Origin of the sequence: Variovorax paradoxus (assembly GCF_030811855.1) — a bacterium.
Taxonomy (GTDB): Bacteria; Pseudomonadota; Gammaproteobacteria; order Burkholderiales; family Burkholderiaceae_C; genus Variovorax; species Variovorax paradoxus_L.
Genome location: NZ_JAUSRN010000002.1, coordinates 222593 through 279779, shown reverse-complemented (window position 1 = coordinate 279779; position 57187 = coordinate 222593). Strand labels below are relative to the sequence as shown.

The 57187-nt window shown below is 66.1% G+C and carries 51 protein-coding genes (2 of these 51 cut by a window edge); 33 read left to right on the top strand and 18 right to left on the bottom strand.

Features of this window, described 5'->3' with window-relative positions:
- From J2X92_RS06165 to J2X92_RS06120, 10 genes are all read right to left on the bottom strand, one after another.
- Positions 1 to 567, bottom strand: the 5' portion of a protein-coding gene (locus tag J2X92_RS06165) for a calcium incorporation protein MxaA (RefSeq protein WP_307574251.1). It extends 306 nt beyond the left edge of the window; only the first 567 of its 873 coding nucleotides appear in the window; its start codon is at positions 565 to 567; its stop codon lies beyond the left edge, outside the window.
- The gene (locus J2X92_RS06160) at positions 564 to 1439 is read right to left on the bottom strand and encodes a DUF58 domain-containing protein (protein WP_307574250.1); all 876 of its coding nucleotides are present in this window, start codon (positions 1437 to 1439) and stop codon (positions 564 to 566) included. The genes J2X92_RS06165 and J2X92_RS06160 overlap by 4 nt, the downstream gene beginning before the upstream one ends.
- 16 nt (positions 1440 to 1455) lie before the next feature.
- Entirely contained in the window at positions 1456 to 2475 is a 1020-nt protein-coding gene (locus tag J2X92_RS06155; protein ID WP_307574249.1) for an AAA family ATPase, read from the bottom strand.
- A 31-nt stretch (positions 2476 to 2506) separates the two neighbouring features.
- Positions 2507 to 3052 carry an SRPBCC family protein gene (locus tag J2X92_RS06150; protein ID WP_307574248.1) on the bottom strand — a complete coding sequence of 182 codons (546 nt, stop codon included), beginning with the start codon at positions 3050 to 3052 and terminating at the stop codon, positions 2507 to 2509.
- Between the two features lie 44 nt (positions 3053 to 3096).
- Entirely contained in the window at positions 3097 to 4080 is a 984-nt protein-coding gene (locus J2X92_RS06145; RefSeq protein WP_307574247.1) for a YncE family protein, read from the bottom strand.
- A 21-nt stretch (positions 4081 to 4101) separates the two neighbouring features.
- Entirely contained in the window at positions 4102 to 4473 is a 372-nt protein-coding gene (locus J2X92_RS06140) for a hypothetical protein (protein ID WP_307574246.1), read from the bottom strand.
- Between the two features lie 32 nt (positions 4474 to 4505).
- Complete coding sequence (locus J2X92_RS06135) at positions 4506 to 5201, bottom strand: hypothetical protein (RefSeq protein WP_093011269.1); 696 nt, start codon at positions 5199 to 5201, stop codon at positions 4506 to 4508.
- Positions 5202 to 5212: 11 nt separating this feature from the next.
- Positions 5213 to 6103, bottom strand: a complete 891-nt coding sequence (locus J2X92_RS06130) for a substrate-binding domain-containing protein (protein WP_307574245.1) — start codon at positions 6101 to 6103, stop codon at positions 5213 to 5215.
- Positions 6100 to 6507 carry a c-type cytochrome gene (locus tag J2X92_RS06125; protein ID WP_307574243.1) on the bottom strand — a complete coding sequence of 136 codons (408 nt, stop codon included), beginning with the start codon at positions 6505 to 6507 and terminating at the stop codon, positions 6100 to 6102. Before J2X92_RS06125 ends, J2X92_RS06130 begins: the two co-directional genes overlap by 4 nt.
- A 117-nt stretch (positions 6508 to 6624) precedes the next feature.
- Entirely contained in the window at positions 6625 to 8397 is a 1773-nt protein-coding gene (locus J2X92_RS06120) for a methanol/ethanol family PQQ-dependent dehydrogenase (RefSeq protein WP_370878415.1), read from the bottom strand.
- Between the two features lie 566 nt (positions 8398 to 8963).
- Here J2X92_RS06120 and J2X92_RS06115 point away from each other — a divergent pair.
- Genes J2X92_RS06115 through J2X92_RS06090 form a run of 6 tightly spaced genes read left to right on the top strand, consistent with a single transcriptional unit; the run spans position 8964 to position 16072 of the window.
- Positions 8964 to 9677: an ABC transporter ATP-binding protein gene (locus J2X92_RS06115; RefSeq protein ID WP_307574239.1), complete on the top strand. Its 714-nt coding sequence runs from the start codon at positions 8964 to 8966 to the stop codon at positions 9675 to 9677.
- A gap of 38 nt (positions 9678 to 9715) precedes the next feature.
- The gene (locus J2X92_RS06110; protein WP_373424792.1) at positions 9716 to 10726 is read left to right on the top strand and encodes a PQQ-dependent catabolism-associated beta-propeller protein; all 1011 of its coding nucleotides are present in this window, start codon (positions 9716 to 9718) and stop codon (positions 10724 to 10726) included.
- Positions 10723 to 11901: a branched-chain amino acid ABC transporter substrate-binding protein gene (locus J2X92_RS06105; protein WP_307574237.1), complete on the top strand. Its 1179-nt coding sequence runs from the start codon at positions 10723 to 10725 to the stop codon at positions 11899 to 11901. The genes J2X92_RS06110 and J2X92_RS06105 overlap by 4 nt, the downstream gene beginning before the upstream one ends.
- Positions 11883 to 12773, top strand: coding sequence for an ABC transporter permease (locus J2X92_RS06100; RefSeq protein ID WP_307574235.1), 891 nt, complete (start codon positions 11883 to 11885; stop codon positions 12771 to 12773). Before J2X92_RS06105 ends, J2X92_RS06100 begins: the two co-directional genes overlap by 19 nt.
- Entirely contained in the window at positions 12770 to 13765 is a 996-nt protein-coding gene (locus J2X92_RS06095; protein WP_307574233.1) for a Bug family tripartite tricarboxylate transporter substrate binding protein, read from the top strand. The genes J2X92_RS06100 and J2X92_RS06095 overlap by 4 nt, the downstream gene beginning before the upstream one ends.
- Before the next feature lie 12 nt (positions 13766 to 13777).
- Positions 13778 to 16072 (top strand): TonB-dependent receptor, encoded by a 2295-nt coding sequence (locus J2X92_RS06090; RefSeq protein ID WP_307574231.1) that lies wholly within the window; start codon positions 13778 to 13780, stop codon positions 16070 to 16072.
- 18 nt (positions 16073 to 16090) lie between these two features.
- Here J2X92_RS06090 and J2X92_RS06085 read toward each other — a convergent pair whose 3' ends face one another.
- Entirely contained in the window at positions 16091 to 17068 is a 978-nt protein-coding gene (locus J2X92_RS06085; protein ID WP_307574229.1) for a LysR family transcriptional regulator, read from the bottom strand.
- A 127-nt stretch (positions 17069 to 17195) separates the two neighbouring features.
- Between J2X92_RS06085 and J2X92_RS06080 the strand changes: the two genes are divergently transcribed.
- The 14 genes from J2X92_RS06080 to J2X92_RS06015 all read left to right on the top strand — a co-directional run bounded on the left by J2X92_RS06080 (position 17196) and on the right by J2X92_RS06015 (position 38379).
- Positions 17196 to 18653 (top strand): form I ribulose bisphosphate carboxylase large subunit, encoded by a 1458-nt coding sequence (locus J2X92_RS06080; protein ID WP_373424801.1) that lies wholly within the window; start codon positions 17196 to 17198, stop codon positions 18651 to 18653.
- 43 nt (positions 18654 to 18696) lie between these two features.
- Positions 18697 to 19116, top strand: coding sequence for a ribulose bisphosphate carboxylase small subunit (locus tag J2X92_RS06075; RefSeq protein ID WP_307574225.1), 420 nt, complete (start codon positions 18697 to 18699; stop codon positions 19114 to 19116).
- A gap of 36 nt (positions 19117 to 19152) precedes the next feature.
- Complete coding sequence (gene cbbX / locus J2X92_RS06070) at positions 19153 to 20082, top strand: CbbX protein (protein WP_307574224.1); 930 nt, start codon at positions 19153 to 19155, stop codon at positions 20080 to 20082.
- Complete coding sequence (locus tag J2X92_RS06065; RefSeq protein WP_307574222.1) at positions 20079 to 20882, top strand: HAD-IA family hydrolase; 804 nt, start codon at positions 20079 to 20081, stop codon at positions 20880 to 20882. The genes cbbX and J2X92_RS06065 overlap by 4 nt, the downstream gene beginning before the upstream one ends.
- Positions 20883 to 21587 (top strand): ribulose-phosphate 3-epimerase, encoded by a 705-nt coding sequence (gene rpe / locus J2X92_RS06060; protein WP_307574221.1) that lies wholly within the window; start codon positions 20883 to 20885, stop codon positions 21585 to 21587.
- Positions 21584 to 22309 carry an HAD-IA family hydrolase gene (locus J2X92_RS06055; protein ID WP_307574219.1) on the top strand — a complete coding sequence of 242 codons (726 nt, stop codon included), beginning with the start codon at positions 21584 to 21586 and terminating at the stop codon, positions 22307 to 22309. The genes rpe and J2X92_RS06055 overlap by 4 nt, the downstream gene beginning before the upstream one ends.
- A gap of 19 nt (positions 22310 to 22328) precedes the next feature.
- Positions 22329 to 23402, top strand: a complete 1074-nt coding sequence (locus J2X92_RS06050) for a class 1 fructose-bisphosphatase (protein WP_307574217.1) — start codon at positions 22329 to 22331, stop codon at positions 23400 to 23402.
- A gap of 79 nt (positions 23403 to 23481) precedes the next feature.
- Complete coding sequence (locus J2X92_RS06045) at positions 23482 to 24360, top strand: phosphoribulokinase (RefSeq protein WP_307574215.1); 879 nt, start codon at positions 23482 to 23484, stop codon at positions 24358 to 24360.
- Between the two features lie 60 nt (positions 24361 to 24420).
- Positions 24421 to 26460: a transketolase gene (gene tkt / locus J2X92_RS06040; RefSeq protein WP_307574214.1), complete on the top strand. Its 2040-nt coding sequence runs from the start codon at positions 24421 to 24423 to the stop codon at positions 26458 to 26460.
- Positions 26457 to 27638: a phosphoglycerate kinase gene (locus J2X92_RS06035; protein ID WP_307574212.1), complete on the top strand. Its 1182-nt coding sequence runs from the start codon at positions 26457 to 26459 to the stop codon at positions 27636 to 27638. Before tkt ends, J2X92_RS06035 begins: the two co-directional genes overlap by 4 nt.
- Positions 27639 to 27688: 50 nt before the next feature.
- Positions 27689 to 28702 (top strand): class II fructose-bisphosphate aldolase, encoded by a 1014-nt coding sequence (fba, locus tag J2X92_RS06030; RefSeq protein WP_307574210.1) that lies wholly within the window; start codon positions 27689 to 27691, stop codon positions 28700 to 28702.
- A gap of 188 nt (positions 28703 to 28890) precedes the next feature.
- On the top strand, positions 28891 to 35280 hold the full coding sequence (locus J2X92_RS06025; protein WP_307574208.1) for a VCBS domain-containing protein: 6390 nt from the start codon (positions 28891 to 28893) through the stop codon (positions 35278 to 35280).
- Positions 35281 to 35332: 52 nt separating this feature from the next.
- Positions 35333 to 37045, top strand: a complete 1713-nt coding sequence (locus tag J2X92_RS06020; RefSeq protein ID WP_307574207.1) for a type I secretion system permease/ATPase — start codon at positions 35333 to 35335, stop codon at positions 37043 to 37045.
- Positions 37042 to 38379 carry an HlyD family type I secretion periplasmic adaptor subunit gene (locus J2X92_RS06015; protein WP_307574205.1) on the top strand — a complete coding sequence of 446 codons (1338 nt, stop codon included), beginning with the start codon at positions 37042 to 37044 and terminating at the stop codon, positions 38377 to 38379. The genes J2X92_RS06020 and J2X92_RS06015 overlap by 4 nt, the downstream gene beginning before the upstream one ends.
- A gap of 532 nt (positions 38380 to 38911) precedes the next feature.
- Here J2X92_RS06015 and J2X92_RS06010 read toward each other — a convergent pair.
- Positions 38912 to 39187, bottom strand: coding sequence for a hypothetical protein (locus J2X92_RS06010; protein ID WP_307574204.1), 276 nt, complete (start codon positions 39185 to 39187; stop codon positions 38912 to 38914).
- Between the two features lie 651 nt (positions 39188 to 39838).
- Between J2X92_RS06010 and J2X92_RS06005 the strand changes: the two genes are divergently transcribed.
- The 13 genes from J2X92_RS06005 (at position 39839) to J2X92_RS05945 (ending at position 52712) form a co-directional block, all read left to right on the top strand.
- Positions 39839 to 40324 (top strand): hypothetical protein, encoded by a 486-nt coding sequence (locus J2X92_RS06005; protein WP_307574203.1) that lies wholly within the window; start codon positions 39839 to 39841, stop codon positions 40322 to 40324.
- 57 nt (positions 40325 to 40381) lie between these two features.
- Complete coding sequence (locus J2X92_RS06000) at positions 40382 to 40741, top strand: hypothetical protein (RefSeq protein ID WP_307574201.1); 360 nt, start codon at positions 40382 to 40384, stop codon at positions 40739 to 40741.
- 28 nt (positions 40742 to 40769) lie between these two features.
- Positions 40770 to 40949, top strand: coding sequence for a helix-turn-helix domain-containing protein (locus J2X92_RS05995; RefSeq protein WP_307574199.1), 180 nt, complete (start codon positions 40770 to 40772; stop codon positions 40947 to 40949).
- A gap of 154 nt (positions 40950 to 41103) precedes the next feature.
- A complete protein-coding gene (locus J2X92_RS05990; protein WP_307574198.1) occupies positions 41104 to 41877 on the top strand; it encodes an enoyl-CoA hydratase/isomerase family protein in 774 nt (257 codons plus the stop codon).
- A 117-nt stretch (positions 41878 to 41994) separates the two neighbouring features.
- Positions 41995 to 42636 (top strand): TetR/AcrR family transcriptional regulator, encoded by a 642-nt coding sequence (locus tag J2X92_RS05985; protein ID WP_307574197.1) that lies wholly within the window; start codon positions 41995 to 41997, stop codon positions 42634 to 42636.
- A gap of 102 nt (positions 42637 to 42738) precedes the next feature.
- On the top strand, positions 42739 to 43710 hold the full coding sequence (locus tag J2X92_RS05980) for a Bug family tripartite tricarboxylate transporter substrate binding protein (protein WP_307574196.1): 972 nt from the start codon (positions 42739 to 42741) through the stop codon (positions 43708 to 43710).
- A gap of 11 nt (positions 43711 to 43721) precedes the next feature.
- Entirely contained in the window at positions 43722 to 44906 is a 1185-nt protein-coding gene (locus J2X92_RS05975; RefSeq protein WP_307574194.1) for an acyl-CoA dehydrogenase family protein, read from the top strand.
- A 4-nt stretch (positions 44907 to 44910) separates the two neighbouring features.
- Positions 44911 to 46026, top strand: a complete 1116-nt coding sequence (locus J2X92_RS05970) for an acyl-CoA dehydrogenase family protein (protein ID WP_307574192.1) — start codon at positions 44911 to 44913, stop codon at positions 46024 to 46026.
- Between the two features lie 10 nt (positions 46027 to 46036).
- Positions 46037 to 48148, top strand: a complete 2112-nt coding sequence (locus tag J2X92_RS05965; RefSeq protein ID WP_307574190.1) for an acetate--CoA ligase family protein — start codon at positions 46037 to 46039, stop codon at positions 48146 to 48148.
- Positions 48138 to 48689: a nuclear transport factor 2 family protein gene (locus J2X92_RS05960; RefSeq protein ID WP_307574188.1), complete on the top strand. Its 552-nt coding sequence runs from the start codon at positions 48138 to 48140 to the stop codon at positions 48687 to 48689. Before J2X92_RS05965 ends, J2X92_RS05960 begins: the two co-directional genes overlap by 11 nt.
- Positions 48690 to 48874: 185 nt before the next feature.
- The gene (locus tag J2X92_RS05955; RefSeq protein WP_307574187.1) at positions 48875 to 50062 is read left to right on the top strand and encodes a porin; all 1188 of its coding nucleotides are present in this window, start codon (positions 48875 to 48877) and stop codon (positions 50060 to 50062) included.
- 77 nt (positions 50063 to 50139) lie between these two features.
- On the top strand, positions 50140 to 50895 hold the full coding sequence (locus tag J2X92_RS05950; protein ID WP_307574185.1) for an IclR family transcriptional regulator: 756 nt from the start codon (positions 50140 to 50142) through the stop codon (positions 50893 to 50895).
- Positions 50896 to 51038: 143 nt separating this feature from the next.
- Positions 51039 to 52712 (top strand): flavin-containing monooxygenase, encoded by a 1674-nt coding sequence (locus J2X92_RS05945; protein ID WP_307574184.1) that lies wholly within the window; start codon positions 51039 to 51041, stop codon positions 52710 to 52712.
- A 41-nt stretch (positions 52713 to 52753) separates the two neighbouring features.
- Here the strand turns inward: J2X92_RS05945 and J2X92_RS05940 are convergent, their stop codons facing one another.
- The 6 genes in view from J2X92_RS05940 to J2X92_RS05915 are tightly spaced (at most 30 nt apart) and all read right to left on the bottom strand, a layout consistent with a single transcriptional unit that may run on beyond the window.
- Positions 52754 to 53545: an SDR family NAD(P)-dependent oxidoreductase gene (locus tag J2X92_RS05940; protein WP_307574183.1), complete on the bottom strand. Its 792-nt coding sequence runs from the start codon at positions 53543 to 53545 to the stop codon at positions 52754 to 52756.
- A gap of 11 nt (positions 53546 to 53556) precedes the next feature.
- Entirely contained in the window at positions 53557 to 54516 is a 960-nt protein-coding gene (locus tag J2X92_RS05935) for a branched-chain amino acid ABC transporter permease (protein ID WP_307574181.1), read from the bottom strand.
- Between the two features lie 10 nt (positions 54517 to 54526).
- Positions 54527 to 55408, bottom strand: coding sequence for a branched-chain amino acid ABC transporter permease (locus J2X92_RS05930; protein ID WP_307574180.1), 882 nt, complete (start codon positions 55406 to 55408; stop codon positions 54527 to 54529).
- A 30-nt stretch (positions 55409 to 55438) separates the two neighbouring features.
- Positions 55439 to 56176: an ABC transporter ATP-binding protein gene (locus J2X92_RS05925; RefSeq protein ID WP_307574178.1), complete on the bottom strand. Its 738-nt coding sequence runs from the start codon at positions 56174 to 56176 to the stop codon at positions 55439 to 55441.
- The gene (locus J2X92_RS05920) at positions 56169 to 56918 is read right to left on the bottom strand and encodes an ABC transporter ATP-binding protein (RefSeq protein WP_307574177.1); all 750 of its coding nucleotides are present in this window, start codon (positions 56916 to 56918) and stop codon (positions 56169 to 56171) included. Before J2X92_RS05920 ends, J2X92_RS05925 begins: the two co-directional genes overlap by 8 nt.
- 27 nt (positions 56919 to 56945) lie before the next feature.
- A protein-coding gene (locus tag J2X92_RS05915) for an SDR family NAD(P)-dependent oxidoreductase (RefSeq protein WP_307574176.1) crosses the window boundary here: on the bottom strand, positions 56946 to 57187 show its 3' portion. The gene runs 511 nt beyond the window's last position; 242 of the gene's 753 nt are visible here — the last part of the coding sequence; its start codon lies off the right edge, out of view; its stop codon occupies positions 56946 to 56948.

Here is a 57187-nt window from a genome sequence, read left to right as displayed (position 1 = left end):
GGCGAACGGAAGCTGCTGCGCTTCACGCTGGTTGCGCCACGCCCACCAACCGAGCCAGGCCGCGAACACGGCCAGGAGCGCAAGAAGCGAGAGCTTCAGCTGTTGCTGGACCGCATGGGTCGGAAGCGCCGCAACCGGACGGTCCGGGCGCAACGCCTGCAGATCGCCTTCAGCGAGCACGTCGAGCGGGGTCAGCGGCCCGATGCTGATCGGCCAGGCAGGCAGCGCGAGCGGCGGGCCCGAGGTGGTCGCGATGCTGAGCGCCGGCAGCGAGATGGCGGTCAGCGCGCGCGGCGCGTTGATGACCTGGTAGTTGATGGCGAGCCAGCGCTGGCCCTCCGCGTCGGTCTCGATGCGCGACTGCCTGCGTTCCAGCCAGAGATCGATGCGCGCCGTGCTGGGCAATGCGCCCGGCTGCAACGACTGGCCGGCCTCTTCGAGCAGCACGCGCTGCGTGAGCACGTCGCCGATCACGTGGCCGAAGGCGCGTGGCTGCTGGACTGTGGCCGCACATGCCGCGCCCGCCGTCGTCGCAAGCACCAGTAGCGCGGCATGGAGCCGCTTCATGCCGTCGTCTCCATGAAGTAGCGCGTGAGCGCCTCGGCATCGAAACGGCCATGAAGGTGAAAAGGTGGCATGCCGTGCGCATTGAAGAGTGCGGTGAGTTCGCTTCGCCGCTTTGCGACTGCATCGCGCCACCGCGTGCGCAGAGATTCGCGCATCCAGAGGCTGCGCCGCACACCGGTTTCGGCGTCGCTCAGGGCGACCAGGGCGCGCGCATCCGGCGGTTCGGTTTCGGCCGGGTCCCAGACCACCAGCGGAACCACGCAGGCGGGCGAAAACTGTTCGAGCAGTTCGCCGAGCGCGGCAGTCGGCCAGTGGAAGTCGGAGGCAAGGAATACCAGCCCGCCGCGGCCCACCAAGCGTTCAGAGGCGCGGCGCAGGCCCGCCAAAGCGCTGTCGCCCGTGGGCGGCGCACCGGGCGTTGCACGGCAGTCGCGCAGCATGCGCGCCATCAGGCTGCCGTTGCCGCGGCTGTGGCGCGCGGGCACAAAGAGGTCTTCACGCTCGCGGTGGTCGAAGGCCAGCAGGCCGACCGTATCGCCGGCACGAAATGCGCTGTAGCCCAGCGCCTCGACGAGGTCGGCCACCACGTCGAGCTTGCGCCGCTCGGCGCCGAAATGCATCGACGCCGACACGTCCACCACCACGTGCACGGGTATGGCCACGCGCAGCCGGTGGATGCGCACCAGCCAGTCGCCGCGGCCGTCGCGCACGCTGGCGCGCAGGTCGATGCGGCGCGGATCGGGATGGTCGAACAAGCGCCGGTGCGCGGCAAATTCCTGTCCGCTGCCCTGGCTCAGCCCGCGCTGCGCACCCGGACGCCAGCCGCCGAAGCGGCGCGGCAGCTGGTAGTGGAATTCGTCGACGCGGTCCATGGCCAGTTCGATGGCGTCAAGGCGCTGCGATCTTGTCCATGATCTGGGCAACCAGCGCTTCCGACAGCTCCGCCCGGCGCAACTCGTACACCGGCGTGAAGAACACGCGATGTCCGAGCACCGAGGGCAGCACCGCCGCAAGATCGGCCGGCTCCAGGTGCGAGCGCCCCTCGAGCCAGGCGACCGTGCGCGCCGCGCGCAGCAGCGCACTCATGCCGCGCGGGCTGGCGCCGGCAAGGATCAGGCGGTCCATGTCCACGTTGTCGAGCCGGATGCCGAACTTCTGCGGCGCCTCGGTGGCTTCCCACACGTCGAGCACATAGCGTTCGATGGTCTCGCTGGCACGCACGCTGCGCTGCACCTGTGCGCCGATGGCGTTGAGCCGGTCCCAGGGCAGGATGGCCGGCGCCACCTTGTCGATCAGGCTCTCGGTGTCGTGGTAGGCGGTGTCGAACACCAGCGACTGGCGAATGCCGCGGTCGCTCGGCTTGGGCATGCTCAGCTCGAACATGAAGCGGTCGCGCGCCGCCGAGGCCAGCTCGAAAGTTTCTTCGCGCTCAACCTTGTTGCGGTCGGCAAACACCGTCATGTGCGGAAAGCTGTATTCGCGGTCGAAGGCCGAGACCGTGCGCTCGGCCATGGCACGCAGCAGCAGCGATTGCACCTGCGGGCGGGCCCGATTGATCTCGTTGAAGAAGAAGGTGACCAGGCGCTCGCCGTGGCGAAGCAGGGGACCCGGGTCGATGCGTGGCCGGCCTTGCGCGTCGACGTAGGTGTGATAGACCAGATCGCCCGGCATCAGGTCGACCGTACCTTCGACCCGCTCGAAGTCACCTCCGATGGCGCGCGAGAAGGCGCGCAGCACCGTCGTCTTGCCGACCCCCACGTCGCCTTCGAGCAGCACGTGGCCGCGCGCGAACAGCGCCACGTTGATGAGCCGGATCGTCTCCGTCTGCCCGATGATCGCCTTCGCGACCTCGCTTTCGACGCGCAATGCGAGGCGGCGCCAGTCTTCGAGTTGTTCTTCGTTGCCCATGGTGTTGCCTCTTGTTGCGCGATGCCGCGGGCTACTTCGATTCCATCATCTTCTTCAGATTGGCAAGCCCGCCGCGGTAGAAGTCGGTCACGGCCTTGAGCGCGGCTTCGTCGTTCTGGTCCGGCGGCGGGTTGTTGTTCGGAAAGGCGCGATAGAAGGCGCCGCGCCACTCGACAACGGACTTGCCGCCGTCCGCCACCACGGTGAGGGTGGAGGTGTAGTTGGTGACCGGCAGCGCGCCGCCGTCCTTCGCGCGGTAGCTGTACTTCTTCTGCGCCTCGTCGTAGCTTTCGAGCGTTTCGACCAGCGTGCCGCCGCCCTTGAGCTTGAGGGTTCGCACCGAGCCTTCGGCGTTGCCCTTGTCGGACGGGCTTTCGGACACTGCGGGATGCCAGTCTTTCAGCGCGTTGAAATTCTTGATCTTGGCCCACACGGCATCGGCAGGCGCTTCGATGGTGACCTTCTCGCTCACCTTCTGGCGTGTAGGCCCGTGGGCCAGGGCAGGGGCGGATGCGGCAAGCAGGACGGATGCGAGAAGGGCAGTGAGAGTCCGTCGGCGGGAAGGAAGTGTCGGCATGGAAACGTCCGTGATGAAGAATGAAAAAGGTCGGTCGAAAAAAATCAATGGTCCATCGGCGCACCGATGAAGGCGCCGAACCCGCGGCTGTTCTGTCCCGTGGCAATGGTCTTGAGCTTCTGGCCGCTCGCGGCGTCGAGCACCTGCACGTTGTCGTCCATCCAATTCACGACGTACACGCGATCGCCGTGCGCGGCAATGCCTTCTGGATATGCGAAGCCGGGGAGGGTGCGCAGCACTTTGAGCGAAGCCGCATCGATCACGCTGACGGTGTCTTCGTGCTGGTTGGTCACGTAGAGCAGCGCGCCGCCCTGGGCCAGCGCGGCGCCGTAGGGCGCCTTGCCGACCTTCACGGTACCAATGACCGCTGGCTGTCGGATGTTGCGCATGTCGACCACCGAGACGTCGTTGCTCTGCACGTTGAGTGCATAGAGCCGGGAGCGCGGCGCGTCATAGAACAGTGCAAACGGATGGCTGCCGACCCGTACGCGCGCCAGCACCCGCCGCGCACGGGCATCGACCACGGCCACGCTGTCGTCGTCGCGCTCGGCCACGAATACGATGGTGCCGTCAGGATGCGCAGCCACGCCGGCCGGCGCGCGGCCGACCGCAATCGAGGCCAGGGGCTTGGCGGCATTGGCGGCCTGTGCGTCGAACACCAGCAGCCGGCTGCTGTACCAGTCGGCCACGTACAAGTGCTTTCCGTCGCCCGAGATGTCGATGCCGACCGGCCCATCGCCGGCTGGCAACGTGTTCACGACCTTCTGCCTGCGCATGTCGATGATGGAGATCGTCTTGCTGTCGGGGTTGGATACAAACACACGGCCGGCGCGACTGGACGCCACCACGCCCGCGGGCGACCGCCCCACTGGCACGGTGGCCACCACCTGCTGCGACGCAACATCGATCACCGAAACGTCGTGGCTGCCCTGGTTGGTGATGTAGGCGAATGGCGCAGCCCAGGCCGACGTGCAGCAGAGCAGAACCGCGGCAACCCAGGTGCGCACAGGTGTTGCGGTACCCGTCATGGTCACTTGCCGGGGGTTGGGTCAGCGCGCGGTGGCAGGGCCGATGAAGCAGCCATTGTTCACCTTGGCCTGCAGCGCCTTGTAGCGCTTGATGTCGGCCTGCAGCTTTTCCGAGTCTCGGATGTAGCCGCCGCGCTCGCCGCCGATGGTGGTGGCCTTGGCCGCGGTGCTCAGGTCTACATACTCTGAATACCTGATCTCCTTGGCGATGGCGTCGACGGCGCAGGAGCATTTGCTCGTCATCTCGAAGCGGCCCGCGTCCGGATGCGCGGCGATGCATTCCTGCACGTACAGCACGCGGTCGATGGTGGGAAAGTCGTTCGCGTGCTGCGGCGCGCCATGCACGGCTATTGGCAGGCCAAGAAGACACAGAAGGCGGATTGTTTTTCTCATGGCGTTCGCGTTGGGTTCAGGAAATGGCGGCACTAGCGCGCCGGCGCCTTGGCTCCGTCGATGAGCAGTTCCTCGACCAGGAGGGGCTGGGCCGTGGCGCTCTCGCCCGGTATGGAGGTGCGAATGCCGTAGACGCCGCCCGGCACCGCGTCGGACAGCGTGAAGCGATAGGTCTTGCCCGCGAACTTTTCGTACTTCGGCCGGTTCGGGTCGTCAAGGAAAGGGCTGAACGCGATCTCCTTGCCCTTGACCGTGCGGCCCTGGTAGCGCAGCGACACGTCGCGCACCTCGGCATCCTGGTAGATCGCCATGCGGATGCGCTTGCGGAAGTGGTATTCGGAGCCGCGCGTGAGTCGCTTCATCTCGCGCACGTCATGCTCCAGAAAATAGAGGATGACGGGGTTGCCTTCGGCCGCCGGGACCTCGGGCACCGCGAGTTTGCGCGCGCCGCTCAGGAACGCGCCCTTGGCGTCGCAGCAGCTGCCGTCGGCCTTGGCGATCAGCGCCACGGTGACGTTGTCGGAAAAGGCTTCTTCGAAGCTGCCGGCCTTGCCGAAGGTATAGCGCAGCAGCATGGGCGCCTGCAGGCCCTGCAACTGCGGCGTCATGAACAACAGGCGCTCTGCGGCCGAGAAGTCGCGCTTGTCGGCCTCGGCATGCGAGGCCAGGGGAGCACAGAGCAGGGCGCAGAGCGAAAGACGAAGCGGAAAGGCAATGGCGAGGCGCATGAAAGACCTGGTCAGTTGTTGGGCACTCCGAACGATGCATCGACCAGCGGAACGCCGTACTCCTTCAGGATGGCCTGGATCTCGGGCGCCTTGGATTCGATCAGCCCTTCGATCTGCTGCTTCCATTCGCGTTCGCCGTAGCGCACGCCCATGGCCATCTGATAGTCCAGCCGCAAGCCTTTTTCGGACTTGAGCGGCACCACGACGAGCGCGGGGTTCTTGACGCGCCGGGCAAAGAAGCCGGCGATCGGCCCCCAGACCACGACGGCATCGAGCTTGCCTTCGGCCAGGTCCTTTTCGACGATCTCGCCCGGGTACTGCGCGGGGTCGGCGCTCATGAGCTTGTAGGGAATGCCCTGTTCGAGCAGACCGTGCTTGTTGAGCCACTGCGAAGCCGGCGAGCGGTCGTAGATGCCGATGCGCAGCGACTTGAGCTTGGCCGGATCGAGCTTCAGGAAATCTTCCGCCGAAGCCACGTTGTCCATGCCCTTGCCCTTGGGAAAGACCAGGGCGTAGGTCGAGCGGTAGTAGGGCTTGGTGACCGAGACTTCGTCGAGGCCGACGGGCACGCCCATCACGATGTCGCAGGGATAGTCCTGCCCCGGCAGCTTGAAGCGCAGCGTGTTGCGAAAGAAAGCCAACCGCTGCGGAAACGAGTAGTAGACGACCGGAAGGCCGAGCGTCTTGCCGAACAGCTCGGCGATGCGGTTCTCGATGCCTTCTCCCTTGACGTTAGAGAAGGGCATGTTGTTGGGGTCCTGGCAGACGCGAAACTCCTTGCGCGCTGGCGTCTCCTGGGCCATGACGGGAAGCAGCGCGCAGCAGCATGCCGCGCCCAGGAGGCCCGCCCGCAGGCGAGCGCCAAAGGACATGGGCCAGCCAGCACGCGGCCGCGCGGTCATTTGTTTTCTTCCACGCGTGCGCGCGTGATCGCGCCGTCGGAGCGGCCCTTGAGATAAGCGTAGAGCTGATTGATGTTTTCCATCACGGCGGGGTTGTTGCCGAAGCTCTGCATGCCCTTGTCGAGCCGTCCGTCGCGAACGGTCTTGATGAAGTCTTCCTTCTTCATCGTCTTCAGGCTGTTGATCAGCGAGGGGCCGACCATGCCTTCCTGATTGGGGCCGTGGCAGCGGTCGCAGGCCGCGGAGCGCCAGGTGCGGAAACCCTTCATGGTTTCAGGATCTACCTTGTAGCCGTCGGTCACTTTGTAGGGCGCCGGATCGGGCGCGGCGGCGACGGCCAGTGTGCAGGCGGCGCCGGCAAGCAGTACGAGGGAAGGCAGCAACGTTGACTTACGAAATTTCATGGCTCCTGGGTCTCCGGTATCTTTTGAAAGTACGGTGGGAGAGCCCTCGAGCGAGTGCTCTCCCGGTCCGCATGTTGCGTCTATCTATGATTCGATGACGGCCTCAGTCATAACGCGTCACTTGGGCAATGCGAAGACAGTCAGCGAGCCGCCCAGTTCGGTGTACTGGCTCAGCTCCTTGTAGCCGCCGACGGCGCCGAGGCCTTCGGTGCTCTTCTCGGGGTCGATGCCCGCGGCCATGCCGATGCCGGCCCAGCCGCCAATGCCCGAGAACACCCCGATGTACTGCTTGCCCTTGTGCTCATACGTGAACACGTTGCCGATGATCCCGGACGGGGTCTTGAACTTGAACAGCTCCTTGTTGATGTCCTTGGCATCAACGCACTTCAGGTAGCCTTCGAGCGTGCCGTAGCAGGAGATCCCGCCGGCGGTGTTCAGCGAACCGCTCCACACCGAGAACTTCTCGGCCTTGGTCTGCACGATCTTGCCGGTGCCCGCATCCCATGCAATGAAGTTGCCCATGCCGCCATGGCTGTTCGGCGTCGGGTACATCGAGAGCGTCGCGCCCACGTACGGCTGGCCTGCCGTGTATTCGACCTTGAACGGCTCGTAGTCCATGCAGACGTGGTTCGTCGGCACGTAGAAGAGCTTGGTGTTGGGGTCATACGAGGCGGGTTGCTGGTCCTTGCTGCCCAGCGCCGCGGGACAGACACCCTTGGTGTTGACGTCGGCACCGTTCTGCGCGGTCGAGTACTTGGCAACCACTTGCGGCCGGCCGGTCTTCATGTCGACGTGCGTGGCCCAGTTCACCTTGGGGTCGTACTTCTCGGCCACCAGCAGCGCACCGGTCACGCGGTCCAGCGTGTAGGCGAAGCCGTTGCGGTCGAAGTGCACCAGCGCCTTGGTCGGCTTGCCCTTGACGTTGATGTCCGCCAGGATCATTTCGTTGATGCCGTCGAAGTCCCACTCGTCATACGGGGTCATCTGGTAGACCCAGTTGACCTTGCCGGTATCGACGTCGCGCGACCAGATGCTCATCGACCACTTGTTGTCGCCAGGCCGCTGTGCCGGGTTCCAGGTCGACGGGTTTCCGGTGCCGTAGTACACGGCATTGGTCGCCTTGTCGTAGCTGTACCAGCCCCAGGTGGTGCCGCCGCCGATCTTCCACTGATCGCCCTTCCAGGTCTTCAGCGAAGAGTCCTTGCCGACCGGTGCCATCTTGCCGTCGGTCCAGGTCATGGTTTTGGCCGGGTCCATCAGCATTTCTTCATCGGGACCCGTGCTGAAGCCCTTCCAGGCCAGCTTGCCGTCCTTGATGTTGTAGGCGGCCAGATAGCCGCGCACGCCGAACTCGCCGCCGCTGATGCCGGTGATGACCTTGTCCTTGAACACGTGCGGTGCGTTGGTGTTGGTGGCGCCCAGCTTCGGGTCGCCGTTCTTCACCGTCCACACCACCTTGCCGGTCTTGCCGTCGAGCGCCACAAGCGTGGTGTCGGCCTGCTGCAGGAAGACCTTTCCTTCCGCATAGGCAAGCCCGCGGTTCACCGTGTCGCAGCACATGACCGCGATCACCGACTGATCCTGCTTGGGTTCGTACTTCCACAGGATCTTCTGGGTTTCGACGTCGACCGCGAACACCTTGTTCGGGAACGGCGAGTGCAGGTACATGGTGCCGTCGACCACCAGGGGCGAGCCCTCGTGACCGCGCAGCACGCCGGTGGAGAACGTCCACGCGACCTGCATCTTGCCCACGTTGCTCTTGGTGATCTGATTCAACTTGCTGTAGCGCTGGTTGAACATATCGCCCGCTTGCGTGGCCCAGTTCTTGGAGTTGGCGATGTTTTTCTCTACGTCGGCATTGGCAAGCGCCAAAGCCGGAAGAGCCAACATCGCGACGCCGATATGCCGTACAAGACGGCCGGCGATCTGCCTGGAAAACTTCATAAATGTCTCCTCACATCTCAGTGGGTTTCGAACACGATCATGGCAGCACCCGCGGATCTTTCGATCGCTTTGGCGAATGCTGCGGTCCGCAACATCCATGCCTGCCAGTTCCAGCACGGAGCACTTCGAAGCCGCATGCGTGCTCCATGCGAAGACACTCAGCTTCCCTCGGGAGAAGCGTGCACGAGGCCGCGTTCGCGAAGCCCACGGCGACGTGCCGCAATGCGATCCGGACCTAGGGAAATCCCGGGCGTTCGGCGCATCGTCACGCGTTGGACGATGCGCATTGCCGCGGCCTTGCAACGTGTGTGCATCCAAATTTGGCGCAAAGTGTCTCGTGCGAAGTACGGGTGTGCGGTGCAGCAAGAGCGCAAACGTACTTGCGCGGGCCAATGCGTGGCAACGCGGCACAGTGAAAACCCTCGTCGTTCAGAGGCACAGAATTTGCGGATTGAATGCGAACCGCAAATACCATCGGAGCTCGATCTGCTCGACATATCCCACCGGCCTACATGCTGCGAACCATCGACTTAACCAAGCGCTATGGCACGCGAACGGCGCTGCAATCGTTGTCGCTGCGTTTGCCTGCAGGCCAGTTCGTGGCGCTGCTCGGACCCAACGGCGCGGGCAAGTCGACGCTGTTCCAGGTGTTGACCGGCATGTTCGCGGCCGACGAAGGCGAGGTCGAAGTGGCGGGCCATTCGCTGCGCCGTTCCGCGACCGCGGCGCTGCGGCACATCGGCGTCGTGTTCCAGCAGATGTCGCTCGACCTGGACCTGAGCATCCGGCGCAATCTGCTGTTCCAGGCCGACCTGCACGGCCTGCCGCGGCGGCTGGCGCAAGAGCGCATCGCATCGGCCTGCGAGCGCCTGAACATCGATGCTGACCTGGACCGAAAGGTTCGCGAACTGTCGGGCGGCAACCGGCGCAAGGTCGAGCTTGCGCGCGCGGGCCTGCACCGGCCGGCGGTGCTGCTGATGGATGAGGCCACGGTCGGGCTCGACCCGAAATCGCGCCAGGACTTGCTGGCCGCACTGCATGCCGACGTGCGCGAGCGCGGCGTGTGCGTGCTATGGGCCACGCACCGGGTCGAAGAGGCCGAAGAGGCCGACCGCGTGCTGGTGCTGCACAAGGGCTCGCTGCTGGCGGACGGCACGCCAGCGAATGTGAGCCAGTTGCTCGGCGGTGCCACGCTGGAGGCCGGCTTCATTGCACGCACCGCATGAAACAAAAAGAATCCGAGTCATAAGAATGGAGACATCGAATGCCGCAAGTTTCTTTCCTTTCGCTTCCTGGCGCGCACCTTGGCGCGGCCTGCAGCCGTAGCGTGCTCGCGCTCGTGCTGGCCGCGGCGGGCGGTGCCGCAATGGCGCAGGGCACCGCCTATGTGTCGAGCGAAAAGGACAGCGCGCTGACGATGATCGACCTGAAGACCCTGGCGGTGAAAGGCACGATTGCGACGTGTAAGCGCGCGCGCCACGTGCAGCTCACGCCCGAGCGCCTGATCATGGTGGCTTGCACCGACTCCAACCAGGCCGACCTGATCGACCCCGCGAGCGGCAAGTCGGTGCGGCGCATTCCGCTCGGCGACGAGCCGGAGGCTTTCGACCTCTCGCCTGACGGCAAGGTCATCTATGTTTCCAATGAAGACGCGGGCGAGGCCAGCTTCATTGATGCGGCCAGCGGCAAGAAGCTGCGCTCGGTCAAGGTGGGCGCGGAGCCGGAGGGCGTGAAGGTCAGCGCCGACGGCAAGACCCTGTACGTGACCTCGGAGGTGGCGAGCCTCGTGCACGTGATCGACACCGCGAGCGGCAAGGTGGTGAAGAACATCCGCGTCGGCAAGCGCCCGCGGCGCATGGCCATCACGCCGGATGGAAAAGAGCTGTGGGTCACCAACGAACTGGGCGCCAGCGTCAGCATCGTCTCCACCGCCACGCACGAGGTGAAGGACACCCTGAAGTTCGAGGTGAAGGGCGCGCGCGCCGAGGACATCACGCCCGTGGGCATCCAGATAACCAGCGATGGCAAGCGTGCCTTCGTGGGCCTGGGCCGCGCCAACCATGTGGCCTTTGTCGACGTGCCCAGCCGCAAGGTGAGCTCGCTGGTGCTGGTCGGCAAGCGGGCGTGGAACGTCACGCTCGACAAGGCGCAGGCGCGGCTCTATGTGGTCAATGGTTTGAGCGACGACGTGACCGTGGTGGACGTGGCCGGCGCCAAGGCCGTGAAGAGCGTTCCGGTGGGGCGCGTGCCCTATGGGCTCGTGATCGTCGAATGAGGCTGCGCGCAACGGCTTTCCGGTATTGGGGTGCGGGGTTGGCCGCGCTGCTTGCGCTGCCGTTCAGCGCGGGCGCGGCGGTGCTCAAGGCAACGCTCATCACACCCGCAGACGATCCGCGCCTGGAGCGCACGCGCGTCGAGCGGGCCTACCTCGGCCATCCCGGCGGCCCGCTGGCCGAAGGGGTCGAGGTGGGGCTCGACGAGGCGAAGTTCGAGCTCGACGCGGCCGGTGCCGAGGTGACCCTGGCCAGCGCGCAGGCCGCTTCGCTCGATGCGGCGCGTGCCGCGGCCGTGGCGGCCGAGAAGGCCGGTGCCGCGGTGCTGCTGACCGACCTGCCAGCAGATTGGACACTGGCCGTGGCCGATGCCGTGAAGCTGCCGGTGCTGAACCTCGGCGACCCATCCGACCGCCTGCGCCAGCAAGATTGCCGCGCCCGCCTGTTCCATCTGATTCCGAGCGAACGCATGCGCAGCGATGCGCTGGCGCAAACGCTGGTGTCACGCAAATGGAGCAAGCTGCTCCTGCTGGTGGGCGGCAGTCCGCAAGACGCGCTCCGCGCGACCACCGTGCAGGCGTCGATCAAGCGCTACGGCCTGCAGGTGGTGGCCAGCAAGCCCTTCAAGCTCTCGGCCGACCCGCGCGAGCGCGACCTCGCCAACCCGCTGCTGCTCACGGCCGGCAACAGCTACGACGCCGTGTGGGTGGTCGACAGCGACGGCGAATTCGCCCGCACGCTGCCCTACCGCACCGTGCTGCCGCGGCCGGTGGTGGGCGATGGCGGGCTGGTCGCGCTGGCCTGGCACGCGCAGTTCGAACGTTATGGCGCGCCGCAGGTGTCGCGGCGCTTTGCCAAAGCCGCTAAGCGCCCCATGACCTCGCAAGACTGGGCCGCGTGGATGGCTGGCAAGGCCCTGGCGGCCGCCGCCATATCTGCCCCCAAGGGCCCGAACGCAGCCTGGGCCTCGGCCCTCGCCAAAGGCACGCTCGACGGCTCCAAGGGCACCAACCTGAGCTTCCGCGCTTGGGACGGCCAGCTGCGCCAGCCCATGCTCTTGAGCGACGGGCAGGGCGTGATCTCGCAGGCGCCGGCCGAGGGCATGCTGCACCCCCGCGACGTGCTCGACACGCTGGGCGCCGACGCACCGGAGAAGCTATGTCCGACCGCACGCTGAAGACCGCAAAAGCGCCTGCAGGCGAAAACGCCGAGCCGCTGGCGCGGCGGGGCATAGCCCATGCGCTGCAGGCCATGCGCGCCATCGTGCTGCGCGAGCTCTTCAAGTTCTCGCAGCAGACCGGGCGGCTGGTGTCGGCGCTGGTGCGGCCGCTGTTGTGGCTGGCGGTGTTCGCGGCGGGCTTTCGCAACGTGTTCGGCGTGGCGATCGTCGAGCCCTACGACACCTACATTCCTTACGACGTCTACATCGTGCCGGGGCTCGTCGGCATGGTGCTGCTGTTCAACGGCATGCAGTCGTCGCTGGCCATGGTGTACGACCGCGAGATGGGCCTGATGCGCCTGTTGCTCACGGCGCCGCTGCCGCGGCCCTGGCTGCTCTTCTCCAAGCTGTGCGCCACGGCGCTGCTGTCGGTGCTGCAGGCGCTGGCCTTCGTGATCGTGGCGGCGCTCATCGGCACCGAGCTGCCGCTGCTGTCGCTGTCCGGCCTGCATGCGCTGGTGGCTCTGGCCGCCGGTGCGCTCATGCTCGGCGCACTCGGCCTGCTGCTGTCGGTGCACATCAAGCAGCTGGAGAACTTCGCGGGCACGATGAACTTCGTCATCTTTCCGATGTACTTTTTGTCGACCGCGCTCTATCCACTGTGGAAGCTGCAGGAGTCCGGGGCCGAGTGGGTGTATCAGCTGGCGCGCTTCAATCCCTTCACCTATGCCGTGGAGTGGATTCGCTTTGCGCTCTACGGCAAGGACCCGGGCCTTGCGCCCTATGTGGTGCTCGGCTGCCTCGCGGTCTTCTTCGGCCTCGCGTGCTGGGGCTACGACCCGCAGCGCGGCTTCGGCGGGCTGACCAAGCGCGGTGGAGGCGGGCCATGAAGGGGCAGGTCGCTTCCACGCGACGCCGCTGGCTGCGCGATGCGGCCGCACTGACGGTCGGCGCAATGCCGCTGGCACGCGCATTGGCTTCGACCGAGCCTTTTCCTTCTCGCGCAGTGACGCTCTGGGTGCCATGGCCCGCCGGTGGCGCCACCGACATCTCGCTGCGGATCCTGGCCGAGCTGGCCGCGGTGGCCCTGGGGCAGCCGGTACTTACCGAGAACCGCGGCGGCGCTGGCGGCACGCTGGCCATGCCGGTGCTGCAGCAGGCGCGGCCCGACGGCTACACCATCGCACAGATGCCGCAGACGGTGTTCCGCGCGCCACACACGCAAAAGGTGCTGTGGGATCCGATTCGTGACGTGACGCCGATCATCCAGGTCTCCAGTGTGACCTTCGGCGTGCTGGTGGCGGCCGGAAGCGGCTTTCGTTCGCTGGAAGACATGTTCGCGTTCGCGCGCGCCCGGCCCGGCGAGCTGACCATCGCGACCAACGGCATCGGCACCACGCCGCACATGGTGCTGGAGGCGCTGTTCACGGCACGCGGCCTGCGCTACATCCACGTGCCGTACAAGGGCACGTCAGAGCAGCTGAACGCGATTGCGGGCGGCCAGGTGATGGCCGGCGTCAATTCCACCGGTTTCGGGCCCGCGGTCGACTCGGGCACGCTGCGGCTGCTGGCGATCTTTTCGGGCGAACGCTCGAAGCGCTGGCCGCAAGTGCCGGTGCTGCGCGAGCTTGGCTTCGACATCGTGGCCAAGTCGCCTTACGGACTGGCCGGGCCGCGCGGCATGTCGCGCGGCGTGGTCGCGACGCTGCACGACGCATTCAAGAAAGCCATGTTCGACCAGCGCTTCAAGGACGAACTGGCCAAGTACGACCAGGAGGTCGATTACCTCGGGCCGGAGGCGTACGCGCAATCGTGCCGCGAGATCTTTGCGCAAGAGCGCGCCATCGTGGAGAAGCTGGGGCTTGCGCGCACCGGCACCTGAGGAGGGGAACCCGTGATCCGATCGAAACAGACGACGAACCGCCGCCTGATCGGCCTTGCCGTGGCCGCTGCGGCCTGCCCGATGCCGGGTCAAGCGCAGGAGACCGGGCCACAGGCAGGCAGCCTGCCGACCGTGGAAGTGGTCAGCACCACGCCCGTGCCGGGCATCGAGGTGCCGAAGGATCAGATTCCATCCAATGTGCAGACCGCGGACGATACGCATCTGCGCCGCGCGCAGAGCCTGAACCTGCCCGACTTCCTGGCCACGCAGATGCCGAGCGTGAACGTGAACGAGATCCAGGGCAACCCGTACCAGGTCGACGTGAACTACCGCGGCTTCAGCGCGAGCCCGGTGCTCGGAACGCCGCAGGGCCTGTCGGTGTACCAGGACGGCGTGCGAATCAACGAGCCCTTCGGCGACGTGGTGAACTGGGACCTCATTCCCAAGGCGGCCATCTCGAGCATCACGCTGCTGCCGGGCTCCAACCCGCTGTTCGGCCTGAACACGCTCGGCGGGGCGTTGTCGCTGCAGACCAAGCGCGGCGACACTCACCCGGGCACCGAGCTCGAGTTTCAGGCCGGATCCTTCGGCCGGGTGAGCACGGAGCTTTCGCACGGCCGCAAGCTCGCCGATGGGGGGCACCTGTTCCTGGCCTTCGGCGGGCTCAACGAGGACGGCTGGCGCAGTTACTCGCCGTCGCGCGTGCGCCAGCTCTTTGCCAAGGTGGGGCAGGACAGCGGCAAGCTCTCTTGGGACCTGAGCTTTACCCATGGCGACAACCGGCTGGTGGGCAACGGCCTGCTGCCCGAATCGATGCTGATGCAGGATCGCAAGCAGGTCTACACGCGGCCCGACCGCACCGGCAACCGCATGTCGATGCTCACGCTCAATGGCAGCTACCGCCTGAGCGACCAGCAGACGATTTCGATGACCGCGTACACGCGGCGCTCGCGCTACAGCACGCTCAACGGCGATCTGAACGACGGTTTCAGTCCGCCGGACAGCTTGAATTCGGGCGTCGAGAACCGAACCTACACGCGCCAGCACGGCGAAGGCGTTGCGCTGCAATCGAGCTATACCGCGGGCATGCATCAGCTCACATTCGGCGCCTCGGTGGACCGCGCGCGCACGCACTTTTTGCAGACCGAGGCCGAAGGCATTCTCGACGCCACCCGCGCCGTCGTGCCGCAGGAAGAAGCCGAGGTCGATGCGCTGCTTGCAGGAAAGAGCCGCACTGCCAGCGTTTATTTTTCCGACTTGGTGACGCTGCGGCCAGACTTGCAGCTGAGCCTTTCGGGCCGCTACAACGACACCCGCGTGACCACCCGCGACGACGGGCGCGCCTTGCTCGGGCTCTCGACCCAGCTCGATGGCGAAGGGCGCTACAAGAAGTTCAACCCCGCCATCGGCCTCACGTGGCAAGCCACACCGCAGCTCACGGCGTATGCCGGGTGGAGCCAGGGCAACCGCGCACCGAGCCCGATCGAGCTCGGCTGCTCCGATCCGGCAAACGCCTGCGTGCTGCCCAATGCGCTGCAGTCCGATCCGCCCCTCAAGCAGGTGGTGTCGCAGACTTTCGAAACCGGCCTGCGCGGAACTTTCGCCAAGGACCTGCGATGGAATGCATCGGTGTTTCGCACCGTCAACAAGGACGACCTGCTGTTCGTCAGCAGCGGGCTTTCGCGCGGCTACTTCAGCAACTTCGGACGCACGCTGCGCCAGGGCGTGGAGCTCGGCCTCTCGCAGCAGACCGAAAGAATCGACTGGTCGCTGTCGTACAGCTACCTGCGCGCGAGATACGACTCCCCGGCCTGCCTGGTGGCCGAGGCGAACAGCAGCGCAGAAACCAGCGCTGCCTGCACCGGGGAGGGCGAAATCGCGGTGCGGCGCGGCGATCGCCTACCGGGCCTGCCGGCGCATTCGCTGAAGTTCAACGTCGACTGGCGCGTGACGCCCAGTTGGACGCTTGGCGCGCAGTACCGCGCCTACTCGCGGCAGACCGTGCGCGGCAACGAGAACGGCCTGCACGCACCCGACGGGGATCTATTCAGCGGCAGCGGCCGCATCGGTGGCTATGCGCTGCTGGACCTCACGACGCGCTGGAAGCTGGGCCGCAACGTGGAGCTTTTTGCCAAGGTGGCGAACGTGTTCAACCGCCGCTATGCCTCCGCCGGCCAGTTGGGTCGCAATGGCTTCGATGCCAACGGCGCGGTGCTGGCGCCCGATGCATGGCGCAACGCGCAGTTCGTGGCGCCCGGCGCCCCGCGCGCGGTGTGGGTCGGCGTGCGCGTGCAGCTCGGGGTCTGAGGCCGCGTACCGAAAGGTTCAGGCGGCGCGCTTCACGCTGCGCTTTCTAGCAGCGGGGCGCGCGGCCGGCAGCGTGCCGAGCTGATGCTTGATCTGCGCTTGGCCGTGCGCGCGCAAATAGTCTTCAAAAGCCAGTGCCACCTGCGGCAACTGCCGGGATGCAAGGTGCATCACGTACCAGTCGCGCACCACCGGATTGCCGGGCACCGGCAGCACGCCCAACAGGCCGGCGTTCATCTCGAGCACGCAGGTGTGCATCGACAGGAAGGCGATGCCGAAGCCCGCGGCGCACATCTGCTTGATGGCCTCGTTGCTCGACAGTTCGGAGCCGATGCGCAGCGGAAGTCCCTCGTCCTTGAAGAAGCGTTCGACCGTGGTGCGCGTGCCCGAGCCGCGCTCGCGCACCAGCATGCGCGTGTCCGACAGCATGGCCAGCGTGGGTTTGAGCGCTGACATCAGCGGATGGGAGGGTGCCGCGAGAAAGGCCATCGGGTGCTTGGCGAAGGCGCTGGAGTCGGTCTTCAGCTCCGCAGGAGGGCGGCCCATGATGGCGATGTCGATCTCCTGGCCTGCGAGCATGCGCACGATCTCGTCGCGGTTGCCCACCTGCAGCTTGACCTTCACCTTCGGGTGTTCCTTGGCGAAGTTCACCAGGATGGGCGGCAGCAGGTACTCGGCCGTGGTGATGGCGCCGACGCGCAGCGTGCCCGAGAACACGCCCTGCAGCATGGCCATTTCGTCGCCCGCCTCGCGCCACAGGTCGAGGATGCGGCCGGCATAGCCCGCCAGCAATTCTCCCGCCTCCGTCAGGCGAATGCCGCGGCCCGTGCGCTGCAACAGCGGCGTGCCGGCCGACTCCTCGAGCGTGCCGATCTGAATCGATACCGCGGGTTGCGTCAGGTGCATTTCGTCCGCAGCAAGTGAAACGCTGCCGAGCCGCGCCACTGCATGGAAGGTGGCGAGCTGGCGAAAGCTCGCGTGCTTGGATAGAGGCATGAAGTGATATTAGGTTTGGTAAATGTGAATGTCAAAAGATTTAATTTTTCTTTATCTGTCATGCGGCCTACATTCACTTCACCGACAGCACCAAACCCCTTCACTCGAGAGGCACCCCATGGGCAACATGAACGAAGCAATACAGATCACCGACGCCAAGAAGCGCTATTCGGCCGGTGTGCTGAAGTACGCGCAAATGGGTTATTGGGACGGCGACTACCAGCCCAAGGACACCGACATCCTCGCGTTGTTCCGCATCACGCCGCAAGACGGTGTGGACGCGATCGAAGCTGCCGCGGCGGTGGCCGGCGAATCGTCCACCGCGACCTGGACCGTGGTGTGGACCGACCGCCTGACCGCCTGCGACATGTACCGCGCGAAGGCCTACAAGGTGGAGCCGGTGCCCAACAACTCGGGCCAGTATTTCTGCTACGTGGCATATGACCTCTCGCTCTTCGAAGAGGGCTCCATCACCAACGTGACGGCTTCCATCATCGGCAACGTCTTCAGCTTCAAGCCGCTGAAGGCCGCGCGGTTGGAAGACATGAAGTTTCCGGTCGCCTACGTCAAGACCTTCCCTGGCCCCCCGACCGGCATCGTGGTGGAGCGCGAGCGGCTCGACAAGTTCGGCCGGCCTCTGCTGGGCGCGACCACCAAGCCGAAGCTTGGGCTCTCGGGCCGCAACTACGGCCGCGTGGTGTATGAGGGCCTGCGCGGCGGCCTCGACTTCATGAAGGACGACGAGAACATCAACTCGCAGCCGTTCATGCACTGGCGCGATCGCTTCCTGTTCGTGATGGACGCGGTCAACAAGGCCAGCGCCGCCACAGGCGAGGTCAAGGGCAGCTACCTGAACGTCACAGCCGGCACCATGGAAGAGATGTACCGTCGCGCGCAGTTCGCCAAGGAGCTGGGCTCGGTGATCGTGATGATCGATCTCGTGGTCGGCTACACGGCCATCCAGTCGATGAGCCACTGGTGCCGGCAGAACGACATGATCCTGCACCTGCACCGCGCGGGCCACGGCACCTACACGCGCCAGAAGAACCACGGCGTGAGCTTCCGCGTGATTGCCAAGTGGATGCGCTTGGCCGGCGTGGACCACATCCACGCGGGCACGGCGGTCGGCAAGCTCGAGGGCGACCCGATGACGGTGCAGGGCTACTACAACGTCTGCCGCGACACGCACACCAAGGTCGACCTGCCGCGCGGCATCTACTTCGACCAGGACTGGGGCGCGCTGCGCAAGGTGATGCCGGTGGCTTCGGGCGGCATCCATGCAGGGCAGATGCACCAGCTGCTCGACCTGTTCGGCGACGACGTGGTGCTGCAGTTCGGCGGCGGAACCATCGGGCATCCGCAGGGCATTCAGGCCGGCGCAACTGCCAACCGCGTGGCGCTCGAAGCGATGGTGCTGGCCCGCAACGAAGGGCGCGACATCGCCAACGAAGGGCCGCAGATCCTGCGCAACGCGGCCAAGTGGTGCACGCCCCTGGCGGCCGCGCTCGACACCTGGGGCGAGATCTCCTTCAACTACGCCTCCACCGATACCTCCGACTACGTGCCGACGCCGTCGGTGGCTTGAGCACACGTTCCCCCCGTTCCGCAGTTCTCCAGGAGCAACAGACATGCGAATCACACAAGGCACTTTTTCCTTCCTGCCCGACTTGAGCGACGAGCAGATCAGCCGCCAGATCGAGTATTGCCTGGACAAAGGCTGGGCCATCGGCCTCGAATACACCGACGACCCGCATCCGCGCAACACCTTCTGGGAGATGTTCGGCAACCCGATGTTCGACATCAAGGACGCGGCCGGCGTGATGCTCGAACTCGCGTCCTGCCGCAAGACCTTTCCGCAGCAGTACATCCGCGTGACGGCGTTCGACTCGACGCACGGCACCGAGTCGGTGGTGATGTCCTTCATCGTCAACCGTCCTTCCAACGAACCGGGCTTCCGCCTCATCCGCACGGAGGAGCCGGGCCGCACGATCCGCTACAGCGTGGAGAGCTACGCGGTGCAGGCGCGGCCCGAAGGCAGCCGGTACTGAGCGAAACCGGCCGCAAGCACATTGCCAGAGGCACGCATGGACGCCACAGAAACCCCCACCACCCCGGCCATTGCCACGGCGCCGAAGCAGCTCTTCGAGTCTTCAGGCGTGAAGGCGCTGCTCGACCAGCTCGACGCCGAGCTGATCGGGCTGGCGCCGGTAAAGGGACGCATCCGCGACATCGCGGCGCTGCTCCTGATCGACAAGTTGCGCCAGGAGCAGGGGCTGCAGTCTCAGCCGCCTTCGCTGCACATGTCGTTCACCGGCAACCCGGGCACCGGCAAGACCACGGTGGCCATGCGCATGGCCGAGGTGCTCAAGCAGCTGGGCTACGTGCGCAAGGGCCACCTGGTGGCGGTGACGCGTGACGACCTGGTGGGGCAGTTCATCGGCCACACGGCGCCCAAGACCAAGGAAGTGATCAAGAAGGCGATGGGCGGCGTGCTGTTCATCGACGAGGCCTACTACCTCTATCGGCCGGAGAACGAGCGCGACTACGGGCAGGAGTCGATCGAGATTCTGCTACAGGTGATGGAGAACCAGCGCGACGACCTGGTGGTGATTCTTGCGGGCTACAAGGACCGCATGGAGACGTTCTTCAGCAGCAACCCGGGCATGGCCTCGCGCATTGCGCACCACATCGACTTTCCGGACTACAGCGAGGCCGAGCTGATGCAGATCGCGCAGCTCATGCTGGGGCGGCTGAACTACAGCTTCGACGATGGCGCGGCTTCCACCTTCTCGCGCTACGTGAGCCTGCGCCGCAGCCAGCCGCACTTTGCCAATGCGCGATCGATTCGCAATGCGCTCGACCGCATCCGACTGCGCCACGCCACGCGGCTGTTCGGCAGCGAAGAGGCTCTGACGCGCGAGCAGCTCTGCACGCTGCAGGCGCAGGACATTCTTGCGAGCCGCGTCTTCAATCCTCCCGCGAATGCGGCGCAAACGGAAGGAGCCCAACGATGAGCATCGAAGCCCTCGTATTCGACGTCGACGGCACCCTCGCCGACACGGAGGAGGTCCATCGCATGGCCTTCAACCTCGCGTTCGAAGAGCTCGGGCTCAGCTGGCACTGGACGCAGGCCGAGTACCGCTCGCTGCTGGCCGTCACGGGCGGCAAGGAGCGCATGAAGACGTATATCGATTCGCTGCCTCTCGGCGGATCGGAGAAGAAACGACTGCACGAGTGGGTGCCCGCGATCCATGCGGCCAAGACGCAGCACTACACCGACATGGCGCGGCGCGGCGGCATCGAGCTGCGCCCCGGCGTGCTGCGTTTACTCGACGAGGCCCAGGACGCCGGCTTGCGGCTGGCGATTGCAAGCACCACCACGGCTGCCAACATCGATGCGCTGCTGCAGGCCACGCTCGGTGCGCGCGGTCTTGCAATGTTCGACGTGATTGCCTGCGGCGACCAGGTGCGCGCGAAGAAGCCGGCCTCCGACATCTACCTGCTGGCGCTCGACACGCTCGGCGTGCCGCCCGAGCGCGCCATTGCGATCGAAGACTCGGTCAACGGACTTCACTCGGCCCTTGGTGCGGGGCTCTGGACGCTGGTCACGCCCACTTTCTGGACCGAAGGCAGCGATTTCAGCGGCGCGGGCCTGGTGCTGCCCAGCCTCGGCGACCCCGCGCAGCCGTTGCCGGGGGAGCCCGGTGGGCATCTGGCGTCTTCTGCGTGGCTCGGCATCGAGGAACTGCTGCGATTGGCCAGCGTGGCCCCGCCATTGAATGCCGTGCAGGCGCTCTACCGTGAGGACAGCTAGATGCAGAAGAACCAGAACACCATGCGGATCGCGCCCAGCCTGCTGTCGGCCGACTTCGCGCGGCTCGGCGAAGAGGTCACGGCGGTCATCCAGGCCGGGGCCGATCTGATCCATTTCGATGTCATGGACAACCACTATGTACCGAATCTGACAATCGGTCCGCTGGTGTGCGAAGCCATCAAGCCCTACGCGACGGTGCCGATCGACGTGCACCTGATGGTCAAGCCGGTCGATGCGCTGATCCCGATGTTCGCGCAGGCGGGCGCCTCGATCATCTCGTTCCACCCCGAGGCCAGCGAGCACATCGACCGCACGATTCGGCTGATCACGGCCAGCGGCTGCAAGGCCGGCCTGGTCCTCAACCCCGCCACGCCGCTGCAGGTGCTCGACCACGTGCTGGACCAGCTCGACCTGGTGCTGCTGATGTCGGTCAACCCCGGCTTCGGCGGGCAGAGCTTCATCGAGAGCGTGCTGCCGAAGATCGAGGCGGTGCGCCGCCGCATCGATGCGACCGGACGCGACATATGGCTGGAGGTCGACGGCGGCGTGAAGCCCGGCAACGCCGCGCGCATCGGCGCCGCGGGGGCCGACACGCTGGTGGCGGGCTCGGCTGTGTTCAGCGGCGGCCGCTACCGCGAAGCCATCGATGCGATCCGCACCCAGGCGCTGCAGGGCCGGCGCGACGTGGAAGGGCGTTCCGCATGACAAAAGACTTGCGCGATATCGACGCGATCGCGTTCGACCTGGACGGCACGCTGGTGGACAGCGCACCGGACATCCGCTTGGCCCTGAATGCCGCGCTGGAAGAGGCTGGGCTTGAACGTTTCGACCTGGACACCGTGCGCGCATGGATCGGCGACGGTCCCGATGCTTTGATCCTGCAGGCGCTCCGGCGACAGGACCTCGGCGGCAGCGAGGCGCTGCGCACACGGCTGCGAAAGTCCTTCGATGCGGCCACGCTGGCGGCACCGCTGAAGCACGGCAGCGTGTTCGAGGGCATTGCCGAACTCGTCGATGGCCTGCGCCGTGCGCTACCGATGGTGGTGGTTACCAACAAGCCGACGCCGCTGGCACGCGCCGTGCTGGATGCAGCCGGCCTGCTGCAGCCGATGGCGGGGGTTTTTGGTGCCGACGCGGCTGCGCAGCGCAAGCCCGCGCCTTTTCTGCTGCAGGCCGCGGCGCGCCAGTTGGGTGTGGAGCCCGCGCGCCTGCTGATGGTGGGCGACGGGCCGGCCGACCTGCTCGCCGCGCAAGCGGCCGGCTCCCCGGCGGCGCTGGTGGCGTGGGGCTATGGCGGCCATGCGGCTTCGGACGCGGCCGCTGTGGCGCCGGCCTGGCGAGTCGCAACGCCGCAGCAGCTGCTGTTGACGTTGCGCGAGTCGCGCGCCGTTCGCCGGGATGAAGAAACGACAACGACCAGATATTGAAATCAACCAGGAGACGATCATGCCCATAGCAGGCAAGGCCACGCTGACCCAATACATCATCGAGGAGCGCCGCCGCCACCCCGGGGCCACGGGCGCGCTCAATGCGCTCATCACCGACGTCTCTCTTGCCTGCAAGGCGATCTCGCGCAAGGTGGCGCTCGGCGCCCTGGGCGACGTGCTGGGCAGCGCCCTCACGCAGAACGTGCAGGGCGAGGAACAGAAGACGCTCGACGTGGTGAGCAACGACATGTTCCTGCGCGCCAACGAGTGGGGCGGCCACGTCGCGGGCATGGTGTCGGAAGAGCTGGAAGAACCCTACCTTCCGCCGCGGCAATACCCGCGCGGCAAGTACCTGCTGCTGTTCGATCCGCTCGATGGCTCATCGAACATCGACGTGAACGTGGCGGTGGGCAGCATCTTCTCGATCTTGCGCGCGCCCACGCCAGAGGCCGATGCGAAGCCCGAGGACTTTTTGCAGCCGGGCACCGAACAGGTCGGCGCGGGCTACGCGATCTACGGGCCCTCGACCATGCTGGTTCTGACCCTGGGCAACGGCACGCATGCTTTCACGCTCGATCCGCAGCTGGGCGAATGGGTGCTGAGCCACCCGAACCTGCGCATTCCGCGGAATACCAACGAGTTTGCGATCAACGCGTCGAACAGCCGCTTCTGGGAACCGGCCGTGAAGCGCTACGTCGACGAATGCCTGGCCGGCAAGGAGGGCTCCCGCGGCATTGACTTCAACATGCGGTGGATCGCCTCGCTGGTGGCCGAGACGCACCGCATCCTGATGCGCGGCGGCGTCTTCATGTACCCGCGCGACAGCAAGGAGTCGGGCAGGGACGGGCGGCTGCGGCTGCTTTATGAAGCGAACCCGATCTCCTTCCTGATCGAGCAGGCCGGCGGCATGTCGAGCACCGGCCGTAGACGGCTGATGTCGGTCGAGCCAGAGTCGATCCACCAGCGCATCGGCCTGGTCTTCGGCTCATCCGAAGAGGTGGCGCGCGTGGAGGCGTATCACAACGAGGCGCCGCAGGATACCTACCAGGCGCCGCTGTTCGGCAAGCGCGGCCTCTTTGCAACGGCCGCCTGAAACGCACCAGAGCACCCACACACACCGGGGCCGAGCCCGAGCGGCCCCGCAAGAATTTTTTTATCTCCCCGAGGCCACCATGTCAGCCAAACATCCCATCGTTGCCATCACCGGCTCATCCGGCGCAGGCACCACGTCCGTCACGCGAACCTTCGAGAACATCTTCAGGCGCGAGAGCGTCAAGGCAGCCATCGTGGAGGGCGACAGCTTTCACCGCTACGACCGCACGACCATGAAGGCGGCCATGGCCGAGGCCGAAGCCGCCGGCAACCGGAACTTCAGCCACTTCGGCGAGGACGCGAACCTCTTCGCCGAACTCGAGGCGCTGTTCCGCGACTATGGCGAAGCGGGCGTGGGCCAGAGCCGCAAGTACCTGCACGACGCCACGGAGGCCGCGCCCTACAAGCAGGAGCCCGGCACCTTCACGCCATGGGAAACGCTGCCCGACAGCGAGTTGCTGTTCTATGAAGGTCTGCATGGCGGCGTGACGACGGAGAAGGTCGACATCGCGCGCCACGTCGACCTGCTGATCGGTGTGGTGCCGGTGATCAACCTGGAGTGGATCCAGAAGCTGCACCGCGACAAGAACACGCGCGGCTATTCAACCGAGGCTGTGACCGATGTGATCCTGCGCCGCATGAACGAATACGTGCACTACATTTGCCCGCAGTTCACGCGCACGCACATCAACTTTCAGCGCGTGCCCGTCGTCGATACCTCCGACCCCTTCATTGCGCGCACCATTCCAAGCCCGGACGAGAGCCTGGTGGTGATCCGCTTCGCCAATCCGATTGGCTTCGACTTTCCGTATCTGTTGAGCATGCTGCACGACTCCTTCATGTCGCGCGCCAACACGCTGGTGGTGCCGGGCGGAAAGATGGAGCTCGCGATGCAGCTGATCTTCACGCCGATGATCCTGCGGCTCATGGAGCGCCGCAAGAAGTCGTACGCGATCTAGCGGCTGCACCGCCCTAACCACAGGCTTCCATACATACGAACAAACAACAGGACCTCCGGCATGACGATTGAAAACCTCGCCTTGCGCACGCAGTGCGCCAACGCCATCCGCGCGCTGGCCATGGACGCCGTGCAAGCCGCCAACTCCGGCCACCCGGGCATGCCGATGGGCATGGCCGACATTGCCGAGGCGCTGTGGCGGCACCGGCTGCGGCACGACCCGGCCGACCCGCGCTGGATGAACCGCGACCGCTTCGTCGTCTCGAATGGCCACGGCTCGATGCTGTTGTATGCGCTGCTGCACCTGAGCGGCTATGCGTTGCCGATCGACGAACTGCGGCGCTTTCGGCAGCTGCATTCGCGCACGCCAGGGCATCCCGAGGTCGGCGTCACGCCGGGCGTGGAGACCACCACGGGGCCGCTGGGGCAGGGCATCAGCAATGCGGTCGGCATGGCCCTGGCGGAAAAGCTGTTGGCCGAGGAATTCAACCGGCCGGGCCACGAGGTGATCGACCACCGCACGTATGTGTTCCTGGGCGATGGCTGCCTCATGGAAGGCATCAGCCACGAGGCATGCTCGCTCGCGGGCACCTGGCGCCTCAACAAGCTGATGGCGTTCTACGACGACAACGGCATCTCGATCGACGGCGAGGTCAGCGGCTGGTTCAGCGACGACACGCCGGCCCGCTTCGAAGCCTACGGCTGGACCGTGCTGCGCAACGTCGACGGCCACGATGCCGCGGCGCTCGATGCGGCCATTGCGGAGGCCACCACCGCGGACCGACCGGTGCTGGTGTGCTGCAAGACGCGCATCGGCCAGGGTTCGCCGAACCGCGCGGGAACCGCGAAGGCGCACGGCGAGGCGTTGGGCGATGCCGAGATTGCGCTGACGCGGCAGGCGCTGGGTTGGAACGCCGCGCCGTTCGAAGTGCCGCCTGCGGTTGCCGAGGCGTGGTCGGCGCGCGAATCGGGCGCCGCGCTGCACAAGGCTTGGCAAGAACGCTTTGCCGCTTATGCAGAGGAATTTCCGGTGCTGGCGCGCGAGTTGCTGCGGCGCCACCGCACCGATGCGCCGCTCACTGCGCAGGTCGAGGCGGCGCTGGCTTCGGCCGCGTCCGGCGCGGAGCAGCGCAAGGCCTCCGTCGCCACGCGCAAGGCTTCGCAGGTGGTGCTCGACGAGGTCGGGCCCGCCATGCCGGAACTGATCGGCGGCTCGGCAGACCTCACGGGATCGAACCTCACTGACTGGAAAGGGCACCGCGCGCTCAAGGGCACGGGCACAGGCAACCACGTACATTACGGCGTGCGCGAGTTCGGCATGGCGGCCATCATGAACGGGCTGGCGCTGCATGGCGGCTTCCGTCCGTTTGGCGGCACCTTCCTGACATTTTCCGACTACGCGCGCAACGGCGTGCGCATGTCGGCGCTGATGAAGCTGCCGGTGGTTTACGTTTTCACGCACGACTCCATCGGGCTCGGTGAAGACGGACCGACGCACCAGCCGGTGGAGCATGCCTCCAGCCTGCGTCTGATCCCTGATGTCGACGTCTGGCGGCCGGCCGATGCCACCGAAACGGCCGTGGCCTGGCGGCAGGCGCTGCGCCGCGTGGACGGACCGAGCTGCCTGCTGCTCACGCGCCAGGCGCTGCCGCATGCGGGCGGCGGCGAGGAGCGCATCGAATCGATCGCACGCGGCGCCTATATGCTGCGGCGCCCTGAGGCCGAAAGCGTCGCGCTGCTGGCGAGCGGCTCCGAAGTCGGCGTGGCATTGGCCGCAGCGGCGTTGCTGGCGGAGGAGGGCATCGAAGCGCGTGTGGTGTCCGTGCCGTGCATGGACGTGTTCGAGAGGCAGGACAAGGAATGGCGCCACGCGGTGATTCCGCGCCATCTGCCGCGTGTGGCGGTGGAAGCCGGCAGCACGGGGCTGTGGTGGAAGTTCGTCGGCGAGTACGGCGACGTGGTCGGGCTCGACCGCTTCGGCGAATCGGCGCCGGCCGGCGAACTGTTCAAGCTGTTCGGATTGACCGCCGAAGTGGTGGCGGAGCGCGCGCGGCGGCTGCTGGCGAACGCCGCGGTGGTTCATGTGAAAGAGGCCGCATGACGTTCAACACGCTGGACCAGGTCGACCTGCGCGGGCAGCGCGTGTTCATCCGCTGCGATCTGAACGTGCCGTTCGACGCCGCCGGACGCATCAGCGACGACACGCGCATCCGCGCCAGCCTGGCCGGCATCCGGCATGCGCTGTCGCAGGGGGCGCGGGTGATGGTCACCTCTCATCTGGGCCGGCCGAAGGAAGGCGGGCTTGCCGACGGCGAATCGCTGGCGCCCGTGGCCGTGCGGCTGGGCGAATTGCTGGGTGCGCCCGTCACCTTGGTCAGCAACTGGATCGAACGGCCCTTCGACGTGGCGCCCGGCCACGTGGCGCTGCTCGAGAACTGCCGCGCGAACGTGGGCGAAAAAGCCAACGCGGAAGCCCTGGCGCGGCGCATGGCGGCGCTCTGCGACGTGTACGTGAACGACGCCTTCGGCACCGCGCACCGCGCCGAAGCCACCACCGAGGCGCTGGCCCGGCTTGCGCCCGTGGCCTGCGCCGGGCCTCTGATGGCGTCGGAACTGAATGCGCTCGGCCGGGCGCTCGCGAATCCTGCGCGGCCGTTGGCGGCGATCGTCGGCGGGTCCAAGGTGTCGACCAAGCTGTCGATCCTGGAGTCGCTGGCGGCGCAAGTCGAGTGTCTGGTGGTCGGGGGTGGCATGGCCAACACCTTCCTGCTTGCGGCAGGGCATCCGGTCGGGCGCTCGCTGTGCGAGCCGGAGATGGTCGAGACGGCGCGTGCAGTGACTGCGGCGCTTTCGGTGCGAGGTGCGCGGCTGTTCATGCCGACCGACGTGGTGACCGCCATCGAGTTCTCGCCGAACGCGCGCGCGACGGTGAAGGCCGTGGCCGACGTGGCGCCGGACGACATGATCCTGGACTTTGGTCCCGAGTCGGTGGCGCAGCTCGTCGCCACGCTCGGCCAGTGCAAAACCATCGTCTGGAACGGACCGCTGGGCGTGTTCGAGATCGAGCAGTTCTCGCACGGCACGCGCACGCTGGCCAACGCCATCGCGCGCATGGATGCGTTCTCGCTGGCGGGCGGCGGCGACACCGTCGCGGCCATCAACCAGTTCGAGGTGGAGGAGTGCATCGACTACGTCTCCACTGCGGGCGGCGCATTCCTCGAATTCCTCGAAGGCAAGAGCCTGCCGGCCGTCAAGGCGCTGCAGGACCGCCGGCACTGACGCAGCTCGTGCCCTCATAACTATTTCCAACATCCACAGGAGCTTCCCCCATGGCCATGATTTCGCTGCGTCAATTGCTAGACCACGCCGCCGAGCACCAGTACGGCGTGCCGGCGTTCAACGTCAACAACCTGGAGCAGATCCAGGCCATCATGCAGGCCGCGAAGAAGACCGACAGCCCGGTCATCCTGCAGGCCTCGGCGGGTGCGCGCAAATACGCGGGCGAGCCCTTTCTGCGCAAGATGGTCGAGGCGGCGGTCGAGATGTACCCCGAGATCCCGATCGTGATGCACCAGGACCATGGCGCCAGCCCCTCGATGTGCATGCAGGCCATCCGCTCGGGCTTCACCAGCGTGATGATGGACGGCTCGCTGATGGAAGACGCCAAGACGCCCGCCAGCTACGACTACAACGTGGACGTGACCCGCCGCGTGGTGGAAATGGCGCGCGCGGTAGGCGTCTCGGTCGAGGGTGAGCTGGGTTGCCTCGGGTCGCTCGAGTCGGGTATGGCCGGCGAGGAAGACGGCAGCGGCGCGGAGGGCGTGTTGTCGCACGACCAGCTCTTGACCGATCCGCAGCAGGCGGCCGATTTCGTCTCACGCACCGGCGTGGATGCACTGGCCATTGCCATCGGCACCTCTCACGGCGCCTACAAGTTCAGCCGCAAGCCGACCGGCGACATCCTCGCGATCGACCGCATCAAGGACATTCACGCGCGCATTCCGAAGACGCACCTGGTGATGCACGGCTCTTCGTCCGTGCCGCAGGAATGGCTGGCCGTCATTCGCGATTACGGCGGCGACATCAAGGAAACCTACGGCGTTCCGGTGGAGGAGATCCAGGAGGGCATCCGCCACGGGGTGCGCAAGGTCAACATCGACACCGACATCCGCCTGGCCATGACGGGCGCCATGCGCCGCGCCATGGGCAGCGACCGTAGCGAGTTCGATCCGCGCAAGTTTCTGAAGGAGGCCACGGCGGCCGCGCGCGATCTCTGCATCGATCGGTTCCAGGCTTTCGGGACCGCGGGCATGGCTTCGAGGATCAAGCCCGTGGCGATGTAGCGGCTGGCTGACGCTTCAAGCAGGACAAAAGCCCCAGGCTTTCTGGGCCGTTCCAGTACTTATCGAAGGAGAAGGAAAGGACATTCCTTCCATGTGCTCACGTCGCCGGCGCGATCCAATTTGCCAACAAATGGGATACCGCGTCGAGACGACATGCGCCGGCATTCCGGCGCCCACCAAGGAAGCACATGACCACGATTACCGGCTCCAACGGCAGCGACCTTCTCACCGGCACGGCCGGAAGCGACACCATCAACAGCGGCAACGGGGACGACACCGTCAGCGGCGGAGCCGGGAACGATTCACTGAATGGTGGCGCGGGAAACGACACGCTCGATGGCGGCAGCGGCAGTGACCAGCTCAACGGGGGATCGGGGAACGACACCCTGATCTACAACGTCAGCGAAAACCTCGTGGCGGGCACCAAGGACGTGTACACGGGCGGGGCGGGCGTCGATACGCTCCAGCTTCTGTTCACGCGGGCTCAGTGGCTGGACTCTGCCACCCAGACGCAGATCGCCGCCTACCTGGCCCATCTTGCGGCAGTGACCAATGCGAAGACCGGTGAGGTTTCCAATGGCTCGGCCAGCGATTTCGTCTTCACCTTCGGGTCGTCCACGCTGACCGTCCAGATGACCGAAGTACTGAGAATCCTTGTGGACGGTGTCGAGGTGAATCCGGCCAATGAGGCGGCGACAGCACTAGGCGATGCGGTGGCGACGACCGAAGACGGGCCGGGGATCCAGATCCATGTGCTGCAGAACGATCTGGTCCCCGACCTGATCAAAAGCTTGGCGCTGGCTTCTGCGCCGGCCCACGGGACGGCGACGCTCGTTCAGCCTGCGATGGACGATCCGTCGACCTGGTATTTCCAGTACCAGCCCAATGCAGCCCATTTTCAGCACCTGGCCGCGGGCGAGAACGCAACCGACACCTTCACCTACCAGGTGACCGACGCCGATGGCGGAACGGGACTGGCCACGGTGACCGTCACCATTACTGGTGCCAACGATGGTCCGATCATCACGTCCCAAGACCTGGTGGGCGCGGTGAGCGAACAGGTCGCGCCCGCTGGGACGCTGAGCGACAGCGGCGTCATCGGCTTCAGCGACCTGGACCTGAGCGATGTGCACCTGGTGAGCGCCACCGGCACGCCGGTCGGCAGCGTGCTTGGCAGCCTGACGGCGGTCAAGAACAGCGACACCACGGGGACCGGCACCGGGGGGCAACTCACCTGGACCTACACCGTGGACGCCACGGCCGTCGAGTACCTGGCCGCGGGCGAGACCCGGGTCGAGAGCTTCACCATCACCGTGAACGACCAGCACGGCGGCGTCGTCACCCGGCAGATCGATGTGACCATCACCGGTACTAACGACGCGCCGATGATCGGCGCGGCCGATGCGGCTGCGGCGGTGACCGAGGATGCGGCGACGCCGATCCTGAGCGACAGCGGCACGATCACCTTCGACGACGTAGACCTGAGCGATGTGCACGGCGTCAGCGTGGCGGCCGGTCCAGGCAACACGCTGGGCGGGGTCTTGACAGCCGGCGTCAGCGATTCGGCCACGGGCGCGGGCGACGGCACGGTGAGCTGGAACTACAGCGTCGCCAACGCGGCCACGCAGTATCTGGCTCAGGGCCAGACGGCGACGGAGACCTTCACCGTCAGCATCAATGATGGCCACGGCGGCACGGTCAATCAGCAGATCACTGTGACGGTGACCGGGACCAACGACGTGCCGGTGATCGGCGGCGTGGCCAGCGGGGCGGTGAGCGAGGATGGCTCGACGCCGAACCTGAGCACCAGCGGTGCGCTGACGATTGCTGATGTCGACCAAGGCCAGTCGAACTTCACACCTCAAGCGAGCACTGCCGGCAGCAATGGCCACGGCAGCTTCACGCTGGCGGCCGATGGAAGCTGGACCTACATCGCCAACAACGGCCAGGGGGCGATCCAACAGCTGGGTGCCGGGGAGTCGATCAGCGATAGCTTCACCGCAGTCTCGTCCGATGGGACAGCAAGCCGGGTGGTGACCGTCACCATTACCGGGACTAACGATGTTCCGGTGATTGGCGGCGTCGCGAGCGGCGCGGTCAGCGAAGATGCCTCGACCCCGAATCTGAGCACCAGCGGGGCATTGACGATTGCTGATGTAGATGCGGGCCAGTCAACCTTCGCCCCACAGGCGAGCACAGCCGGCAGCGGTGGCTACGGCAGTTTCACGCTGGCGGCCGATGGCAGCTGGACCTACGCGGCCAACAATGGTCAGGCGACGATCCAACAGCTGGGCGCCGGCCAGTCGCTCAGCGACAGCTTCACCGCGGTGTCCTCCGACGGCACAGCCAGTCAAGTGGTCACGGTGACTATCACAGGCACAAACGACGTGCCTGTGATTGGCGGCGTCGCGAGCGGCGCAGTGAACGAGGATGGCTCGGCACCGAACCTGAGCACCGGCGGCGCATTGACGATTGCCGATGTCGATGCAGGGCAATCCAGCTTTACAGCCCAGGGTGGCACAACCGGCAGCAGCGGATACGGCAGTTTCACGCTGGCAGCCGACGGCACTTGGGCCTACACGGCCGACAACAGCCAAAGCGCGATCCAGCAGCTCGGTGTGGGTCAATCGATCAGCGACAGCTTTACTGCAGTCTCGTTTGACGGGACTGCCAGCCAAGTGGTGACGGTGACGATCACCGGGACCAACGACGTTCCCGTGATCGGCGGCGTCACCAGCGGCGCGCTGAGCGAGGATGCCTCGACCCCGAACCTGAGCACCAGTGGCGCGCTGACGATTGCCGATGTCGATGCGGGCCAGTCGAACTTCGCGCCTCAAGCAAGCACCACCGGCGGCAACGGCTACGGCAGCTTCGCGCTGGCGGCCAATGGCAACTGGACCTACACGGCCAACAACAGCCAAAGCGCGATCCAGCAACTGGGCGCCGGCGAGTCGATCAGCGACAGCTTCACGGCAGTGTCATCCGACGGTACGGCCAGCCAGGTGGTGACGGTGACCATCACCGGGACCAACGACGTGCCGGTGATCGGTGGCGTCGCCAGTGGCGCGGTGAACGAGGATGCCTCGACGCCGAACCTGAGCACCAGCGGCACGCTGACGATCGCCGATGTAGATGCGGGACAGTCGAACTTCGCGTCACAGGCGAGCACCGGCGGCAGTAACGGCTACGGCAACTTCACGCTGGCGGCCGACGGCAGCTGGAGTTACACGGCTGACAACAGCCAGAGTGCGATCCAGCAGCTTGGTGCTGGTCAATCGATCAGCGACAGCTTCACCGCGATGTCGTCCGACGGTACGGCGAGTCAAGTGGTAACGGTGACGATCACCGGCACCAACGATGTGCCCGTGATTGGTGGCGTCGCGAGTGGCACGGTGAACGAGGATGCCTCGACGCCGAACCTGAGCACCAGCGGCACGCTGACGATCGCCGATGTGGATGCGGGCCAGTCGAACTTCGCGAGTCAAACGAGCACTGCCGGTAGCAATGGATACGGCAACTTCAACCTGCTGGCTGATGGCAGCTGGAGCTACACGGCCGACAACAGCCAGGCAGCGATCCAGCAGTTGGGCGCCGGCGAGTCGCTCAGCGACAGCTTCACGGCAGTCTCGTCCGATGGCACGGCCAGCCAACTCGTAACTGTGACCATTACCGGGACCAACGACGTTCCGGTGATTGGCGGCGTCGCCACCGGCGCGACGAGCGAGGATGCTTCGACTCCGAACCTGAGCACCGGTGGTGCTCTGACGATTGCCGATGTCGACCAAGGCCAGTCCAACTTCACGCCCCAAGCCGGCACCAGCGGCAGCAACGGCTACGGGAGCTTCTCGCTCACGGCTGATGGCAACTGGAGCTACACGGCTGACAACAGCCAAGCGGCGATCCAGCAGCTTGGTGCAGGTCAATCGCTCAGCGACAGCTTCACTGCAGCTTCGTCCGACGGGGGCGCCAGCCAGGTGGTGACGGTGACGATCACAGGCACGAACGACGTGCCGGTGATTGGTGGTGTGGCCAGCGGCGCGGCGCAGGAAGACATTGCAGTGTCCGGTGGCAGCCTCGCGGCCAGCGGCGCACTGACGATCGCCGATGTCGATGCAGGACAGTCCAGCTTCACAGCCCAGGCTGGAACCGCCGGTAGTAACGGCTACGGCAGCTTCAACTTGCTGGCCGATGGCAACTGGAGCTACACGGCCGACAACAGTCAAAGCGCGATCCAGCAGCTTGCTGCGGGTCAATCGATCAACGACAGCTTCATCGCAGTCTCGTCTGATGGAGCGGCCACCCAACTCGTAACGGTGACGATCACTGGCACCGACGACGTTGCGGTGATTGGCGGCGTTGCCACTGGCGCGGTGAGCGAAGACGCCTCGACCCCGAACTTGAGTACCGACGGTGCACTGACGATCGCGGACGCCGATGCAGGACAGTCCAGCTTCATAACCCAGCTTGGCACTGTCGGCAGCAACGGCTACGGCAATTTCACGCTGGCAGCCAACGGCACCTGGACCTACACCGCCGACAACAGCCAAAGCACAATTCAGCAGCTGGCTGCAGGTCAATCGATCAGCGACAGTTTCACTGCAGCCTCCTCAGACGGGACCGCCAGCCAGGTGGTGACTGTGACCATTGCCGGCACCAACGATGCGCCCGTGCTGAGCGCTGCCGCGACGCCCGCTCTGCAATCGGTCAACGAGGGTGCAGGTGCACCGGCCGGGGCCGTGGGGACGCTCGTATCGAGCCTCGTGAATCTGACTCCACCCAGCGGCGACCTCGACAACGTGAGCGATGCGGACAACGGCGCGGCCACCGGCATTGCGCTGACGGGCGTGAATGCCGCCAATGGAAGCTGGTGGTATTCCACAGACGGCGGCACCAATTGGGCCGCGGTAGGTGCGGTGTCGGACGCGTCCGCAATGCTGTTGGCCGCGGACGCGAACACGCGTGTCTACTTCCAGGCGGATTCGAACTTCAGCGGATCGGTCAGCGATGGCATCACCTTCCGCGCCTGGGACCAGACGAGCGGCACGGCGGGAACCACGGTCAGCACCGTGACGAACGGAGGCAGTTCCGCGTTCTCGAGCGCGACCGATACGGCGACCATCACCGTCAACGTGGTGAACGTGAATCCGGTTCCCGCCAGCGACGTGCTCTATGTGTCGAACAACACCGCCGTGACGCTGTCGACCAGCGTGCTGCTGGCCAATGACACGGACATCGATGGTGCTGCGCTCAGCGTCACGGCGATCAGTGTTGTGACCGGGACGTTGGCCACCCCGATCACCATCAACGCCGACGGAACTTTCTCCTTCACGACCGGTTCGACCGGCGGCACGGTCGGCAGCCCAACCGTCGTCACGCTCAGCTACACGCTCAGCGACGGCGTCGGCGGAAGTGCGACCGGCTCCGTCACGCTGAACGTGCTGGACACCACTTCGGGCGCGAACACCGTCGACCTCACCGGCGTCGCGGTCTATCAAGGCGCCTACATCGACGGCAAGGCAGGAGGCGACACCCTGCGTGACGGCGCGTTCCAGTCGGTGCTTGTCGGCAGCAACGGCAACGATCAGTTGTTCGGCAACGCGGGTTCGGACCTGCTGATCGGAGGCGAAAACGTCGACACCCTCGATGGCGGAGCCGGGAATGATGTGCTGCGTGGGGGGGGCAACGATGACCAAATCGATGGCGGGGCCGGTACGGAGGATCTCATCGACTTTTCCGATGGTTCCAACGGCATCACCTTCACCCTGACGCAGTCCAGCGGCAATACCGTCTTCAACGGACCAGGTTCAATGGGAACCGATACCTACCGGAACATCGAGGGCGTAATCGGCACGGCCAACGCCGACACCCTCACCGGCAGTGCCTCGAACGACATCCTCCGCGGTGGCGGCGGCAATGACACGCTCGATGGCGCGGGGGGCGCCGGTGACCTGCTCGACTTCTCCGACGGCACTGCCGGCCTCACGTTCACGCTGGCGCAAAGCACCAGCACGACGAGCTTCAATGCCAGCGCCGCGGGGCTAGGCACCGACAGCTACAAGAACTTCGAGGGCGTCATCGGCACGGCCTTCGCCGACACGATCACCGGCTCGGCGTCGAACGATCAGTTGCGCGGCGGCGGCGGCAACGATGTGATCAACGGCCTTGCAGGCGACGACCGCATCGCCGGCGGGACCGGCGCCGACATCCTCACCGGCGGCGCCGACAACGACACCTTCGTCTTCGATTCGGCACCGAACGCGGTGGACTCGGTCACCGACTTCAATGCTTCGGGATCAGCGGCGAGCGGCGACCTGGTCGAGCTGTCGCTCGGCACCTTTACGGCCCTTTCGACCTCGAGCGGAAGCACGCTGTCGGCGGTCGAGTTCGCGTCCTCGGACGGCGGCGGTGCGGGAGACATGGTGGGCGCGGGCGTGCATGTGATCTACGACAGCGCGACGGGCAACCTGTACTACGACGCAGACGGCCTGAGCGCCGCCAACCGCACGCTGGTGGCAACGTTGACGCTGACCAATCCGGCCGACACCTTCGACAGCAACGACATCAAGGTGGGCCTGTGAGCTTTCGCCAGCCGCCCGCGGATGCGGGTGGCAGCACGCGAGAGACATCGACATGAAGCCACTTCTCCAGCTTCTCAAGCGACCGCTTCTCTTTGTCGGCGGCTTCTCGTTCTTCGTGAACCTGCTGCTGCTGGCTCCCGCGCTCTTCATGCTGCAGGTTTTCGACCGGGTGCTGACGAGCCAGAGCCGGGAGACGCTGCTGGTGCTGTTGCTTGGCGTTGCCGTGGCGCTCGGCCTGATGCTGATGCTGGACTACCTGCGCAGCCGGCTGCAGGGCGTCGCGGGCAACCTGATCGCCGAGCAGCTGTCTCCGGTGGTTGCCAAGGTCATGCTGGTGCACACGGCGCGCCGTGCCGAGCGCGCGCCCTGCGAAGGCTTGCGCGACGTCGCGGCGCTGCGCAACCTGTTTTCCTCCCAGGGGCTGCTGGCCCTGTTCGATGTGCCATGGGCATTCGTCTATGTCGCGGTGATTTGGCTGGCGCATCCGATGCTGGGTATGGCCGCGGCCGCCGCGTCGTTGCTGATGCTCGTCCTTGCCGTGGTGAACGACCGCATCACGCGCCGCGATATCGAAGCCCTGCAGAAGGAAGCCGCCAGGGCCACGCGCTACCTCGAATCGTCGATGCAGAACGCGGAGCTGGCGCAATCGCTCGGAATGGGGGAGGCAGTGATCGGACGCTGGCGGACTCTCAACGCCGGTGTCGCCGCGCTGCAGGGGCCGACCGCGCGCAAGTCGGTGGCGATGGCCGCGCTCACGCGCGCCACGCGCCAGGCGGTGCAGGTGCTGTTGCAGGCACTGGGCGCCTACCTGGTCATCACGGGCGAAGGCACGCCGGGCATCCTGGTGGCCTGCACCATCCTGCTCGGCCGGGCGCTGGCGCCGGTCGAACAGGTGGTGGGTAGCTGGCGCGTGCTGGCCGAGGGGCGCCTGGCCTTCGCGCGCCTGTCCGAGGTGCTGGGCGCCGCCGAGCGCCAGCCGCAACGCATGGCGCTGCCGGCTCCGAGCGGCCGTCTGCACGCGGAAGGCCTCGTGTTCCGGCCTTCGCAGGGCGAGCGGATGATTCTTGCCAGCGTGTCGCTGAGCCTGGAGCCCGGCGAGTCGCTGGCCATCACCGGCGCCAGCGGTGCCGGCAAGTCGACGCTGGTGCGCCTTCTGACTGGCCTGTGGAGGCCCCATGCGGGTGTCGTGCGGCTGGACGACGTCGACATCGCGCAATGGCCGCGCGAAGAACTAGGCCCCTGGCTCGGCTATGTGCCGCAGGATGTCGAGCTGTTCGCCGGCACCGTTGCCGACAACATCGCGCGGTTGGGCGAGGTCGATCCGGACAAGGTCGTGCAAGCGGCGCAGCGTGCCGGCGTGCATGCGCTGATCCTGACGCTGCCCGAGGGCTACGACACCGTCGTCGACAACATGGGCGTGATGCTGTCGCCGGGCCAGCGCCAGCGCATTGCGCTGGCACGCGCTCTCTATGGCAATCCGAAGCTGCTGGTGCTGGACGAACCCAACTCCAACCTGGACGGGGCGGGCGAATTGGCGCTGGGCGAGGCCTTGAAGGCGCTGCGCGGCCAGGTCACGGTGATCGTCGTCACGCACCGCAGCGCGCTGGTTCAGCACATGGACAAGCTGATGGTGCTGGAGGCCGGCCGCGTCAAGCAATACGGGCCGGTGGCGGAAGTGATGCAGGCGATCAGGCGTCCGGGTCAGAACCCGGGCGGCGCCCAGGTGGTGATGATGCCGGCGCGCGCTTCGGAGGTTGCCCGATGAATCTCATGGCGCATGCGATCGCGGCCAACGACCCGCTGGCGCTCCATGTGCGCGAAGCGCGTCGCTTGGCGCACTGGGGCTTGGCCGTGCTGGTCTGCGGGCTGCTGCCGGCTGCCGCGTGGTTGAGCTTTGCCCCGCTGTCGTCCGCCGTGGTGGCGCAGGCGTACGTGAAGGTGGACCTGAACCGGCGCCCGGTGCAGCACGCCGAAGGCGGCATCGTGCGCGAAGTCCTGGTGCGCGACGGCCAGCATGTGCGGCAGGGGGAGCCCTTGCTCGTGCTGGGCGACGTCTCGGTCGATGCCGACAGGAATCGGCTGGACCACCGCGTCAAGACCGAGCGTGCCAGCCTCGCGCGGCTCGACGCGGAGCAGACCATGGCGCGTGCGATCGCTTTCCCGCCCGACGTGGTCGAGACCGCGGCAGCCGATCCGCGCCTGGCCGCGCAGCTGAACAAGGAGAACGCACTGTTCGAAGCGAGGCGCGATGCGCTGGTGGGGCAGGTGCGCCTCTTGCGTTCGCAACGCGAGAAGGTGGCCGAGGAAATCGTGGCACTGCGCGCCCAGATCATGCGGGCGAGCGAGTCGATGACCTTCCAGAAGAACGATCTGGAGACCAACCGCAAGCTGCTCAAGGACGGCTTCATCTCGGCCGCGCGCATTGCGCAACTCGAAGGCACCGTGGCCGACTACGGCGTGAAGATCGAGGAGCGGCGCGCGGAGCTCGCGCGCGCCGAGCAACGCACGGTCGATGCCGATCTGCGCATCCGCTCGCTGGAGAGCGAGTACCGCCAGCAGGCGAGCGATCAGCTCAAGGTCACGGCGGCCCGGCTGGCGGAAATCGAGCAGGAGCGGCGCAAGTCGACCGACGCCTCGGCGCGGCAGGTGATCACTGCGCCGGCCAGCGGCGAGATCATCGATCTGAAGTATTCGACGCCCGGCGCGGTGATTCCGCCCCGCGAGACCATTGCCGACGTCGTGCCGGACGACACCCGCCTGGTGACCGATGCGCGCGTGCGTCCCGAGGACATCGGCCGCATCCAGCGCGGGCAGCCGGCCGAGATCCGCTTCACGGCATTCAAGTACCGCACCACGCAGCTGGTGCATGGCAAGGTGGTCTATGTGTCGGGCGACCGCCTGATCGACCGTGCGACGGGCGCTCCCTACTACTCGGTGCTGGTCGAGGCCGATGCGGCTTCGCTCGCGACGGCGGGTGACCTGAAGCTGCTGGCCGGCATGCCGGCCGAGATCTACCTGCAAGGGGACGAGCGCACCGCGCTCCAGTACCTGGTGGAGCCGATCACCCAGGTGCTGCGCCGCGCCGCGCGCGAGCGTTGACGCGTCGCGGCCTGCTGACGGACCAGCCACGGTGTGCATGGCGCCGGGTTTGCTCGGGGATCGCCCTCTCGATGATGCGAATCACGGGTGTCACTTGTGAATATTGAGCGACCGCGTTCACGAACTGGACAATCGCCCAATGACAGTTCGGCGAACAACCTCTTGACTACAGGCCCTAGCAAGCGGCCCTTCGGGACGGCGCCTGACCTGCATTCGGGCGTGACGCAGTGCTTGAAGCTCTGCGCATCGTTTGTGGCCGAGCGGAAAATCCTGCGTCTGCTCCGAAGTAGCGGGCGACAGCCCGTCCCAGATGCGTAATCTCGTTCACGGTCGTACACGGTGGTGCCGCGCCTTGGGGCGGTGAGAAGGCCACCTTGATGTACCCGGCGTCTTCCAGGTGCTTCAATTGATCGATGACAGAGGTGCCCCAGACCTCCACCGGCAGTTGCGCCGTTAGGAGTTGGGTGAACAGCGTATGCCCATGTGCCTCTCCAATCTTGAGGAGTGTTATGCAGAGGTCGGGCCGCGTGCGTCACATCAAGCGCGCCCCGCGGATAAATCGCATCGAGCGCTGCGCGAAGTTGCGGATGTCGCCCAACTTTGCGATCTCGGCAAAGCCCTCTTCGGTGATGCCCGTCACCGTTGCCATCGATGCGCGGGTGTACGGGCTTGCTGGCTCAAAGAGTGTGATCCTGGCTTCAATCAACCCCGTGGCCATGAGCACGGACACGTCTCGAATTTCCTCGGGCTCAACGACCTGCACGGGCAATTGGGTGTGGAGAAGCCTCATCAGGAACGAGAGCGGCATTTCGGTACCTCCGGTTGCCGGCTAGCTAATGCCCAAAGTGCCGGCGTGTTTTGGGAGGGGAATTTTGTTACCGCGCTTGATACATTTGCAACCGGGCTTATGTCCAGCTGAGGATTCAATCTGTGAGGCACATCACATCTGCGGACGTGTTCATGGTTTCGTTCCTTTTTGCCGGCAAGTAAATGGGCGAGATTGACCCACCTCGGTCAAAGTTCAACCGGCGGATCAGCGCATTCGGCGTCCAATAAGAGGCAGCAATTCTTATTGGACACGTCGAAACTAACGTAACCAGCTAAAACGCGGGCAACTGGCCCTGGGTAGGGTCCAGCATGCACTGCGTTCCGACTTCCGGTGCCAACGAGTATTGGGTTGCAATGCTTCGCGCTGAGGCCCCGGAAAACGGTACAGCTACGCGGCACCCGTCTCGCAAGGGCCGATTAGATTGCCATGTGAGGAATGACGTCGAAACGTATCGAGGTGTTGCCACGGAGATAAGCTCCTCCGGCGCCTACTCCGGTGGGTGATTGGCAGCCTTATTTATTAAGTTCAGCATCCGCCCCGTTCTCCGGCCGCCGCGACGTTGACCTTATCGCCAGCACCGAGACGCACCCAAGAACAGATGATTAATTCAAACTAACTTGGAGAGCTAATATGAAAAAGTCATTACTCGTAGCGGCGGCGTTGACGTTTGGAGCCGGACAGGCGCTTGCCGCGGCACACTTTTTCAGTGCCGACGCATCCGTCAATTCAAATGGGGCGCTGGTGGTCAGTTTTGATGAAGCCGGAGTGGCGAATGCAACAGTGGTTGAAAGCCTCACTGCTCAGGGCTCGGCGGTGTATGCGTGCATCAACCACGGGGGAAAGAATCCGAGCGCCAGCAACAAGACCGCGGTCTCGGGAGCCGTGCGTGCCGACAACACATTCTCAGCCACCAAGAACGGCCGAGTCAGGGGGACCTTGGACGCCGGCCCACCGGACGAGGGCAACTTCTCGTGCCCAAATGGTCAAGATCTCGTAGTGGCATGCGTCAGATACACGGACGCGCTGCTCACTGATCTGACGAATGGTGTCACTATCGTGCCAACTGGGACCTTCTCCAGAAACTTCTTGAGCATCCCAGGTTCTTGTCCCAATTAGCAAGAAGCGAGTCGAAAAGGGCCCCGGGCAAGCCGGGGCCAGACCAAGGACACAGTCGTGGCCCATCGACAACGTGGCACGCGCCCAGCGCTTGCAGGTCTTTGCCTGGCAGCCCTGTCGGCAACCGCGGGTGCGCCGGTTTTCGCAGCAGAAGCTCAGAACCCGTCCTCCGCCGAAGCCGACCGGATCGAACAATCAGCCGGCGCCGACGAGTCTGGCTTGGTCAGTCATGGCGGCGCGCTCTACAACCCGTTCAGCACCGCTGTTGACACGGCCGCGCCAAACCCTCACGCCGACGCCGCGCCGACGCGACAACGCGCGGACGAAAGATGGCCCGACCTCATGGCCACGGCAGTTGGCGCGCTCGTTGCTGCCGGGTTCCTCGTCATTCTTGTTCGCGTCCTGATTGCGAGTTAGGGGCGCCTGCGCGCTGACTCGCGACTACTTGCGTGCCGTTCGACTGCACCGCGCGAAGCACATGGTGATCGACGGCGAGCCTGTCGCCGCTGTGGCGGCCGAGTGTGGTTTCTCGGACCAGGCGCACTTCACGCGCTGGTTCAGGCGAGCGTTCGGCTACACGACGGGCGATCTGGTGCACGCGATGCGGCAGGCCGGGTCCGATTGAACCGACGGGGAACCCGTTTCGCTTGCTCATGCTTGCTTCATGTCTCGGCTGCGACTGCCCGGTGCCCCCCGATGATTGCCAGGAAAGAATCTTTTGTCGCAGAATAACTTACCGTGCGACAGGTAATATTCGGTTAGATTTCAAGGAGACATTGATGACTTTCAACACGTTGCAGCTGGCGATCGAGGATCGGATCGCCGTGGTCACGCTCAATCGCCCCCCCGTCAATGCCCAGAACGCTGAATTGCGCAGCGAACTCACCCAGGTGTTCGATGAACTCTCCGACCGCGAGGACGTGTCTGTAGTCGTTCTCACCGGCAGCGGCAAGACGTTTTCGGCTGGCGCCGACATCCGCGAGCGACCCAATCTCGGCGCAACGCCGGGGGCCTACGGCCGGCACAACAGGCTTGTGCGCGAGTCGTACTACGCGGTGGTCGAATGTGCCAAGCCGGTCATCGCCGCCATCAACGGGCCAGCAATGGGCGCGGGCTTCGGTTTGGTGATGGCTTCCGACATCTGGGTTGCATCCGAAGATTCATTCGTCTCGATGCCCGAGATCAACGTCGGCCTGGCTGGTGGCGTGACTTTCCTGCAGGAAGTGTTCGGCCGCTCGCGTGCCCGGCGCATGTTCTACACGGGCATGAAGGTCACCGGCCAGGAGCTGTATCGGCTCGGCTTGGTGGAGGCCTGCCTGCCCGCCGACCAGCTCATGCCTTTCGCGATGGAGATCGCCGCCGAGATTGCCTCCAAGAGCCCGATCGCCTTGCGCCTGGCCAAGGAAGCCGCGCGGATGACGCAAGTGATGCCTTCGCGCGACGCCTACCGCTACGAGCAGGGCAACACGGTCGCGCTGTCGAAGACTGAAGACGCGAAGGAGGCGCAACGCGCCTTTCTCGAGAAGCGCGCGCCGGTTTATACCGGCCGCTGATGGCGGACTGCCCATAGGGCTCGTGCTATTATTTTTGACGGCCCGCGGGTCGTGCGCCGGAGTTTCCGGGCGCTCCCGCTGGCCCCCACGGCAAGAACTTCAAGAGGACCTTCGCTCATGGCAACCCTGTCCAACGCCGTCGAGGCGGCAGATCCGGAACGGGGCTCCAGGCGCAAGTCCGACGTGCGCCAGGAGCAGTTGACTGAAATCGCCTGCCGGCTGTTCGCCAAGAAGGGCTACGAAGGCACTTCGCTGCGCGACATTGCCGACGAAGCCAAGATCACCAAGGCCGCGCTCTACTACCACTTCCCCAACAAGGAAGCGCTGTACGAGCGCATCGTGCTCGAGTCGATGCAGGCGCTGGTGGACTCGGTGCGCGACGCGATGTCCCGCGGGGCGAGCCCGCTGGACAAGGTGCGCCTGTTCATGGAGTCGTCGGCCGACTTCCTGGACCGCAACCGCAACTCCTGGATCGCGGGCTCCAATGCCTTCTGGTCGGGCAGCGAGGGCGATCCGCGCGCGGGCGCCGTCTATCTGCGCGACGAGTACGAGCACCTTCTGCGTGATTGCATCGCCGAGGCCATCGCCAAGGGCGAGGTCCGCAAGGTTGACCCCGCCATTGCCGGGCGCATGCTGCTGTCGATGCTCAACCACATCTGCCGCTGGCATTCGCCCAAGGGTCGGCTGAGCACGCGCGAGGTGATCGAGCAGTACCTCGACATGGCCTTCGGCGGCTTGCGCGCGGCGCCGCGCACCTGAGCGTTTCCGACCCGCGGCACGAACGCGCGCTGCATTGTCCGGAAGGGTAAACCCGGCTACTAACTTACCGGCCGTTAAGTAAACTTTGCTAAAGATTCAGCGATGCAAGTCCTTCAACGATTCCTTCTTTCGGTGTGCTCCGGCGTACTTGCTGCGGCACCGGTTCTGGCTCTGGCGTTCCCCGACAAGCCGGTGCAGCTCATCGTTCCGTACGCGGCTGGCGGGCTGACCGACAACCTGGCACGCGTTATTGCTCCAGCGCTGTCCGCACGCTGGGGACAGCCGGTGGTGATCGAAAACCGAAACGGGGGAGGGACCTCGATCGGCACCGCAGCGGCTGCCCGCGCGCCCGGCGATGGCTATACGCTGCTGCTCACCGCCTTCGGCTACATCGGCAATCCGCTGCTGATGAAGAACCTGCCCTACGACCCTGCCGCCCTGGTGCCCGTCACCATCGTGGCAGACGCGCCCAGCGTGCTGTTTGTGTCGGCCAAGCTGCCTGTGAACACGGTGCCTCAACTGATTGCCTACGCCAAGGCGCATCCGAAGGGGGTGATGTTCGCGTCCTCGGGCAATGGGTCGAGCCCGCACATCGCCGCGGAACTGTTCGCCTCGCTGACGGGTATCGACATCGTGCATGTGCCCTATCGCGGCAACGGGCCCGCGATGAACGACCTGCTAGGTGGCCAGGTGCAGGCCATGTTCGACTCCTCCGCCTCGATGTCTCATGTGCGCGGCGGGCGGCTCAAGGCACTCGGCGTGGCCAGCGAGGCGCCTGTGGCGCGTCTGCCCGGGGTGGAGCCCATCGCGCGTTTGGGCGTGCCGCAACTCGCCGGCTTTGCCGCGGGCGGTTGGTTCGGTTTCTTTCTGCCGAGCAAGACCCCGGCCGACTTGCAGCAACGCATCTACGCCGACCTTCGTGCGGTGCTGGAGACCCCCGAAGTGCATGAGGCCATCGAGCGCGCAGGCGTCGAGCCGAGACTCATGACCCAGCCCGAGTTTGCGGCCTACCTGCGTGCCGAACATGACCGCTGGGCTCCGGTGATCCGCGAGCGCCGCATCCAACTCGATTAAGGAAGACGCCGATGACATCAATCGACCCCTACGCCGCGTTCCGCGAGGAACTGCGCCAGTTCGCCGCCGAGCAGTGCCCGGAAGACCTCAAGCGCTTCGTGCGCAGCAATCGCAAGATCACGCGCAACGAGTACCGCATCTGGCAGGAGAAGCTCTTCGCCCGCGGCTGGGCCGCGCCCAACTGGCCGGTGGCCCACGGTGGCACGGGCTGGGATCTGCAGCAGCGCTACCTGTTCGAGGAGATCACCGCGCAGGCCGATTGCCCGCCGCAGTACCACCACGGCCTGGGCCACATCGGCCCGGTGATCCTGCACTTCGGCACCGAGGCGCAGAAGGAGCGCTTCCTGCCGCGCATACTGGACGGCAGCGAGTGGTGGTGCCAAGGCTACTCGGAGCCCGGTGCCGGTTCCGACCTGGCTTCGCTCAAGACATCGGCACGGCGCGATGGCGATCACTACGTGCTCAACGGCCAGAAGATCTGGACCTCGCACGCGCAGGAGGCCGACATGATGTACACGCTGGTGCGCACGTCGAGCGAAGGGCGCAAGCAGGCCGGCATCTCGCTGCTGCTGGTGCCGATGAACACGCCTGGCATCGAGGTGCGCCCGATTCCCACCATCGACCACTGGCACCACGTCAACGAGGTGTTCCTCAACGACGTGCGCGTGCCGTGCGAAAACCTGGTCGGCGCCGAAGGCGAGGGCTGGAAATGCGCCAAGTTCCTGCTCGACCGCGAGCGCCTCTCGCCCGCGACCGTGCCCCGCCTTGCCCGGCTCGCCGAGCAGGTCGAGGAGCTCTTGATGGCTCGGCGCGGCGCCGATCCCGCCGCCTCGCCCAGCTTCCATGTGCTGCTGGAGCGCCTCTACCTGGCCCAGGCCGGCGTGAAGGGCGCGCGCGAGATGCTGTTGAGCGCCATTCAGGAGGAGATGCAGGGCACGCTGGCGGCGTCCAAGTCGTCGGCACTCAAGCTCTTCTGTTCCGAGCTGTCGCAGCAGATCATCGGCATCGCGCTCGACATCGCGGGACCGGCGCATGCGGCACGGCTGGTGGCGTCCACCGGCGTCGATGCCGAGCAGGACGTGGACCTGGAGCGCGAGCTCGTGCACACCTATCTTTTCTACCGTTCGCGCACCATTGCCGGCGGCACCAGCGAAGTTCAAAAGAACGTCATCGCGCGCGACCTGTTCGGAGCCTGAACCTATGCCATTCCATGCAGAGCCGATGTTCCCCGGCGACCTCTACGACACGACGCTGCGCGTCGCTTCTTCCGCGGCCGCCAAGGCCGGTGCCGACTCCGATGCCCGCGCGGCGGGCGCGGCCTGGCGCCAGTTCCTGGACCTGGGCTGGCAAGCCGTGCTGGTGGCCGAGGCGAGGGGCGGCGCCGGAGCTTCGCTGGGCGACATCGCGGCCATTGCCGAGGCGGCCGGCCGCCATGCGCTGGCCGCACCGCTGGTCGAACGCTGCGCCGTGGCGCCGACCTTGCTGTCGCGCATCGCTGGCAACCCCGCTGCCGATGCGCTGCTGGGCGAGATTGCAAGCGGCGAGGCCTCGGTCTGTCCGGTGCTGGCACTCGACGAGCCCGCACCCACGGCGCGCCTGGAGGGCGGGCGCGTGGTGTTCGACGGCTGCCTTCGCGGCGCCGACCTGACCGAGCCGGTGACGCACCTTCTCGCGCTGGCCGTGCTGGGTGGCAAGGATGCGCTGGTCCTGTTGCCGCGCGCCGCGCTGGCCGAGTTGACTGGGTCCGCGCGCCGCTACATGGGCATCGATGCACGCCATACCGCGGACATCGACGTCGCGGGGCTCGCACTGCCCGAGGCCGCCGTGCTGCTGCACGGCGACATGGTCCGCCCGCTGGTGGAACATGCCAATGCGGTGGGTGCGCTAATGTCGTGCGCGCAGATGGTCGGTGCCATCGGCGCCATGATCGAGCAGACCATCGAGTACCTGAGCATGCGCGAGCAGTTCGGCGTGGCGCTAGCCACCTTCCAGGCCTTGCGCCACAAGGTGGTGGAGATGTACGTGGCCTACGAGAATGTGCGCGGCATGGTGCGCCAGCAGGTGCAGGTGCTGGACAGCTTGCGCGGGGCGCTGCCGGGGCGCGAGGTGTGCCGCGAACTTGCGCTCGTGAAGTTGTACCTGGCCGTCACCGGCCGCCAGATCGCGGAGACGGCCATCCAGTTGCACGGCGGCATCGGCATGTCGCGCGAACTGCCTGCGGCACGCCTGGCCATGCACGCCCTGGCCTGCAGCCAGCAGTGGGGCGATCGTTTCAGCCAGCTCGACCGGCTCGCCGCCGATGCCGTGCTGCATTGAGGAGCCTGTGGTGCATTCGCTTGATTCGCTTTTTCATCCTTCGTCGGTGGCGTTGATCGGCGCCTCGTCCGATCCCGAGCGCATCGGCGGACGGCCGCTGCGCTTCATGCTCGAAGGCGGCTTCGAGGCGCCGCTCTATCCGGTCAACAAGAGCGGCGACACCATCCAGGGCCTGCCCGCCTTCGCCAGCGTCCTGGACATTCCGCACCCGGTCGACCAGGCCGTCATTGCCGTGCCTGTGGCTGGCGTGGAAGCGGCGGTGCGCGACAGCATCCGCAAGGGAGTGAAGGCGATCCAGGTGCTGACCGCCGGCTTCGCCGAGATCGACGACGCCGGCCGGGGGCTGCAGGACCGCCTGGTGCAGATGTGCCGCGATGCCGGCGTGCGCATGGTGGGGCCCAACTCGCTGGGCCTGCTCAACGTGCCCACACGCTTCTTTTCGACCTTCTCCACCGCGCTGAATGGCCTGAAGCCCAAGGCCGGACCCATCGCGCTCGCCACGCAAAGCGGCGCCTTCGGCTCCGCCGCCTATGGCATGGCATCCCTGCGGGGGCTGGGCTTCAGCAAGATCATCGCGACCGGCAACGAAGGCGACGTCGACGTGGCCGAGTGCATCGACTATCTCGTGGACGATGCCGGCACGCGCGTCATCTGCGCCGCGCTGGAGTCCTGCCGCGACGGCGAGCGTCTGCGGCGCGCGCTGCTGAAGGCCGCCGCCGCCGGCAAGCCCGTGCTCATCATGAAAGTGGGGCGCACCGAGGTCGGCGCCGCCGCAGCCTCGACGCACACCGGCTCGTTGGCCGGCAACGATGCGGTTTACGACACCGTCTTTGCGGAGTGCGGCGCCTGGCGGCCCGAATCGCTCGAGGAGATGCTCGATATCGCCTACGTGTTCTCGGTGGCGAACACGCTGCCGCACAACGCCGACATGGGCATCGTCACCGGCTCCGGCGGCATCGGCGTGCTGATGGCCGACGACGGCGGTGGGCGCGGCATGTCGTTGCCGTCGCTGCCCGAGGCTGCGCGCCGTGCGGTGCTCGAGCTGCTGCCGTTCGCGGTGGCGAGCAATCCGCTGGACATGACGGCGCAGGTCACATCGGTTGCAAGCGGCGTGTCGCGCACCGTGGGCATCATGCTGGACCACGCGGACTACGGCACCGTGTTCGCCTACCTGGCGCACGTGGGCCTGTCCCCCGAGCGCTTCGCCTCGACGCAGGCCGAACTGATCGCGCAGCGCCAGCGGCATCCGGACCGGCTCATGGTGCTGGTGATGCTGTCGAAGCCCGAGGTCAACCTGGCGCTCGAACAGCACGGCATTCCGGTTTTCGAGGACCCCTCGCGCGCGGTGCGTGCGCTGGCCGCGCTGGCGCACATCCGCGCGCGACGGCAGGCCCTCTACAAGCCGGTGCAGCAGGTGGCCGCCGCACCGCTGCGCGGCGACGTGTCGACCGAGGACGGTGCCAAGCGCGCGCTGGCGCAAGCCGGCCTGCCCGTGCCGCCGGAGCGCCTGTGCCGCAGCGCCGCCGAAGCGGCGGCTGCTGCGCGGGCCCTGGGCTTCCCGGTGGTCGCCAAGATCGTCTCGCCCGATATTCCCCACAAGACCGAGGTCGGCGGCGTCGTGCTCGGCCTGCAGGACGCCACGGCGGTCGAGGTGGCATACGCATCGCTGATGGCGCGCGCCGGCAAGGCGCGACCCGACGCGCGCCTGGAGGGCGTGCTGATCGCGCCGATGCTGCAGGGCGGTGTCGAGGTCATCCTGGGCATCCACAGCGACCCGACGTTCGGGCCGATGGTGATGTACGGCTCGGGTGGCACGGCCGTCGAGCTGTTCAAGGATGTGGCCTTCGCGTCCGCGCCGCTGACGCCGTCGCGCGCCGCCGGACTGATCGAGCGCGTGCGCTCGACGCAGCTGCTGCGCGGCTGGCGCGGCGGGCCGCGCTACGACGAGGCTGCGTTGATCGATGCACTGTGCCGCCTGTCCGACTTCGGCATGGCGCATGCGCACGAGCTGGAAAGCGTCGACATCAATCCGTTCGTGGTGCGCGCCGAGGGCGCCGCATGCCTCGACGCGGTGATCGTGCTGCGTGAAACGGAAACGAAGGAGCATTCGCATGCCATCTGAAGAACGCCTGGCCGCGCTGGAGGCGCAACTCGAAACCTTGACCGCGCGCGAGGCCATCCGCGCATGCCTCTACCGCTATTGCCGCGGCATCGACCGCTGCGACGAAGCCGCGCTGCGCTCGTCCTACTGGCCCGATGCCACCGACCGCCATGGCCCCTACAGCGGGAGCGCCAATGGCTTCATCGACTGGGCACTGGCCAAGCTCAAGGAGAGCGGGCGGGTGATCCACACGATCGGCAACATCTCGATCGAGCTGCGCGGCGCCGAGGCGGCGGTGGAGAGTTACTTCCAGGCTTTCCAGGTCGACGCAGACGCGCAAGGCAAGGAGCGCGAGACATTTCTCGTCGGCCGCTACATCGACCGTTTCGAGCGGCGCGGCGCGGGCGAATGGCGTGTGGCCGCCCGCACCGTGGCGTACGACTGGATCCGCGAGTCGGCGGCGCCGGTCGGCACCGAAGCCGAGCGCTTCGGCGTGCGCCAGCCGAACGGTGGCCGCTTTCCCGACGACCCCTGGTACGCGCTGACGGCATCGCTGCCGTAGCCGGCACTCACCGCTGCGCACCCGCCCGAAGAGACAAGAGTCCCTCGCGCTTTTTTCCTGATTGCCGCCCCTGGCCTTGCCGGAGGGTGGCTTTCTGCGTGCCGGCCTGCAGGCGATTTCTGAAGGCGGCCGGGCTCCCTTCAACGGGGCCCGCGCTCAAAAAATCCCATACGAGGAGACAAATCTTGCCAACGTTCTTCAAGCCATTCGCAGCCGCCACTGCAATTCTTTGCGGCACACCGTTCGCATTCGCCCAACAGGCGCAGAAAGAGGAGTTGAGGCAGATCGTGCTGCCCGCCGGAGGCATGGCGGCGTCGCCGTCCAGCCTGACGGTCTATGGGCTGATCGACACCAGCCTGGCATATGCCACCAATGCCGGGGGACGCGTGAAGCGCCTGGACAGCGGCCACATGAACGGTTCGCGCCTTGGCTTCAAGGGCAGCGAAGAGCTGGGCGACGGGCTGCGCGCCAACTTCCTGCTGGAGATGGGGCTCAACTCCGACGCGGGCACGCTGGGGCAGAACCAGGGGGCGGGCGCCAAGTCGTTCGGCCGCGGATCGATCGTCGGCCTGTCGGGCTCGATGGGCGAGATCCGCCTGGGGCGCACCGTGGTGGCCATCGGCTCCGAGGTCCAGGCGGTGGGCGACGCATTCGGGCTTGGCGGCGGCGGCAATCTTCAAGGGATCCAGCCCGCGCCGGGACGGGTCAACAACACCATCTGGTACCAGTCGCCGAACCTGGGTGGCTTCATCACCAAGCTGTCTTACTCGCCCGGTGAAACCACGGTCACCAGCGGCACGGCAGCACGCTTCAAGGCTGGCGCAAGCACCGCCGCTTCCGTGTTCTACGTGGGGCATGGGCTGAGTGCCGCCATCGGCTACTCGACCTACAAGCAACTGACCGACGCCAGCACCTTGCGCTGGTTCCACTCCGCGGCCGCCTACGACTTCGGTGTGGCCAAACTGTTCGGCTCGTACGCGACCTTTCGCAATCCGGGCATCGCAACCACACCGGCCACCCACGCGGCAGCGGACAACAACCTCATGTTCGCGGGCTTCCCGCTGGTGGGCTACTACAGCGGGCAGAACGACCGCAGCGCGTCGATCGGGGTGGCGGTGCCTTTCGGTTTGAGCACCGTGCTTGCGCAGGTGGTGCGCGTCGACGACAAGGGACCACTGGACCGGGACGCGACGCAGTTCGGCATTGCCTACATCTATGCGCTGTCCAAGCGCACCAGCCTGTACGCCGACCATGGCCGCGTGCGCAACCGCAACGGCGCGTCCTACGCAGTGACCGGCGCCACCACGCAGGCGGGCCTGGACCGCGGCGGCAACAGCCGCGCCACCCACGTCGGGCTGCGCGTGGCGTTCTAGCCAGCCTCATGGTTCGCCCGCTAGGGAAAACGCATGCGGGGTCACTACCATCGCATGCGTGATTTCTAAGGACATGGATGCCCACCGGAACAGTCAAATCGGCCACGCGCGTGCTGCAGGTGCTGGAGTATTTTGCGCAGTTGCGCACGCCTCTGGCGCTCAAGCAGATCAGCGATGCGCTGGGCTATCCGCAGTCCAGCACTACCGTGCTGCTCAAGAACCTCATTGCGCTGGGCTACCTCAATTACAACCGCGCCGATCGCGTGTACTTCCCGACGCCGCGCGTGGCCTCGCTGGGCGACTGGGTCACGCAGGCGCTGTTCGGGCAGGGGCGCATCGTCGAGGTGATGCGCGATCTGCACAGCGCCACCGGCGAGACCGTGTCGATCTGCATGCTCAACGACATCTACGTGCAGTACATCCGCGTGATCCAGTCGACGCATCAGTTGCGCTTTCACACCGACGAGGGAAGCATGCGGCCGCTCACGCTCTCGGCGGTCGGCTGGCTGCTGCTGACCGACCGCTGCGATGCCGAGATCGAGAACCTCGTGCGGCGCGCCAACATCGCCGTGCCGCGCAAGGAAGACCGCGTGGCTCTGGATGTCATTGCCCCGCAGGTGGCCGACGCGCGCGAGCGCAAGTCGCTCTACATGGAGAACATGCCGCTGCTTGGCGGCGCCACCATCGGTGTGGTGCTGCCTTGCCTGGTGCAGGGGCGCATCGCGGTGCTGGGCATGGGCGGCACCATCGAGCGCATGCGCCCGCATCGCGCGCGCTACACCGCGTTGATGCGGCGGCTCGTCCAGCCGCTGAGCGAAGTCCAGTCTGCATAGGCTCTTGCAAGCCTTGCAAAAATCATGGATGTGATGTTGTTTCCCGCAAGTGTGATTTTCTTGATGACCTGACAGGTGGTGGGCATCATTTCCTTGCATGAGGTCCGCGCCGCCGCGGCCGCAACAAACAAGGAGACACACACATGACCACCGAGCCTCGCAACCTGCATCCATCCCGCCATCCACTGAATCCGCAGACCGGGGCTCAGCGGCTCGACGTGGTCGTGGTCGGCGCTGGCTTCGGCGGCATGTATGCCGTGTACCGCTTCCGCGAAATGGGCCTTCGGGTTCAGGGCTTCGAGGCGGGAGGCGATGTCGGTGGTGTCTGGTACTGGAACCGCTACCCGGGCGCACGCGTCGACCTGCCGAGCATCGACTACAGCTTTTCGTTCTCTCCCGAGATCGAACAGGAGTGGACCTGGTCGGAGCAGTTTGCCGCGCAGCCCGAACTGCTGCGGTACATCAATTTCGTGGCCGATCGGCTCGACCTGCGCCGGCACATCCAGTTCAGCACACGCGTGACCCACGCAGTGTGGGACGAGTCGCGCAAGCTGTGGACCGTGACCACCGATCGCGGCGACACGTACGAGGCCACGTACTGCATCATGGCGACCGGCCCGCTGTCGATTCCCAAGGACCCCGAGATTCCCGGCATCGACCGCTTCAAGGGCCAGCTGCTGCGTGCCGCCAAGTGGCCGCATGAATCCGTCAGCTTTGCAGGCCGCCGCGTGGGTGTCATCGGCACGGGATCGACCGGCATCCAGATCGTCCAGGAAGTCGGCAAGGAGGCCGGCGAGCTCTTCGTGTTCCAGCGCACGCCGAGCTTCACCATGCCAATGCGCAACGAAGCGCTCGAGCCGGACTACGTGGCCGAGGTCAAGCGCCACTATGCCGGCATCCGCGAGTCGGCCCGCAACAGCGCGGTGGGCGGTGTGCGCCCGCAATCCACGCGCGCCTTCTTCAGCGTGACACCCAGCCAGCGCCGGCAGCTCCTTGAAGACGCCTGGAAGAACGGCGGCCTGGCCATGCTCGGCACCTTCGCGGACCTGCTGACCAACGCGGAAGCCAACGAGCAGGTTGCCGAGTTCGTGCGCGGCAAGATCGGCGAGATCGTGAACGATCCGCAGACGGCCGAGAAGCTGAAGCCGCGCGGGTATCCCATCTTCGCGCGCCGGCCCTGCCTGGACAGCAGTTACTACGAGACCTTCAACCGGCCGAACGTGCATCTGAAGGACTGCACATCGGACCCCATTGAAGAGATCACCGAGCGCGGCGTGAAGACGCAGGCCGGCGAGGTCGAACTCGACGCGCTCATCTTCGCCACCGGCTACGACGGCCTCACGGGCGCGCTGCTGGCCTTCGACATCGTCGGGCGGGACGGGCGCACGATGAGCGACAAGTGGAAGGACGGTGCGCGCTCGCACCTGGGCCTCATGATGGAAGGCTTCCCCAATCTTTTCATGACCACCGGGCCGAACGGTCCTGCCGCGCTCGCCAACATCATCCGCATCAGCGAGCATGACGTCGACTGGATCGCGGCCGCCGTGACGCACATGGACAAGAACGGACTGTCGACCATCGAGCCGACGCCGCAGGCAGAACAGGCGTGGATGGACATCGTCTTCGCGCTCTCGCAGCGCTCGCTGCTCCTCAAGGCCAAGACCTGGTACGTCGGTGCCAACGTGAAGGACAAGCCCCAGGGGCTCACGCTCTTCACGGGCGGATTCCAGAAATACAGGGAGCATTGCGCCGCGGCAGTGCAGGGCGGCTATCGCGACTTCGTGTTCGAACACGCACAGGAAGCCCTCGCAGCCTGACGCCATGGCCCGGGACCCGCGTGCGCGGGTCGGGCGTGGCCTTACACGGCCAGCGTGCCGCCGTCTACCGGCAAGGTGACGCCGTTGACGAAGCTCGCAAGCCCCGAGGCCAGGAATACCGCCGGGCCGGCGAGTTCGTGCGGCTGGCCCAGGCGCCCGGCCGGAATGCGCTGCATGAAGCGGCCCAGCCGCGCCGGGTCGGCACGCGTGGCTTCGGTCATGGGGGTCTCGATCACGCCGGGTGCGAGCGCATTCACGCGAATGCCGTCCGGCGCGAGGTCGAGCGCCAGCGACTGCGTGAGCATCTTCACCGCGGCCTTGGAGGCCGAATAGCCCAGTGCGCCGCCTTGGGCGATGAACGCGGCGCCCGACGCCACATTGAGGATGCAGCCACGCGTGCGCCGCAATGCCGGCAGCCATGCGTGGACGGTGTTGAAGACGCCGAACAGGTTCACGTCCATGGTGCGATGAAGGTTCTCCTGCGCGCGCGGACTGTCGATGCCCTCGCGGATGATCACGCCGGCGTTGTTGACCAGCGTGTCGATGTCGCCGACGGTGTCCTTTACCGCTTCCGCCAGCGAAAGGCAGGCCTGGGCGTCGGACACGTCCAGTGCGTAGGCCCAGCCTTCGGTGCCCGCCGCATGCACGGCCTGCATGGTTTCGGCGCAGCGATCGCTGCGCAGGTCCGTCACGATGACGCGCGCGCCTGCCTGGGCATAGGCCACCGCGATGGCGCGGCCGATGCCGCTGGCGGCACCGGTTACCAGTGCCAGCCGGCCGGAGAGAAGCCCTGGCGTGGCCGGCCAGGTCGAAGGAAGGTCATGGGCTGCCATTGGCATGCTCCTCAGGGTGCCGCGGCCGCGCGGCGCTGCCGGCGGGTGGCAAGACAGGAATGGAACTGGCCGACGATGCCCTTGCGGAACAGCATGACGACCAGCACGAAGACGACGCCCTGGATGATCAGCACCCATTCGGCGAAAGACGCGAGATAGTTCTCCATCGACACGATGACGATAGCGCCGACCACGGGGCCGAGCAGCGTGTGCATGCCGCCTACGATGCAGATCAGAAGCGCCTCGCCCGAAGTCGCCCAGTGCACGTCTGTCAGCGAGGCGAGCTGGAATACCAGCACCTTGAGCGAGCCGGCCAGCCCCGCCAGCCCGGCCGACAGCACGAAGGCCAGCAGCTTGTAGCGATTGACGCGGTAGCCCAGCGACTGGGCGCGCGGTTCGTTGTCGCGGATGGCGCGCAGGATCTGTCCGAACGGCGAATGCACCACGCGATAGATCAGCCAGAAGCCGAAGACGATCAGCGCCGCTACGAAGTAGTAGAGCGTCAGCGTGTTCTGCAGCGAAAACAGTCCAAGCACCATCGGCCGCGGAATCTCCTGGATGCCGTTTTCACCGCCGGTGAAGGGCATGCGCAGCGCAATGAAGTACACCAGCTGCGCGAAAGCCAGCGTGATCATCGAGAAGTAGATGCCCGAGCGACGGATGGCCAGCAGGCCGGTGACCAACCCCACGAGCGCCGCCGCGGCGATGCCCGCGAGAACGCCGGCGGCGCCGTCCCAGCCCCACACCTTGACCGCGTGCGCCGTGACATAGCCCGCGGCGCCGTAGAACATCGCATGGCCGAAAGAGAGCAGGCCGACGTAGCCCACCAGCAGGTTGACCGAGGCGGCCAGCAGTGCGAAGCACATCAGCTTCATGAGGAACATCGGGTAGACCGCCAAAGGCGCGAGGGCGAGCACCGCCAGGGCGGCGGCCAGCAATGCGGTGTGGGTGCGGCGATGCAGGGTGTCCATGTCGGTTTCCTCAGTGGGCGCGGCCGAACAGGCCGTGGGGGCGGACCGCGAGGACCAGGATCATCACGACGAAGATCACCACGCCGGCGCCGTCGGGATAGAAGATCTTCGTCAGGCCCTCGATCGCACCGAGGCCGAAGCCGGTGAAGATCGAGCCGAGGATCGATCCCATGCCGCCAATCACCACCACCGCGAACACCACGATGATCAGGTTCGAGCCCATCAGCGGGCTCACCTGGTAGATGGGAGCGGCCATCACGCCGCTGAGCCCGGCCAGGCCTACCCCGAGCCCGTAGGTCAGCATCAGCATGCGCGGCACGTTGATGCCGAAGGTGCGCACCAGCGGCGCGTTCTCGTTGGCGGCGCGCAGGTAGGCGCCGAGCTGCGTTTTCTCGATGAAGAACCAGGTGCCCATGCACACCGCCAGCGCGGCCACGATGACCCACACGCGGTACATCGGCAGGAAGGTGACGCCCACGTCCAGGCCGCCAGACAGCGGGTTGGGGTAGGGCTGCCCGCTCACGCCGAACTGCAGGCGGAACGCGCCTTCCATGAGCAAGGCAACGCCGAAGGTCAGCAGCAGCGCATAGACATGGTCCAGCGTGTACAGGCGCCGCAGCATCCAGCGTTCGAACAACAGCCCGAAAGCCGCCACCACCAGCGGCGCTATGACGATGGCGCCCCAGTAGCCGATGCCAAGGTACTCCAGCAGTCCCCAGGTGACGAAGGCGCCCAGCATGTACTGCGCGCCGTGCGCGAAGTTCACCACGCGCAGCAGCCCGAAGATGATCGACAGCCCCAGGCTCATCAGCGCATAGAAGGCGCCGTTGATGAGCCCGACCATCAGTTGCCCGATCAGCGCCGCCGGGGAAATTCCGAATAGCCCGTCCATCGTGTGTTCGTCCTGCGTTGATTGCTTTGTTCAGAGCCCCAGCAGGGACTCGATGCGGCCGCGCTGCGCGTCCAGCTCGTCGCGGCGGAAATGCGCCGCGACCTGCCCTTCCTCGATCACGTAGAAGCGATCGGCCAGCGTGGAGGCGAAGCGGAAGTTCTGCTCCACCATCAGCACGGTGAAGCCGCGCTGGCGCAGCATGCCGATGGTCTGGCCGATGCGCTCGACGATCACCGGCGCGAGGCCTTCCGTGGGTTCGTCGAGCAGCAGCAGCCGCGCGCCGGTGCGCAGGATGCGCGCGATGGCCAGCATCTGCTGCTCGCCGCCCGACAGCCGCGTGCCGGGGCTGTGGCGGCGCTGCAGCAGGTTGGGGAACAGCGTGTAGATCTCGTCGACGCTCAGGCCGCCCGGGCGCAGCACCGGCGGCAGCATCAGGTTTTCCTGCGTCGTGAGGCTCGCGAAGATGCCGCGCTCCTCCGGGCAGTAGGCCAGCCCGAGCCGGGCAATGGCTTCGGGCTGCAATCCGATGGACGGGGTCGGGCCAATGTGGATCAGCCCTTCGCGCCGCCCGAGCAGGCCCATGATGGCGCGCAGCGTGGTGGTCTTGCCGGCACCGTTGCGTCCCAGCAGGCAGACCACCTCGCCTTCGTGCACTTCGAGGTCGATGCCCTGCAGCGCCAGCGTCTCGCCGTACCAGCCGCGCAGGCCGTCCACGCGCAGCATGGCTGTCGCTGGCTTGCTTGCTTCCATCACTGCGGCGTCATGCATGCACGCCTCCCACATAGGCTTCGATCACGCGGGCATCGCGCGACACCTCGTCATAGCTGCCCTCGGCCAGCACCTGGCCGGCCTGCAGTACGGTCACCTGGTCGCACAGCGCCTCGATGACTTTCATGTTGTGCTCGACCATCAGCACCGTCCGGCCCTTGGCCGCGTCGCGGATCAGCTCGACCACCGGGCCGATGTCTTCATGGCCCAGGCCCGCCATCGGTTCGTCGAGCAGGATCATCTCGGGTTCCATCGCGATGGTGGTGGCGAGCTCCAGTGCGCGCTTGCGGCCGTAGGGCAGTTCGCCGGCCAGCGCATCGCGCCAGTTGGCCAGGCCCACGCGCTCCAGCAGCTCCATGGCGCGGGCGTCCAGGCTGCGCAGCACGCTCACGTTGCGCCAGAAGGCAAAGCTGCCGCCGGCCTTCTTCTGCAGCGCGACGCGAACGTTCTCCAGCACCGTCATCTGGCCGAACACGGCCGAGATCTGGAACGAGCGCACCAGGCCGGCCATCGCCACCGAGGCGGGGTCGCTGCGCGAGATGTCCCGGCCATTGAAGATCACATGGCCGGCGCTCGGCCGCAGGAAGGTGGTCAGCAGGTTGAAGCACGTGGTCTTGCCGGCGCCGTTGGGGCCGATCAGCGCGTGCACGGAATGCCGGCGCACCCGCAGGTCGACGTTCTTCACGGCAAAGAAGCCGCTGAATTGCCGGCTGAGCTGCCGCGCTTCGAGGATGGTGTCCATGGTGTGGGGGCGTGGGCGAGCCGGCGCTCAGAGAAAGGCGTGCGTCACGCCGCCGTCCACCAGCAGCGATTCGCCGGTGATGAAGCTGCTGTCGGATGAGGCGAGGAAGCACACCGCCTTGGCCACGTCGTCCACAGCGCCGAGCCGCTTCATCGGTGTCTTGGCGAGCCGCACCTGGGCCTTCTCGGGGGTGAGATTGATCTTCACGCCTTCGGTCTCGATGGACCCCGGGCAGATCGCGTTGACACGGATGCCGCGCGGCCCGAGGT

What these genes read in the sequence shown, in the direction of transcription:
- J2X92_RS05920 (WP_307574177.1), bottom strand. Translation starts at nt 56,918, where the DNA reads ATGGACACCATCCTCGAAGCGCGGCAGCTCAGCCGGCAATTCAGCGGC.
- J2X92_RS06130 (WP_307574245.1), bottom strand. Translation starts at nt 6,103, where the DNA reads ATGACCGCGCGGCCGCGTGCTGGCTGGCCCATGTCCTTTGGCGCTCGC.
- J2X92_RS06050 (WP_307574217.1), top strand. Translation starts at nt 22,329, where the DNA reads ATGCCCATAGCAGGCAAGGCCACGCTGACCCAATACATCATCGAGGAG.
- J2X92_RS06105 (WP_307574237.1), top strand. Translation starts at nt 10,723, where the DNA reads ATGAGGCTGCGCGCAACGGCTTTCCGGTATTGGGGTGCGGGGTTGGCC.
- J2X92_RS06015 (WP_307574205.1), top strand. Translation starts at nt 37,042, where the DNA reads ATGAATCTCATGGCGCATGCGATCGCGGCCAACGACCCGCTGGCGCTC.
- J2X92_RS05985 (WP_307574197.1), top strand. Translation starts at nt 41,995, where the DNA reads ATGGCAACCCTGTCCAACGCCGTCGAGGCGGCAGATCCGGAACGGGGC.
- J2X92_RS06145 (WP_307574247.1), bottom strand. Translation starts at nt 4,080, where the DNA reads ATGACGGGTACCGCAACACCTGTGCGCACCTGGGTTGCCGCGGTTCTG.
- cbbX (WP_307574224.1), top strand. Translation starts at nt 19,153, where the DNA reads ATGGACGCCACAGAAACCCCCACCACCCCGGCCATTGCCACGGCGCCG.
- J2X92_RS06035 (WP_307574212.1), top strand. Translation starts at nt 26,457, where the DNA reads ATGACGTTCAACACGCTGGACCAGGTCGACCTGCGCGGGCAGCGCGTG.
- J2X92_RS05990 (WP_307574198.1), top strand. Translation starts at nt 41,104, where the DNA reads ATGACTTTCAACACGTTGCAGCTGGCGATCGAGGATCGGATCGCCGTG.
- J2X92_RS06080 (WP_373424801.1), top strand. Translation starts at nt 17,196, where the DNA reads ATGAACGAAGCAATACAGATCACCGACGCCAAGAAGCGCTATTCGGCC.
- J2X92_RS06065 (WP_307574222.1), top strand. Translation starts at nt 20,079, where the DNA reads ATGAGCATCGAAGCCCTCGTATTCGACGTCGACGGCACCCTCGCCGAC.
- J2X92_RS06115 (WP_307574239.1), top strand. Translation starts at nt 8,964, where the DNA reads ATGCTGCGAACCATCGACTTAACCAAGCGCTATGGCACGCGAACGGCG.
- J2X92_RS06150 (WP_307574248.1), bottom strand. Translation starts at nt 3,052, where the DNA reads ATGCCGACACTTCCTTCCCGCCGACGGACTCTCACTGCCCTTCTCGCA.
- J2X92_RS05940 (WP_307574183.1), bottom strand. Translation starts at nt 53,545, where the DNA reads ATGGCAGCCCATGACCTTCCTTCGACCTGGCCGGCCACGCCAGGGCTT.
- J2X92_RS06055 (WP_307574219.1), top strand. Translation starts at nt 21,584, where the DNA reads ATGACAAAAGACTTGCGCGATATCGACGCGATCGCGTTCGACCTGGAC.
- J2X92_RS06100 (WP_307574235.1), top strand. Translation starts at nt 11,883, where the DNA reads ATGTCCGACCGCACGCTGAAGACCGCAAAAGCGCCTGCAGGCGAAAAC.
- J2X92_RS06110 (WP_373424792.1), top strand. Translation starts at nt 9,716, where the DNA reads ATGCCGCAAGTTTCTTTCCTTTCGCTTCCTGGCGCGCACCTTGGCGCG.
- fba (WP_307574210.1), top strand. Translation starts at nt 27,689, where the DNA reads ATGGCCATGATTTCGCTGCGTCAATTGCTAGACCACGCCGCCGAGCAC.
- J2X92_RS06020 (WP_307574207.1), top strand. Translation starts at nt 35,333, where the DNA reads ATGAAGCCACTTCTCCAGCTTCTCAAGCGACCGCTTCTCTTTGTCGGC.
- J2X92_RS06135 (WP_093011269.1), bottom strand. Translation starts at nt 5,201, where the DNA reads ATGCGCCTCGCCATTGCCTTTCCGCTTCGTCTTTCGCTCTGCGCCCTG.
- rpe (WP_307574221.1), top strand. Translation starts at nt 20,883, where the DNA reads ATGCAGAAGAACCAGAACACCATGCGGATCGCGCCCAGCCTGCTGTCG.
- J2X92_RS05945 (WP_307574184.1), top strand. Translation starts at nt 51,039, where the DNA reads ATGACCACCGAGCCTCGCAACCTGCATCCATCCCGCCATCCACTGAAT.
- J2X92_RS05975 (WP_307574194.1), top strand. Translation starts at nt 43,722, where the DNA reads ATGACATCAATCGACCCCTACGCCGCGTTCCGCGAGGAACTGCGCCAG.
- J2X92_RS06075 (WP_307574225.1), top strand. Translation starts at nt 18,697, where the DNA reads ATGCGAATCACACAAGGCACTTTTTCCTTCCTGCCCGACTTGAGCGAC.
- J2X92_RS06095 (WP_307574233.1), top strand. Translation starts at nt 12,770, where the DNA reads ATGAAGGGGCAGGTCGCTTCCACGCGACGCCGCTGGCTGCGCGATGCG.
- J2X92_RS05970 (WP_307574192.1), top strand. Translation starts at nt 44,911, where the DNA reads ATGCCATTCCATGCAGAGCCGATGTTCCCCGGCGACCTCTACGACACG.
- J2X92_RS06155 (WP_307574249.1), bottom strand. Translation starts at nt 2,475, where the DNA reads ATGGGCAACGAAGAACAACTCGAAGACTGGCGCCGCCTCGCATTGCGC.
- J2X92_RS06010 (WP_307574204.1), bottom strand. Translation starts at nt 39,187, where the DNA reads ATGCCGCTCTCGTTCCTGATGAGGCTTCTCCACACCCAATTGCCCGTG.
- J2X92_RS06160 (WP_307574250.1), bottom strand. Translation starts at nt 1,439, where the DNA reads ATGGACCGCGTCGACGAATTCCACTACCAGCTGCCGCGCCGCTTCGGC.
- J2X92_RS05925 (WP_307574178.1), bottom strand. Translation starts at nt 56,176, where the DNA reads ATGCATGACGCCGCAGTGATGGAAGCAAGCAAGCCAGCGACAGCCATG.
- J2X92_RS06125 (WP_307574243.1), bottom strand. Translation starts at nt 6,507, where the DNA reads ATGAAATTTCGTAAGTCAACGTTGCTGCCTTCCCTCGTACTGCTTGCC.
- J2X92_RS05935 (WP_307574181.1), bottom strand. Translation starts at nt 54,516, where the DNA reads ATGGACACCCTGCATCGCCGCACCCACACCGCATTGCTGGCCGCCGCC.
- J2X92_RS05980 (WP_307574196.1), top strand. Translation starts at nt 42,739, where the DNA reads ATGCAAGTCCTTCAACGATTCCTTCTTTCGGTGTGCTCCGGCGTACTT.
- J2X92_RS05960 (WP_307574188.1), top strand. Translation starts at nt 48,138, where the DNA reads ATGCCATCTGAAGAACGCCTGGCCGCGCTGGAGGCGCAACTCGAAACC.
- J2X92_RS06025 (WP_307574208.1), top strand. Translation starts at nt 28,891, where the DNA reads ATGACCACGATTACCGGCTCCAACGGCAGCGACCTTCTCACCGGCACG.
- tkt (WP_307574214.1), top strand. Translation starts at nt 24,421, where the DNA reads ATGACGATTGAAAACCTCGCCTTGCGCACGCAGTGCGCCAACGCCATC.
- J2X92_RS05950 (WP_307574185.1), top strand. Translation starts at nt 50,140, where the DNA reads ATGCCCACCGGAACAGTCAAATCGGCCACGCGCGTGCTGCAGGTGCTG.
- J2X92_RS06140 (WP_307574246.1), bottom strand. Translation starts at nt 4,473, where the DNA reads ATGAGAAAAACAATCCGCCTTCTGTGTCTTCTTGGCCTGCCAATAGCC.
- J2X92_RS06005 (WP_307574203.1), top strand. Translation starts at nt 39,839, where the DNA reads ATGAAAAAGTCATTACTCGTAGCGGCGGCGTTGACGTTTGGAGCCGGA.
- J2X92_RS06120 (WP_370878415.1), bottom strand. Translation starts at nt 8,397, where the DNA reads ATGTTGGCTCTTCCGGCTTTGGCGCTTGCCAATGCCGACGTAGAGAAA.
- J2X92_RS05930 (WP_307574180.1), bottom strand. Translation starts at nt 55,408, where the DNA reads ATGGACGGGCTATTCGGAATTTCCCCGGCGGCGCTGATCGGGCAACTG.
- J2X92_RS06085 (WP_307574229.1), bottom strand. Translation starts at nt 17,068, where the DNA reads ATGCCTCTATCCAAGCACGCGAGCTTTCGCCAGCTCGCCACCTTCCAT.
- J2X92_RS06045 (WP_307574215.1), top strand. Translation starts at nt 23,482, where the DNA reads ATGTCAGCCAAACATCCCATCGTTGCCATCACCGGCTCATCCGGCGCA.